This window comes from Acidovorax sp. GW821-FHT09B03 (genome assembly GCF_059418305.1).
Genome location: NZ_JBWKPP010000008.1, coordinates 223,044 through 278,635 on the forward strand (window position 1 = coordinate 223,044; position 55,592 = coordinate 278,635).

Annotated in this window: 52 protein-coding genes (1 of these 52 only partly in view); 22 read left to right on the plus strand and 30 right to left on the minus strand. The window is 68.4% G+C overall.

Features of this window, described 5'->3' with window-relative positions; translation table 11 throughout:
• Nucleotides 1-166, minus strand: the start of a protein-coding gene (locus tag AC07PA_RS16880) for an NAD-dependent epimerase/dehydratase family protein (protein ID WP_494606780.1). The gene continues 839 nt to the left of window position 1, outside the view; 166 of the gene's 1,005 nt are visible here — the first part of the coding sequence; the start codon lies at nt 164-166; its stop codon lies off the left edge, out of view.
• A 111-nt stretch (nt 167-277) separates the two neighbouring features.
• On the opposite strand from AC07PA_RS16880, the gene AC07PA_RS16885 reads away from it, so the two are divergent.
• Together AC07PA_RS16885 and AC07PA_RS16890 are read left to right on the plus strand one after the other, a co-directional pair.
• The gene (locus tag AC07PA_RS16885; protein ID WP_494606778.1) at nt 278-1,162 is read left to right on the plus strand and encodes a LysR family transcriptional regulator; all 885 of its coding nucleotides are present in this window, start codon (nt 278-280) and stop codon (nt 1,160-1,162) included.
• Nucleotides 1,163-1,185: 23 nt separating this feature from the next.
• Nucleotides 1,186-3,153, plus strand: coding sequence for a right-handed parallel beta-helix repeat-containing protein (locus AC07PA_RS16890; RefSeq protein WP_494606776.1), 1,968 nt, complete (start codon nt 1,186-1,188; stop codon nt 3,151-3,153).
• 7 nt (nt 3,154-3,160) lie between these two features.
• On the opposite strand, the gene AC07PA_RS16895 is transcribed toward AC07PA_RS16890, so the two are convergent.
• On the minus strand, nt 3,161-4,567 hold the full coding sequence (locus AC07PA_RS16895) for an esterase-like activity of phytase family protein (protein ID WP_494606774.1): 1,407 nt from the start codon (nt 4,565-4,567) through the stop codon (nt 3,161-3,163).
• Nucleotides 4,568-4,771: 204 nt separating this feature from the next.
• Between AC07PA_RS16895 and AC07PA_RS16900 the strand changes: the two genes are divergently transcribed.
• The 5 genes from AC07PA_RS16900 to AC07PA_RS16920 all read left to right on the plus strand — a co-directional run bounded on the left by AC07PA_RS16900 (nt 4,772) and on the right by AC07PA_RS16920 (nt 10,142).
• Nucleotides 4,772-6,394, plus strand: a complete 1,623-nt coding sequence (locus tag AC07PA_RS16900; RefSeq protein ID WP_494606772.1) for a DUF4139 domain-containing protein — start codon at nt 4,772-4,774, stop codon at nt 6,392-6,394.
• A gap of 8 nt (nt 6,395-6,402) precedes the next feature.
• Nucleotides 6,403-6,939: a phosphatidylglycerophosphatase A family protein gene (locus AC07PA_RS16905; RefSeq protein WP_494606770.1), complete on the plus strand. Its 537-nt coding sequence runs from the start codon at nt 6,403-6,405 to the stop codon at nt 6,937-6,939.
• Complete coding sequence (locus AC07PA_RS16910) at nt 6,936-7,424, plus strand: CinA family protein (protein WP_494606769.1); 489 nt, start codon at nt 6,936-6,938, stop codon at nt 7,422-7,424. The genes AC07PA_RS16905 and AC07PA_RS16910 overlap by 4 nt, the downstream gene beginning before the upstream one ends.
• A 105-nt stretch (nt 7,425-7,529) precedes the next feature.
• Nucleotides 7,530-8,021: a nuclear transport factor 2 family protein gene (locus AC07PA_RS16915; protein ID WP_494606767.1), complete on the plus strand. Its 492-nt coding sequence runs from the start codon at nt 7,530-7,532 to the stop codon at nt 8,019-8,021.
• A gap of 243 nt (nt 8,022-8,264) precedes the next feature.
• Nucleotides 8,265-10,142, plus strand: coding sequence for a patatin-like phospholipase family protein (locus tag AC07PA_RS16920; protein WP_494606765.1), 1,878 nt, complete (start codon nt 8,265-8,267; stop codon nt 10,140-10,142).
• 13 nt (nt 10,143-10,155) lie between these two features.
• Here the strand turns inward: AC07PA_RS16920 and AC07PA_RS16925 are convergent, their stop codons facing one another.
• Together AC07PA_RS16925 and AC07PA_RS16930 are read right to left on the minus strand one after the other, a co-directional pair.
• The gene (locus AC07PA_RS16925) at nt 10,156-11,655 is read right to left on the minus strand and encodes a SulP family inorganic anion transporter (protein WP_494606763.1); all 1,500 of its coding nucleotides are present in this window, start codon (nt 11,653-11,655) and stop codon (nt 10,156-10,158) included.
• Nucleotides 11,656-11,793: 138 nt separating this feature from the next.
• The gene (locus AC07PA_RS16930) at nt 11,794-12,645 is read right to left on the minus strand and encodes a UPF0149 family protein (protein WP_007850405.1); all 852 of its coding nucleotides are present in this window, start codon (nt 12,643-12,645) and stop codon (nt 11,794-11,796) included.
• A gap of 169 nt (nt 12,646-12,814) precedes the next feature.
• Between AC07PA_RS16930 and AC07PA_RS16935 the strand changes: the two genes are divergently transcribed.
• The 3 genes from AC07PA_RS16935 (at nt 12,815) to AC07PA_RS16945 (ending at nt 17,373) form a co-directional block, all read left to right on the plus strand.
• Nucleotides 12,815-14,554, plus strand: a complete 1,740-nt coding sequence (locus AC07PA_RS16935; RefSeq protein WP_007850402.1) for an FMN-binding glutamate synthase family protein — start codon at nt 12,815-12,817, stop codon at nt 14,552-14,554.
• Nucleotides 14,551-15,387 carry a BUD32 family EKC/KEOPS complex subunit gene (locus AC07PA_RS16940; protein WP_494606761.1) on the plus strand — a complete coding sequence of 279 codons (837 nt, stop codon included), beginning with the start codon at nt 14,551-14,553 and terminating at the stop codon, nt 15,385-15,387. Before AC07PA_RS16935 ends, AC07PA_RS16940 begins: the two co-directional genes overlap by 4 nt.
• 261 nt (nt 15,388-15,648) lie before the next feature.
• Nucleotides 15,649-17,373 carry an ABC transporter ATP-binding protein/permease gene (locus AC07PA_RS16945; protein ID WP_494606759.1) on the plus strand — a complete coding sequence of 575 codons (1,725 nt, stop codon included), beginning with the start codon at nt 15,649-15,651 and terminating at the stop codon, nt 17,371-17,373.
• A gap of 9 nt (nt 17,374-17,382) precedes the next feature.
• On the opposite strand, the gene AC07PA_RS16950 is transcribed toward AC07PA_RS16945, so the two are convergent.
• From AC07PA_RS16950 to AC07PA_RS16960, 3 genes are read right to left on the minus strand one after another with little or no spacing between them, the layout of a single operon-like run.
• Complete coding sequence (locus tag AC07PA_RS16950) at nt 17,383-17,874, minus strand: putative toxin-antitoxin system toxin component, PIN family (RefSeq protein WP_494606757.1); 492 nt, start codon at nt 17,872-17,874, stop codon at nt 17,383-17,385.
• Nucleotides 17,864-19,156 (minus strand): THUMP domain-containing class I SAM-dependent RNA methyltransferase, encoded by a 1,293-nt coding sequence (locus AC07PA_RS16955; RefSeq protein WP_007850395.1) that lies wholly within the window; start codon nt 19,154-19,156, stop codon nt 17,864-17,866. Before AC07PA_RS16955 ends, AC07PA_RS16950 begins: the two co-directional genes overlap by 11 nt.
• Before the next feature lie 24 nt (nt 19,157-19,180).
• Nucleotides 19,181-19,633, minus strand: coding sequence for a thioesterase family protein (locus AC07PA_RS16960; protein WP_145697039.1), 453 nt, complete (start codon nt 19,631-19,633; stop codon nt 19,181-19,183).
• A gap of 426 nt (nt 19,634-20,059) precedes the next feature.
• On the opposite strand from AC07PA_RS16960, the gene AC07PA_RS16965 reads away from it, so the two are divergent.
• Together AC07PA_RS16965 and AC07PA_RS16970 are read left to right on the plus strand one after the other, a co-directional pair.
• Nucleotides 20,060-20,608 (plus strand): hypothetical protein, encoded by a 549-nt coding sequence (locus AC07PA_RS16965; RefSeq protein ID WP_494606754.1) that lies wholly within the window; start codon nt 20,060-20,062, stop codon nt 20,606-20,608.
• A gap of 2 nt (nt 20,609-20,610) precedes the next feature.
• Nucleotides 20,611-20,997: a VOC family protein gene (locus tag AC07PA_RS16970; protein WP_494606752.1), complete on the plus strand. Its 387-nt coding sequence runs from the start codon at nt 20,611-20,613 to the stop codon at nt 20,995-20,997.
• On the opposite strand, the gene AC07PA_RS16975 is transcribed toward AC07PA_RS16970, so the two are convergent.
• The 6 genes from AC07PA_RS16975 to argS form a co-directional block, all read right to left on the minus strand.
• Nucleotides 20,998-22,599, minus strand: coding sequence for an RNA polymerase factor sigma-54 (locus tag AC07PA_RS16975; RefSeq protein ID WP_145697035.1), 1,602 nt, complete (start codon nt 22,597-22,599; stop codon nt 20,998-21,000).
• A gap of 63 nt (nt 22,600-22,662) precedes the next feature.
• Complete coding sequence (lptB, locus tag AC07PA_RS16980) at nt 22,663-23,445, minus strand: LPS export ABC transporter ATP-binding protein (RefSeq protein WP_145697034.1); 783 nt, start codon at nt 23,443-23,445, stop codon at nt 22,663-22,665.
• On the minus strand, nt 23,442-24,092 hold the full coding sequence (gene lptA / locus AC07PA_RS16985; RefSeq protein WP_494606749.1) for a lipopolysaccharide transport periplasmic protein LptA: 651 nt from the start codon (nt 24,090-24,092) through the stop codon (nt 23,442-23,444). Before lptA ends, lptB begins: the two co-directional genes overlap by 4 nt.
• A 110-nt stretch (nt 24,093-24,202) precedes the next feature.
• Nucleotides 24,203-24,859, minus strand: coding sequence for a thiol:disulfide interchange protein DsbA/DsbL (locus AC07PA_RS16990; protein ID WP_007850380.1), 657 nt, complete (start codon nt 24,857-24,859; stop codon nt 24,203-24,205).
• 73 nt (nt 24,860-24,932) lie between these two features.
• Nucleotides 24,933-25,604 carry an SPOR domain-containing protein gene (locus tag AC07PA_RS16995; protein WP_007850378.1) on the minus strand — a complete coding sequence of 224 codons (672 nt, stop codon included), beginning with the start codon at nt 25,602-25,604 and terminating at the stop codon, nt 24,933-24,935.
• 16 nt (nt 25,605-25,620) lie between these two features.
• The gene (argS, locus tag AC07PA_RS17000) at nt 25,621-27,330 is read right to left on the minus strand and encodes an arginine--tRNA ligase (protein WP_007850376.1); all 1,710 of its coding nucleotides are present in this window, start codon (nt 27,328-27,330) and stop codon (nt 25,621-25,623) included.
• A 224-nt stretch (nt 27,331-27,554) separates the two neighbouring features.
• On the opposite strand from argS, the gene AC07PA_RS17005 reads away from it, so the two are divergent.
• On the plus strand, nt 27,555-27,899 hold the full coding sequence (locus AC07PA_RS17005; RefSeq protein WP_108016466.1) for a PsiF family protein: 345 nt from the start codon (nt 27,555-27,557) through the stop codon (nt 27,897-27,899).
• A 69-nt stretch (nt 27,900-27,968) separates the two neighbouring features.
• Here AC07PA_RS17005 and AC07PA_RS17010 read toward each other — a convergent pair whose 3' ends face one another.
• Both AC07PA_RS17010 and AC07PA_RS17015 read right to left on the minus strand, forming a co-directional pair.
• The gene (locus tag AC07PA_RS17010; RefSeq protein WP_494606746.1) at nt 27,969-28,415 is read right to left on the minus strand and encodes a DUF2214 family protein; all 447 of its coding nucleotides are present in this window, start codon (nt 28,413-28,415) and stop codon (nt 27,969-27,971) included.
• A gap of 187 nt (nt 28,416-28,602) precedes the next feature.
• The gene (locus tag AC07PA_RS17015) at nt 28,603-29,964 is read right to left on the minus strand and encodes a dicarboxylate/amino acid:cation symporter (RefSeq protein WP_494606744.1); all 1,362 of its coding nucleotides are present in this window, start codon (nt 29,962-29,964) and stop codon (nt 28,603-28,605) included.
• A 261-nt stretch (nt 29,965-30,225) separates the two neighbouring features.
• Here AC07PA_RS17015 and AC07PA_RS17020 point away from each other — a divergent pair, with 261 nt between their 5' ends.
• On the plus strand, nt 30,226-32,892 hold the full coding sequence (locus AC07PA_RS17020; RefSeq protein ID WP_494606742.1) for a hybrid sensor histidine kinase/response regulator: 2,667 nt from the start codon (nt 30,226-30,228) through the stop codon (nt 32,890-32,892).
• Between the two features lie 9 nt (nt 32,893-32,901).
• Here the strand turns inward: AC07PA_RS17020 and AC07PA_RS17025 are convergent, their stop codons facing one another.
• Together AC07PA_RS17025 and AC07PA_RS17030 are read right to left on the minus strand one after the other, a co-directional pair.
• Nucleotides 32,902-33,540 carry a LuxR C-terminal-related transcriptional regulator gene (locus AC07PA_RS17025; RefSeq protein ID WP_494606741.1) on the minus strand — a complete coding sequence of 213 codons (639 nt, stop codon included), beginning with the start codon at nt 33,538-33,540 and terminating at the stop codon, nt 32,902-32,904.
• A gap of 53 nt (nt 33,541-33,593) precedes the next feature.
• Nucleotides 33,594-34,526, minus strand: coding sequence for a LysR family transcriptional regulator (locus AC07PA_RS17030; protein ID WP_007860802.1), 933 nt, complete (start codon nt 34,524-34,526; stop codon nt 33,594-33,596).
• Between the two features lie 169 nt (nt 34,527-34,695).
• On the opposite strand from AC07PA_RS17030, the gene AC07PA_RS17035 reads away from it, so the two are divergent.
• Nucleotides 34,696-36,912, plus strand: coding sequence for a malate synthase G (locus tag AC07PA_RS17035; RefSeq protein WP_494606740.1), 2,217 nt, complete (start codon nt 34,696-34,698; stop codon nt 36,910-36,912).
• A 58-nt stretch (nt 36,913-36,970) separates the two neighbouring features.
• On the opposite strand, the gene AC07PA_RS17040 is transcribed toward AC07PA_RS17035, so the two are convergent.
• The 5 genes from AC07PA_RS17040 to kynU all read right to left on the minus strand — a co-directional run bounded on the left by AC07PA_RS17040 (nt 36,971) and on the right by kynU (nt 43,503).
• The gene (locus tag AC07PA_RS17040; protein ID WP_494606738.1) at nt 36,971-38,086 is read right to left on the minus strand and encodes a porin; all 1,116 of its coding nucleotides are present in this window, start codon (nt 38,084-38,086) and stop codon (nt 36,971-36,973) included.
• A 185-nt stretch (nt 38,087-38,271) separates the two neighbouring features.
• Nucleotides 38,272-39,411 (minus strand): branched-chain amino acid ABC transporter substrate-binding protein, encoded by a 1,140-nt coding sequence (locus AC07PA_RS17045; protein ID WP_494606737.1) that lies wholly within the window; start codon nt 39,409-39,411, stop codon nt 38,272-38,274.
• Between the two features lie 23 nt (nt 39,412-39,434).
• The gene (locus AC07PA_RS17050; protein ID WP_494606735.1) at nt 39,435-41,099 is read right to left on the minus strand and encodes an LVIVD repeat-containing protein; all 1,665 of its coding nucleotides are present in this window, start codon (nt 41,097-41,099) and stop codon (nt 39,435-39,437) included.
• A gap of 14 nt (nt 41,100-41,113) precedes the next feature.
• A complete protein-coding gene (locus tag AC07PA_RS17055) occupies nt 41,114-42,166 on the minus strand; it encodes a porin (protein WP_494606733.1) in 1,053 nt (350 codons plus the stop codon).
• Nucleotides 42,167-42,213: 47 nt separating this feature from the next.
• On the minus strand, nt 42,214-43,503 hold the full coding sequence (kynU, locus tag AC07PA_RS17060; RefSeq protein WP_494606730.1) for a kynureninase: 1,290 nt from the start codon (nt 43,501-43,503) through the stop codon (nt 42,214-42,216).
• A 106-nt stretch (nt 43,504-43,609) separates the two neighbouring features.
• Between kynU and AC07PA_RS17065 the strand changes: the two genes are divergently transcribed.
• Nucleotides 43,610-44,080: an Lrp/AsnC family transcriptional regulator gene (locus tag AC07PA_RS17065; RefSeq protein ID WP_007860817.1), complete on the plus strand. Its 471-nt coding sequence runs from the start codon at nt 43,610-43,612 to the stop codon at nt 44,078-44,080.
• Between the two features lie 146 nt (nt 44,081-44,226).
• Here the strand turns inward: AC07PA_RS17065 and AC07PA_RS17070 are convergent, their stop codons facing one another.
• From AC07PA_RS17070 to AC07PA_RS17080, 3 genes are read right to left on the minus strand one after another with little or no spacing between them, the layout of a single operon-like run.
• A complete protein-coding gene (locus tag AC07PA_RS17070; protein WP_494606728.1) occupies nt 44,227-44,640 on the minus strand; it encodes a RidA family protein in 414 nt (137 codons plus the stop codon).
• Nucleotides 44,637-45,545, minus strand: coding sequence for a dihydrodipicolinate synthase family protein (locus AC07PA_RS17075; RefSeq protein WP_494606726.1), 909 nt, complete (start codon nt 45,543-45,545; stop codon nt 44,637-44,639). Before AC07PA_RS17075 ends, AC07PA_RS17070 begins: the two co-directional genes overlap by 4 nt.
• A 41-nt stretch (nt 45,546-45,586) precedes the next feature.
• Nucleotides 45,587-46,516: an alpha/beta hydrolase gene (locus AC07PA_RS17080; RefSeq protein WP_494606725.1), complete on the minus strand. Its 930-nt coding sequence runs from the start codon at nt 46,514-46,516 to the stop codon at nt 45,587-45,589.
• A 94-nt stretch (nt 46,517-46,610) separates the two neighbouring features.
• Here AC07PA_RS17080 and AC07PA_RS17085 point away from each other — a divergent pair, with 94 nt between their 5' ends.
• Nucleotides 46,611-47,024 carry a VOC family protein gene (locus tag AC07PA_RS17085; protein ID WP_494606724.1) on the plus strand — a complete coding sequence of 138 codons (414 nt, stop codon included), beginning with the start codon at nt 46,611-46,613 and terminating at the stop codon, nt 47,022-47,024.
• A gap of 12 nt (nt 47,025-47,036) precedes the next feature.
• Nucleotides 47,037-47,963, plus strand: coding sequence for a 2-hydroxyacid dehydrogenase (locus AC07PA_RS17090; RefSeq protein WP_007859653.1), 927 nt, complete (start codon nt 47,037-47,039; stop codon nt 47,961-47,963).
• A 72-nt stretch (nt 47,964-48,035) separates the two neighbouring features.
• On the opposite strand, the gene AC07PA_RS17095 is transcribed toward AC07PA_RS17090, so the two are convergent.
• From AC07PA_RS17095 to AC07PA_RS17115, 5 genes are all read right to left on the minus strand, one after another.
• Complete coding sequence (locus AC07PA_RS17095) at nt 48,036-48,587, minus strand: VOC family protein (RefSeq protein WP_007859652.1); 552 nt, start codon at nt 48,585-48,587, stop codon at nt 48,036-48,038.
• Between the two features lie 76 nt (nt 48,588-48,663).
• Nucleotides 48,664-49,596, minus strand: a complete 933-nt coding sequence (locus AC07PA_RS17100; RefSeq protein ID WP_494606722.1) for a fumarylacetoacetate hydrolase family protein — start codon at nt 49,594-49,596, stop codon at nt 48,664-48,666.
• 43 nt (nt 49,597-49,639) lie between these two features.
• Nucleotides 49,640-50,602, minus strand: coding sequence for a Bug family tripartite tricarboxylate transporter substrate binding protein (locus AC07PA_RS17105; RefSeq protein WP_494606720.1), 963 nt, complete (start codon nt 50,600-50,602; stop codon nt 49,640-49,642).
• A 106-nt stretch (nt 50,603-50,708) separates the two neighbouring features.
• Nucleotides 50,709-51,293, minus strand: a complete 585-nt coding sequence (locus AC07PA_RS17110) for a malonic semialdehyde reductase (protein ID WP_494606718.1) — start codon at nt 51,291-51,293, stop codon at nt 50,709-50,711.
• A gap of 222 nt (nt 51,294-51,515) precedes the next feature.
• Entirely contained in the window at nt 51,516-52,304 is a 789-nt protein-coding gene (locus AC07PA_RS17115) for a GntR family transcriptional regulator (protein ID WP_494606716.1), read from the minus strand.
• Between the two features lie 182 nt (nt 52,305-52,486).
• On the opposite strand from AC07PA_RS17115, the gene AC07PA_RS17120 reads away from it, so the two are divergent.
• The 4 genes from AC07PA_RS17120 (at nt 52,487) to AC07PA_RS17135 (ending at nt 55,344) form a co-directional block, all read left to right on the plus strand.
• Entirely contained in the window at nt 52,487-52,735 is a 249-nt protein-coding gene (locus AC07PA_RS17120) for a cysteine-rich CWC family protein (protein ID WP_494606714.1), read from the plus strand.
• A gap of 42 nt (nt 52,736-52,777) precedes the next feature.
• Nucleotides 52,778-52,966 (plus strand): 4-oxalocrotonate tautomerase, encoded by a 189-nt coding sequence (locus AC07PA_RS17125; protein WP_007850839.1) that lies wholly within the window; start codon nt 52,778-52,780, stop codon nt 52,964-52,966.
• Nucleotides 52,967-53,050: 84 nt separating this feature from the next.
• Nucleotides 53,051-54,547, plus strand: a complete 1,497-nt coding sequence (locus AC07PA_RS17130) for a DHA2 family efflux MFS transporter permease subunit (RefSeq protein ID WP_494606711.1) — start codon at nt 53,051-53,053, stop codon at nt 54,545-54,547.
• 29 nt (nt 54,548-54,576) lie between these two features.
• Entirely contained in the window at nt 54,577-55,344 is a 768-nt protein-coding gene (locus AC07PA_RS17135; protein WP_145697023.1) for a class II glutamine amidotransferase, read from the plus strand.
• Nucleotides 55,345-55,592 lie beyond the last annotated feature (248 nt).

Here is a 55,592-nt window from a genome sequence, read left to right on the forward strand (position 1 = left end):
CTGGCGCAATGGCGAGCCACTGCACGCCGGGCACGGCCGGGCCGGTGGCGCCCGGGCGCAGCTGGGCACGCACCTGCCAGCCGGCCTGGGCGAACGCCTGGACGGCGGCAAGGCCCAGGCGCCCGCGGGCCCCGAGGATGAGGACGGTGGATGCGGCATTCGTCATGGCGTGGCTCCTGGAATCAAGGGATGGAGTGATTGTGGAAACGCGCCCGCCGTTACACAATTGGCTAACTGTCGATAGCAGCAATGCAAATTTGCATACCTCACCTCTCCCATGACGCAACGCTTTGACTGGAGCCTCATCCAATCCTTCCTGGCCGCCCTGGACCAGGGCAGCCTGCTGGGCGCCGCGCGCGCGCTGAACGCGAGCCAGCCGACCATCGGCCGCCATATCGCCGAGCTGGAGTCGCAGCTCGGCGTGGTGCTGTTCGAGCGCACGGGGCGCGGCCTGCTGCCCACGGAGACGGCCTTGCGCCTGGCGGAGTCGGCCCGCGCGATGCAGGCCGGCGCCGACCAGCTGGCACGCAGCGTCTCCGGGGCCGAGGCAGGCGTCAGCGGCACGGTGCGCATCACGGCCAGCCAGCCCGTGGCCTGCATGCTGCTGCCGCCCCTGCTGGCCCGCATGCGGATCGAACTGCCCGAGGTGCAGGTGGAGCTGGTGGCCAGCAACGAAGTCACCAACCTGCTGCGCCGCGAGGCCGACATCGCCCTGCGCATGGTGCAGCCCACGCAGGCCAGCCTGGTGGCCAAGCGCATCGGCAAGGTGACGCTGGGCACCTATGCCCACCGCGACTACCTGCGCCGCCGGGGTACGCCGCGCCAGCCGCCCGACCTGATGCAGCACGACGTGGTCGGCAACGACCGCCAGGGGGACATCGCGCGCGGCTTCGCGGCCATGGGCTTCCCTGTGGAGCGCCAGCAGTTCGCGCTGCGCACCGACGATCTGATCGCCTACTGGCAGGTGGTGCGCAGCGGCCTGGGCATCGGCTTCGTGGCCGACTACATGGCACGCACCGAGCCGGACCTGGTGGCCGTGCTGCCCATGCTCAAGCTGCCCGAACTGCCCATCTGGCTCACGGTGCACCGCGAGATACGCACCAACCAGCGCATCCGGGCGGTGTACGATTTTCTGGCCGACGCCGTGCCCGACGCTCTGTAACCCACCCCCCTTTTCCCACGACCATGCACCACCACCTGCGCCGATTCGCGGCAAGCCTTCTTGCCTGCCTGCTGGGCGCCGCAGCACCCGCCATGGCCGCCGACACCGCGAGCTTCGAGCCCGCCACCGGTACGCTGCGCCTGCCCACCCTGCAGCTCGATGCCGGTGACCGCTACCGCGATGTCGTGGTGCGGCTGATCGACCCCGGGCAGCTTCGAGTGGACGACCCCGCAGTCGGCACGGAGCTGCAGTACCTGACCACGGGCAGTGTGCTGCGCCTGCCCCAGGTGGTGATCGGCAACGCCACCTACCCCCGGGTCAGCCTGACCCGGCCGGGGCTGGAACTGCTGGGTGTGGGCGGGCTGCTGCCACCCCCAAGCGCGGCGGACGCCAGCGTGCCGGGCGCCGTCACCACGCCCTTTCCCACGCTCGAAAACATCTCGGTGGAATGGGCCTTCACGGGCGATGCCAACCGCAATGCCGTGGTCGGCGTGCGCTACCGCGCGCAGGGCAGCAGCGCCTGGCTCACGGGCATGCCGCTGCGCCGCATCCACAACGAGACCTCGGGCCAGGGCCGCACCTGGCCGCTGCGCCATTCGGGCAGCATCTTCGACGTAGCGCCAGGCACCACCTACGAGATCGAACTCACCCTCACCGACCCCGATGGCGGCAGCACCGTGCGCACCACCACGGCCACCACGCGCAGCGTGCCTACCCCGGCACCTGGCGCGGTGGTCAAGCCCGCCACGCCGGCCACCCTGGCCGGCGTACTGGCGGCCGCGAATGCCGGCGACATCGTGGAGCTGGGCGCCGGGCGCTACAGCGGCTTCAGCGTGGCGCGCAGCGGCACGCCAGGCCGCCCGCTGGTGGTGCGCGGCACCCCGGGTGCCGTGGTCGAGGGAGAAATCAGCGTCTTCAACCAGCGCCATGTGATGCTCACCGAGCTGACCCTGAACGGCCGCGTGCGCTTCAACGGCACGAACGACTTCAGCATGACGCGCAGCACCGTCAACGCCACCGCAGCGCTGGGCGGCCACGGCATCATCACCTTCACGCGGGCGGAGAACGCCTACATCGCCGACAACACGGTCACCGGCACGGTGGTCTGGTCCGAGGCGGCGCTGGGCGTGTCGGGCGGCAACGCGGGCGAGGGCATCCTCATCACCGGTCCGGGCCACGTGGTCATGAACAACCGCGTGGCACGCTTTCGGGACAACATCTCGCTGCTCGAAGACGACGAGGCAGTGGACCAGTACAGCATCGACATCCTGAACAACGACCTTTCCGAAGCGGCGGACGACGGCGTGGAGGCCGATTTCTGCATGCACAACTGCCGCATCCTGCGCAACCGGCTGACCAACGTGTTCATCGCGCTGTCATCGCAGCCGGGCCTGGGCGGGCCCACCTACTTCGTGCGCAATGTGGTCTACAACGCCGTGCACGTGGCCTTCAAGCTGTACCGCAGCAGTTATGGCGACGTGCTGCTGCACAACACGGTGGTGAAGAACGGCGATGCGCTGGGCATCTATGCCGGTGCCACGGTGGGGCGGCTGTATGCGCGCAACAACCTGTTCATCGGCGGGCCGGGCGGCACCTATGGCGGCTATTCCAGCGGCACCGGGCGGGTGCTGTCGATTGCCGATCTGGACCTTGCCAGCGCCGACCTGGACCACGACGCCTACGGCTCCACCGCGGGCAGTTTCACCGGGCGCTGGGGCGCGACCAGCTTTGCCGGCCTGGCCGAGTTGCGCGCGCGCACCACGGAGCGGTCAGCCGTGCAGGTGGGCATGGATTCGTTTGCCGCTGCACCCGTGTTCCCCGGCGCTCCGCTCACACTGTACAACGTGCCCGACCTGCGCCTGCAGCCCGGTTCCGCTGCCGTCGATGCCGGGCAACGCATCCCCAACATCAACCAAGGCCACCAGGGCAGCGCGCCCGACATGGGTGCCTACGAGCAGGGCCAGGCCCTGCCCGTGTACGGCCCGCGCTGAAGCGCGGTCAATACAACGGTGCGATGGGCTTGACCACGTACAGCATGTTGCTGTCGGCCTTGCCGTCGTACAGGTACTTCTGCTTGATGCCGCCCAGGTTGTCCGGCGCGATCACAAAGTCGGCATCGTTGAGGATGGCCAGGCGGTTCGCGTCGATGACCCACATGCCTTCGAGCTTGTCGTGCGGGTACTTCTGCGAGGCGATGGCATCGTAGGCCAGGGTCTTGGCGACGGGTCGGATGCCCAGCGCGGCCAGTTGCGCCCAGCCCGGCGCGTAGTTGTCGGCGGTGCCGCCGTCCTTGACCACCAGCTCCAGCGTCTTGCCGTCCACCAGCAGGCCGTTGGCGGCATTCACCGTGAGCGAGGCGTTGGCGCTGCGCAGGGCGGCGTTGGAGCGGTCCACGTTGGTCGCCTGGCCGAGGTCGATCTTGTAGATGTTCTTGCGCACCACGCCCGTGTCGATGCCGTAGAACTTGGTGTCGCGCTCGACCACGAGGAAGCTGGTGGCGGAGAGGGCCACGATCTCGGAGTTGGCCAGGCCGGCTGCGTCCTGGCGGTACAGGTACTGGGCCGTGGCGCCGGTCTCGATGTTCACCGTGACGATGCGCACCAGGTTGATGCTGCCGACCGCACTGCTCGGGTTGTACAGGTTGGACTGCATCATGCCCACCAGCGTCTTGCCGTCGGGGGTGATGGTCAGACCTTCCATGCCGCGGTTGGGCCAGCGCGTGGACAGCTCGGCCGGCAAGGTGCGGCCGGCCTTGTTGCGCGGGTCGGCCGCAAAGGGGTTGATGCGCTCGATCTCCTTGCCCGTGGCGTCGAAATGAACGATGTGCGGGCCGTACTCGTCGCTGATCCAGAACGTGCCGTCCTTCAGGGCCACGAGGCCCTCGGAATCCAGGCCGCTTTCATCGAAACCCTTGACGCCGTCACCATCGGGGTCCAGCGAGACAACGCTGCCGTCCAGGTTGTAGGGCGTCTCGCCCGTGCCGCCGAACTTGCTGTTGGGCAGGCCGGTGATGGGGCGGCCCTTGGCGTCCTTGAGCAGGATGGTGCTCACCAGCTCGGCCTTGCCCTCGGGGGTGAGCTTGAACAGGCCGATGCGCGGCGTGTATTCCGGAGTGATGAAGATGATGCCCGAGGGTGTGCGCGTCGGCTCGGTGGCAGCGTTCGGGCCGCGGTCGCTCAGGCCGTAGAAGTGGCCTTCCAGCGTGGGATGCGGGGCCAGGGAGGAGCCGTAGCTGCCGTTGCGCAGCTCGGTCTTTTCGGCGTTGGCCACTTTGCCGATCACCTCGTAAGGCAGGCTGGTACCGCTGGCACCCGGAAACTGGAACCCGTCATCGGAGCCGCCACAGGCGACCATGCCCAGACCCAGGGCGGCGATGGACAGGGCACGGGGAACAAAATGCTTCATGGTTGTTGGAGTGAGAATGGAAGACTTTTTCAGCATATGAAGGCTGCGTGACAATCCCATGAATCCACCAAGGTCGGTGCGGCAGCGGCCCCGCTTGCCCCACGCCTGCCGATGGCTGGCAGCATTTGGGATACAAACACGGGAATCCGCGCCCTGGCCATCGGCGCCCCCATACAGGAGGATCTGTTGAACCCTTCCACCAGAATGACCCGCCTTACCGCCATCCTCTGCGCCAGCCTGCTGCTGGGCACAGCCGGTAGTGCGCTCGCGCAGGACACCAGCTCGCGCATCGCGCGCGTGACCGTCTACTCCGGCACCGCCACCGTGGAGCGCGTGGCCAAGGTGGCCGCGGGTGCGCGCAGCTTCAGCTTCACCTGCCTGCCCGCCTCGCTGGACGCGCAGAGCCTGCAGATCCATGCCGATGCCAGCGTGCGCGTGGGCGAATTCAACGTGCTCACCGAAGACCGAGACGTGGCCCCCGCCTGTGCCAGCCCGCTGGACGGCCGCATCCGCGAGCTGGAAGACCAGATCGCCGGCGTGAAGGCCGAAACCGGTGCGCTGGACCTGGTGGACAGCTACCTCAAGGGCGTGGCCGGTGGCCGCACCGTGGGCGACGATGCGCCCGGCGGCCGGGGGCAGGGCCCCACGCCGGCACAGATCACCGCCATGGCCGAGGTGCTGCGCAAGTCGGGCCAAGACGCGCTGGCCCGCACCCACCAGCTCAAGCGCAAGCAGGAGGCGCTGGAGCTCGCCCTCAAACCCCTGGTAGCCGAGCGCAACCGCGTGGCCAGCCAGCGTGCGCGCGTGGTGTCGGTCAGCATCAACCTCGCGGCCGAGCGCGAGGGCGAGCTGCGCCTGTCCTACCAGGTGCGTGGCCCGGGCTGGCAACCGACCTACCGCGCCGCACTGGATCCGGCCAAGGCCACCGTGCTGCTTGATCGCCAGGCCCTGGTGGCACAGAACAGCGGCGAGGACTGGAGCAACGTGCAACTCGTCCTCTCCACCGGCCAGCCCGGGCGCGCCACCCAGGGCCGCCTGCCGCGCCCGTGGACGCTGGATGTGGCGCCGCCACCGCAGCCCATGCCAACGCCCGCTCCCGCGATGATGGCGGCCGCGCCACCGGCCCCCGTGGCCCGGGCCCTGGGCATGGCCGAAGAGGCCATGCCCAGCTTCGAGGTGAGCACCACCGACAAGGGCTTTGCCACCGAGTTCGCCGTGCCCCAGCGCATCACCGTGCCCTCGAGCGGCCAGCGCGTGACGCTGGCGCTGGGCAGCCACAGCGCGGCGGCCACGCTGCTCACGCGCACGGCGCCGGCGGTGGAGGATGTCGCCTACCTGGTGGCCGAGGTCGCCACCCCGCCCGGCGTCTGGCCTGCAGGCGCCGTGGGGCTGTACCGCGACGGCGCCTTCGTGGGCACCGGGCGGCTGGACTTCGGCGCACCCGGCACCGCGCCCGCGGGCAGCACCAGCCTGTCGTTCGGCAAGGACGACCTGGTCACCGTGCGCGCCGAGGCACCGCAGGACCTGACCAGCGCCACGGGCTTCACCGGTGCGCGCACCGAGCGCCGCACGCGCCGCGCCTACAGCGTGGAAAACCGCCACCGGACCGGCATCACGCTGCAGGTGCTGCACGCCGCGCCGGTCTCGCGCAACGAGAAGATCGAGGTCGAGTCGCGCTACCAGCCACAGCCCGCCGAGATGGCCTTCAACCGCACGCCGGGCACGGTGGCCTGGCAGCAGCCCCTGGCAGCGGGCGCCACGGCGCAGTTCAGTGCCGAGCACACGATCCGCTACGCCAAGGACATCCAATTGCAGGAGCGGCAATGAGCCCCGCCATGGACCCCCTATCCCCTGCTTCACCGCCGCCCGCTGCGCCGCGCCGCGCCACTGCCGGATTCATGCTCTCGCACCCGGCGCACTGCATTGCGCTGGGCTTTGGCGCGGGGCTGTCGCGCATCGCCCCCGGCACCGTGGGCACGCTCTGGGCCTGGCTGGCTTTTCTGGCGCTGCAGCAATGGCTGAGCCCCCTGCACATGGGCCTCCTGATCGCCGCCAGCACGGTCGTGGGCTGGTGGGCCTGCACGGTGGCCGCGCGCAACCTGGGCGTGGCCGATCCCGGCAGCATCGTCTGGGACGAGGTGGTGGCCTTCTGGCTGGTGCTGTGGCTGGCCATGCCCATGGGCTGGTGGGGGCAACTGGTGGCGTTTGCGCTGTTCCGCTTCTTCGATGCAGCCAAGCCCGGACCTGTGGCCTGGGCCGACAGCCTGTTCAAGGGCTTTGGCTGGCGTGGGGGCTGGGGCATTCTGTGGGACGACTTCGTAGCGGCCTTCTGCACGCTGCTGGTGATCGCGCTGTGGAGGTTCTGGACATGAGCGACCCGGTGCACCAGGCCCGGCTGTTGGCCGACATCGCCGCCCGCCTGCTCGCACGCGGGCAGATGCTGGCCACGGCCGAAAGCTGCACGGGCGGCATGATCGCCGCGGCCTGCACCGACCTGTCGGGGTCGAGCCAGTGGTTCGAACGCGGCTTCGTGAGCTACTCCAACGAGGCCAAGGCCGAATTGCTGGGCGTGCCACAGGCACTGATCGAAGCCCACGGTGCAGTGAGCGAGCCGGTGGCACGCGCCATGGCCGCGGGCGCGGTGGCACGTTCGCGCGCGCAGGTAGGCGTGGCCGTCACCGGCGTGGCTGGCCCCACGGGCGGCAGCCCGGCCAAGCCGGTGGGCACGGTGTGGTTCGGCTGGGCCGTGGACGGCGCCGTGCACACCGAGCTGCAGCGCTTCCCGGGCGACCGTGCCGCCGTGCGCCAGGCCACCGTGGCGCACGCGCTGCAGCGGCTGCACGGCTACCTGGGTTGAGGCGCACACCGGGTCGCCCAGGCGCCAGCAGGCCGGCACGGCCCCGGTGTAGCATCTTCCGCCCGGGCCCACATGCCCGCCCCGCACCTACCGGAGCCTCCATCCATGCACCCTAACGCCCAGACCCTGCAGCGCTTCTACACCGCCTTCGGCCAGCTCGACCATGCCACCATGCAGGCCTGTTACGCGCCCGACGCGAGCTTCGACGATGAGGCGTTCTCGCTCAAGGGGCGCGAGCAGATCGGCGGCATGTGGCGCATGCTCGCCACGGCCACCAGCAAAAATGGCCGGGAGCACTGGAAACTCGAGTCGAGCGGCATCGAGGCCGATGACAAGAGCGGACGCGCCCACTGGGAGGCGCACTACCTCTTCAGCGCCACGGGGCGCAAGGTGCACAACATCATCGACGGCACATTCACCTTCACGCCCGAAGGCCTGATCGCCACGCACCGCGACCACTTCAATTTCTGGCGCTGGTCGCGCCAGGCCCTGGGCACGCCCGGCCTGCTGCTGGGCTGGTCGCCCTCGCTCAAGCGCAAGGTGCGCAGCACGGCGGCCGGCAACCTGGCGAAATTCCTGGCGCAGGAAAAGAAGTAAGAGCCTCTTGGCGATCGCGCAGGAGATCGCCAAGAGATTCGGAACGCAGAGCGTGCATTTGTTCACGCCACCCGCGCCCGCTACCCGGGCGGGGTGGGGCGCTGCGCTGGTGCGTCCCTAGAATTCGCGGCTTCGCATGCTGCGGGCAGGCCCTCCCGGCCGGGCGCCTGCGGCCACCTGGAACCCCTTCGGTCCCGCGCCCGCTACTGCATGGAGCCGCCCGATCTGCCCGTTGCTGCCGCCATGTCGCCTTTCACCGCCACCCAGAACCAGCTCCTGATGGAGCACCTGCGCAGCTTCCTGCAGGGCATGGCGCCCGAGGCGCTGGAACTGCTGCGCTCCCACATGGAGTGGGTGGAGATCCCCGGCGGCGGCACGCTGATGAACCAGGGCGACCCCGGCGAGTCCATGTACCTCACCGTGAGCGGCCGCCTTCGCGCCTATGTGCGCGGCGACGATGGCTGCCAGCGCCGCGTAGCCGACATGGGCCGTGGCCAGGCCATCGGCGAGATCAGCCTGTTCACCGATGCGCCGCGTGCCGCCACCGTGGTCGCCGTGCGCGACTCGGTGCTGGTGCGGCTGACCAAACCGGTGTTCAAGAACCTGCTGGCGGGCAGTGCCCAGGTGTCGATCGCGCTCACGCGCCAGATCATCGAACGGCTGCAGTCGCGCTCGGCCAATCCGGTGATGGAGCGCCCCGTGGCCATGGGCCTGTTGCCCATCAGCGCGGGCGTGGACCTGCAGGGCTTTGCGGTGAAGCTCGCGCGCCAGCTCGGCGCGCCGGGCAAGGTGCGCGTGGTGGATTCCGCCACGGTGGACCGCGAGCTGCAGGACCCCGGCATCGCCCAGCGCGAAGGGGCCGATGCCTCGGCCAACCGGCGTATTGCCATGCTGCTCGACGAGATCGAGGCGCGCAACGAGTTCGTGCTGCTGCTGGCCGATGCCGAGCCCACGCCCTGGACGCGCCGCGTGAGCCGCCACTGCGACGAATTGCTGCTGCTGGCCGACGCCTCGGCCGAGCCCGCCATCCACCCCATCGAGGCGCAGTGCCTGGCCCAGCGCGCGCCACTGACCGAGGCGGCCGAGATCCTGGTGCTGCTGCACCCGGCCGACACCCGCTGCCCGCGCCGCACCGAGCAGTGGTTGGCGCGCCGCGCGGTGTCCGACCATGTGCACGTGCGCCCGGCGCTGGAGCGCGACATGGCCCGCCTGGCCCGCATCCAGAGCCGCACGGCCGTGGGCCTGGTGCTGGCCGGCGGCGGTGCGCGCGGCTTTGCGCACCTGGGCGTGTACCGCGCGCTGCTGGAGCAGGGCGTGGAGATCGACTGCGTGGGCGGCACCAGCATCGGCTCGGTGATGGCCGCCTATGTGGCTTCGGACCAGCCGCTGGACGCGGTGATGGCCAACGCGCGCGAGGCCTTTCGCACCAACCCCACGGGCGACTTCAACCTGCTGCCCATGCTCTCGCTGATCAAGGGCCGGCGCCTGCGCCAGATCCTCGAAGAGGCCGTGGGCCGGCTGGTGGGGTTTCCGGCCCAGGTCGAGGACCTGTGGAAGAACTACTACTGCGTGGCCACCAACTACTCACGCGCCTGCGAGCAGGTGGTGCGCCACGGCAGCCTGGTCAAGTCGCTGCTGGCCAGCATCTCCATCCCGGGTGCGCTGCCCCCCGTGGTGCACGAGGGCGACCTGCTGTGCGACGGCGGCACGTTCAACAACTTCCCTGTGGACGTGATGCGTGGCATGCGCGGCGTGGGCACCGTGATCGGCGTGGACCTGAACTTCCGCAAGCCCCGGCACATCGACCTGGACGACGTGCCCAGCAGCTGGGCGCTGCTGCGCGACAAGCTGCGCCCGCGCGCGCAGCGGCGCTACAAGCTGCCCTCCCTGGCCAGCTACCTGATGAACGTGACCATCCTGTACAGCATGTCGCGCCAGCGCCAGTCGCAGCAGCTCACGGACCTGTACTTCAACCCGCCCATGGACCGCGTGGGCATGCTGCAGTGGAACCGCTTCGAGCAGATCGTGCAGCAGGGCTATGCACATGGCCTGGACGTGCTGGGCCAGCGGGAGGCCGCCGACCGGCCCCCCATGCGCATGCACGAGCCCGCGGCGGCCTGAGAGGCGGAGCGGCTCAGTTTCCGGCGATGGGCGGGTTGCCCAGCCGGTCGATCAGCAACGCGCTGGCCTGGTTGAGCCCCAGCACCTCCACCGTGCAGCCATGGTGCCGCAGGCGCTGCACCACCTTGTCGAGCGCTGCCACGGCAGTGACGTCCCAGAAATGCGCGCCCGAGACGTCAATGCGCACGCGCCGGCCTTCCGCGCCCAGGATGTCGAAGGCATCGATGAAGGCATCGGCCGAGGCGAAGAACACCTGGCCCGTGACTTGCCAGGTGCGCAGGCCGCTGGCCTCATCGTCCACGCAGCGCACCGTGAGCATGCGCGCGACCTTGAAGGCAAAGAACACGCCGCTGAGCAGCACCCCCGCAGCCACGCCGGCCGCCAGGTTGTGCGTGAAGAGGGTCACCACCACGGTCGCCAGGACCACGGCGCTGGACAGGCGCGGGTGGCGCACCAGGGTGCCGAGCGACTTCCAGTCGAAGGTGGAGGCCGACACCATGACCATGATGGCCACCAGGGCGATCACCGGAACCTGCGACACCCAGGGCTTGAGCACCACCATCAGGATGAGCAGGAACACGCCCGCGAACAGGGTGGACAGGCGACCGCGACCGCCGTACCTCACGTTGCCCACGGCCTGGCCAATCATGCCGCAGCCGGCAATGCCGCCGAACAGGCTGGCTGCGATGTTGGCCACCCCCAGGCCCGCGCACTCGCGGTTCTTCGAGCTCGGGGTGTCGGTCATCTCATCCACCACGGCGGCGGTCAGCACCGATTCGAGCAACCCCACCATGGCGATCGCCAGCGCAGGCAGCGCGATGATGCGCAGCGTCTCCAGGGCTACGGGCACCTCGGGCAGGCCGAGCAGGGGCAGTGCATCGGGCAGGCGTCCCAGGTCTGCTACCGTGGGCAACGAAAGTCCCATGCCCGAGGCCAGCAGCGTGAGCAGCACCACGCAGATCAGCGGCGAGGGAATCGCCGTGAGCGCGCGCCAGCCCAGGCGCTGGCCCAGGGCGGGCAGCCCGTAGATGACGGCCAGCCCCAGGGCCAGCATGGCCCAGGTGGCCGCGCCCGCGCCGGCAAGGTGCGGCAACTGCGCCGAGAAGATCAGGATGGCCAGCGCGTTGACGAACCCGGTACGCACCGAGCTGGAGACGAAACGCACCAGCACCCCCATGCGCAACAGCCCGAAAGCCAGTTGCACCAGGCCTGCCAGGATGCCGGCAGCCAGCAGGTACTGCAGCCCATGCGACTGGACCAGCGGCGCCGCCACCAGGGCCACGGAGCCCGCCGCCGCCGAGACCATGGCCGGCCGCCCGCCCACGAAGGCGATCACCAGGCTGATGACGAAGGAGGCGAAGAGCCCCACCGAAGGGTCCACCCCGGCGACGAAGGAAAAGGCGATGACCTCGGGGATCAGCGCAAAGGTGGCGACGGCACCGGCCAGCAGTTCGCGCGGAATGCTGACCGGTGCCCATTCGGCGCGCAGGCGGGACAGGGTGGAGGCGTTCATGGGACAGCCGCACGCCGCAGGCGCGCCGGGTCAACGGGGATGGGGGAGAGAAAACAGGCAACACACCCACGGGCGCTGCACCCGTGGAAGTGGCGCACCGCAACCGTGTGCGCCACCGGGAAAGGGCTCAACTGCCGATCAGCTGGCGCCGTGGCACTTCTTGTACTTCTTGCCGCTGCCGCAGTGGCAGGGGTCGTTGCGGCCGGGCTCGGGCGCCTTGCGCAGGGTTTCCACGCGCGGGCCCAGGCTCTTCCAGACCTGGCGCAGGTCGTACACGGCCCAGATGGCCTCGCCGAAAGCCTCCACCCGGGCCTGGCTGGTGCTGGGCGGGCCGTTCTCGTCGAACATGCAGACTTCGGGCTTGCCGGTGTCGTCTTCGGTCAGGGCGACGATGCTGTCCAGCGCGTCGTTGATCCACTGGGCGGCCTCCTTGTCGCGCGGGGCCGCCCAGTCCTCGGGCCAGTTCTCCACCGCGAACATGAAGCCCAGCGCCCAGACCTGGCCGAACGAGGGGATGTCCTGCTCCTCGGAATCCATCTCGGCACGCTGCTCCTCGGTCAGGCTGGCCACCGCGCCACGCATGTCCATGGCCTCGGGCTGGAAGGTCTGGTCGTCGTCCAGGCGGTCGACCTTGGCATCGAGCTGGCGCACCACCTCGTCCCAGCGGCGTGTCCACAACTCCAGGAAGCGCGCCTGCTGGGCCGCATCGGCAAAGGCCGGCAGCAGGGGCAGGGGCTCGCCCTCGGCCACTTCGAGCTCGGCGCCATCGCCCAGCAGCATGGGCAGGTACTCGGCCGGCGCGATGGGGCGGCGGTTGCAGATGACGGCGGTCAGGAAGCCGTCGCAGAACTCCCACTGGGGAATCTCGTCGCCGCGCGAGCGCAGGTCGTCGAGGAGGTTGTCGATCTCTTCGAGCTCGTCGGGCCCCAGGGCAGCAGCCAGGGCGGGGGTTTCGGGATCGGTTTCGGGCGTTTCGATGGGGTCGGTCATGGCGGGGCTCCGTGGTCGGGCTGCTGGAAGCAAAGTTTTACTTTTATGATGCGCAAGGACTGCGCCCGAGCGCAGCACCGGGGCACAGTGCGGGGGGCGGCAACGCCACCCGCGCAAAGGCGGCCAGTGTAGCCCTCCCGCCGCGCCCCCCAAAGAACCAGGACAAGCGATGCTCCACCAACTCAATTCCCTGTACCCGGTGCGCTACACGGCCTTTGCACTGTGCGTGCTGGGCCTGCTGCTGGCGCTGTTCGCCCTGGTGGTGTTCGGTGTGGGCCTGCCGCTGGTGCTGGTTTTCGGGGGCTTGGTGGCCGTGGGCGTCTACGACGTGCGCCAGACGCGCCACGCCATCCTGCGCAACTACCCGGTCATCGGGCATATCCGCTTCATGCTCGAGTACGTGCGCCCCGAGGTGCGCCAGTACTTCATCGAGAGCGACAGCGAGGCCGCTCCCTTCTCGCGCGCCCAGCGCTCGCTGGTCTACCAGCGCGCCAAGGGCGAGCCCGACAACCGGCCCTTCGGCACGCACCTGGACGTAGGGGCCCAGGGCTACGAGTGGGTCAACCATTCGATGGCGCCCACGCACCTCGCGTCGCATGATTTTCGGGCCTGGATCGGCGGCAGCCCCGGCGCGCCGTCCCCCTCCGTGTCGCCCTGCACCCAGCCCTACCATGCCAGCGTGTTCAACATCTCGGCCATGAGCTTTGGCGCGCTGTCGGCCAACGCGGTGCTGGCGCTCAACAAGGGGGCGCAGCTCGGCGGCTTCGCCCACGACACGGGTGAGGGCTCGATCTCGCAGCACCACCGCGTGCACGGCGGCGACCTGATCTGGGAGATCGGTTCGGGCTACTTCGGCTGCCGCAACGACGATGGCAGCTTCAGCCCCGAGCGCTTTGCCACCAATGCGCAGGACCCGCAGGTGAAGATGATCGAGCTCAAGCTCAGCCAGGGCGCCAAGCCGGGCCATGGCGGCGTGCTGCCGGGGGCCAAGGTCACCATCGAGATTGCCGCCGCGCGCGGCGTACCGGTGGGCAAGGACTGCATTTCGCCCTCGCGCCACAGCGCGTTTTCCACCCCGGTGGAGATGATGCAGTTCATCGCCCGCCTGCGTGAGCTCTCGGGCGGCAAGCCCACGGGCTTCAAGTTCTGCCTGGGCCACCCCTGGGAGTGGTTCGCCATCGTCAAGGCCATGCTGATCACCGGCATCACGCCCGACTTCATCGTGGTCGACGGGGCCGAGGGGGGCACGGGCGCCGCCCCCGTGGAGTTCAGCGACCATGTGGGCGCGCCGCTGCAGGAGGGCCTGCTGCTGGTGCACAACACCCTGGTCGGCGTGAACCTGCGCGAGCGCGTGCGCATCGGCTGCGCGGGCAAGGTGATCACCGCCTTCGACATCGCACGCATGATGGCGCTGGGCGCCGACTGGTGCAATGCCGGGCGCGGCTTCATGATGGCGCTGGGCTGCATCCAGGCGCAGAGCTGCCATACCGGCCACTGCCCCACGGGGGTGACCACGCAGGACGCGCAGCGCCAGCAGGCCCTGGTGGTGCCCGACAAGGCCTCGCGCGTGGCGCAGTTCCACCGCAGCACCCTGCATGCGCTGCAGGAACTGGTACAGGCCGCCGGCCTGCAGCATCCCAAGGACATCACGGCCCACCACATCGTGCGCCGCATCAGCGATACCGAGGTGCGCCTCCTGTCCAACCTGATCACACGCATGCAGCCCGGCGCCTTGCTGGGCCCGCTCGATGCGCAGCACAATGTCTTTCGCCTGTACTGGCCCCTGGCCAGCGCGCACAGCTTCGCGGCCAGCGAACCGGCACTGGAGCCTTCGGTGCCCCACCATGTGGAGGTGGCCCACGCCGCCGTGGCTGCCGTCGGCGACCTGCCCGCCAATGCCGCCGTATGACGATGGACACAGGCAAGGCTCCTGACACGATCCCGGGCGGCAACACCATCGACTACGCAGGCTACCTGCGCCAGCAGCTTGCGCAGCAGCAGTTCAACGTGGCCAGCTACCGGCTCGGTGATGAGCAGGTGTGGCTCAAGAAGGAGGGCGCGCCCCTGGGCACCGGCCGCTACCGTGCCATGGCGGTGCTGGCCGCCCTGCTGCGGCTGGAGGTGCTGCGCCCCGTGCCCAACACCGGCGGGCGCGCCGCCATTGCCACCGAGGTGCGGCGCCTGCGCGACCTGCAGGCGCGGGGCCTGCGCGTGCCGACCGTGCTGGCCGCGCAGGACGATGGCTTCCTGATGCGCCACCTGGGCCGTCCCGCGCAGCACACCCCCTCACTGGGCAACGAGATCGACCATGCCGTGTCCGCCGGCCCTGCCGCCGTGCTGGCGCTGTGGCAGCAGGGCCTGGCGGCCATTGCGCAGGTGCACGCCAGCGGTACCTGCCTGAGCCAGGCCTTTGCGCGCAACCTGGTGCGCTGCCCCGATGGCGTGGTGGGCTACATCGACTTCGAGGACGACCCGGCGGCCGTGCTGGCGCTGCCCGTGTGCCATGCGCGCGATGCGCTGTGCTACGCGCATTCCACCGCCATCTACCTGCGCCTGGTGGGTGCGCTCGACGATGCCCGCGCGATGTGGACCGCCTGGGTGTCCGCCAGCAGCCCCGAGCTGCAGGCCGTGATGGCGACCAGCATCCGGCGCATGGCCTGGATGCGCCACCTGCCGCAAAGCCGCCGGCTCGGCCGCGACATGCAGCGCGTGCGCGCGGCGTACGACCTGCTGCGTCCCTGAACAGGGGTCGCAGGCAGGGGCAGCGCGCAACGCGGGCCCGTCCTTAGCGGTCCGTAGGCATTGGCTGACAAGCGGGCGGGGATGGGCCGCCTATCGTGAAAGCGGTGCTCCCGTTTCCGCTTCCCTTTTCAGCCTTTGTCCATGCCTACCCCTGCCGCCACCCTGCCAGCACCCACCGCGCCCGCCTCCCCCCCACCGGCCGCGAAGAAGCCCCGTCGCCGTCGCCCTCCCACCCTGTCCCTCTCGGCATGGAAACAGTTCATGAGCGTGGCCCGTCCCTACTGGATGGGTGACAAGAAGAGAACCGCCTGGGGCCTGCTCGCGCTGCTCATCGGCCTGATGGTCTGCGAGACGCAGCTGGCCGTGATGCTGATCGACAAGACCGGCGAGATGACTTCGGCCCTGGCCGCCAAGCAGGCCGACCGCTTCTGGGGCGCGGTGCGCGCCAGCCTCATCGTGCTGGCCTTCGCGGTACCGGTGTACGCCTTCTACTACTACATGCGCGATGCGTTCTCCAACCACTGGCGGCGCTGGCTCACGCACCGCTTCCTGGATGGCTACCTGGGCGAGCGCAAGTACTACGAGCTCGGTACCGGCAGCGACATCGACAACCCCGACCAGCGCATCAGCGAGGACATCAACACCTTCACCGGGCGGTCCACGCACTTCCTGCTGATCTTCCTGGGCTCGCTCATGCAGCTGGTGGCGTTCAGCGCGGTGCTGTGGTCCATTTCCAAGGTGCTGGTGGCCTTCCTCGCGGTGTATGCGCTGCTGGGCACCTTCGGCGCGCTGTACCTGTTCGGCGCGCCGCTGATTCGGCTCAATTTCTGGCAGATCCGGCGCGAGGCGGACTTTCGCTTCGGGCTGATGCGGCTGCGCGAGAACGCCGAGTCCATCGCCTTCTACCGCGGCGAGCCCCAGGAGCGCGCACAGATCGACCACCGCTTCGAAGCCGCGTTCACCAACTACGCTCGGCTCATCAAGAAGCAGCGTTCGCTCAACCTGTTCCAGCGCTCGTTCAGCCAGCTCACGCTGGTGCTGCCGAGCATCATTCTGGCCAATGGCGTGCTTTCGGGCGAGCTCGAGGTGGGGCGCGCCATCCAGGCGGCGGGTGCCTTTGCGGCAGTGCTCGGCGCCGTGTCGCTGATCGTGGACAACTTCGAGAGCCTGAGCCGCTTCGTGGCCGGCATCGACCGCCTGCACGCGCTGTCGCAGATGGTCCTCAAGACGCCTGCCGCGCCCACCCCCTGGGCCGAACCTGCCGTCGCACCGCGCACCGGCAGTCCGCAAGAGCCCCCCGCAGAGCCCGCGCCGCAGATCGCCACGCGCATCGGCGAAGCCATGGCCATCGAGGGGCTCACGCTCTACACGCCCCAATTCGGCCGACTGCTGGTGCAGGACCTGTCGCTCACGCTGCAGGCCGGCGATGCGCTGCTGATCACCGGGCCCAGCGGCTGCGGCAAGAGTTCCTTGCTGCGCGCGATCGCGGGCCTGTGGCGCACCGGCAGCGGCGCCGTGCAGCACCCGCCGATGGAGGACGTGTTCTTTCTGCCCCAGCGCCCGTACATGCAGATGGGCACGCTGCGCAGTCAGATCATCTACCCCATGAAAGAGACCGATCTGTCGGATGAACGTTTGCTGGAGCTGTTGCAGGAAGTGCAGCTCGAATCGCTGGCCGAGCGCGTGGGCGGGCTCGACGCCTCGCACGACTGGGAAAAGCAGCTGTCCATCGGCGAGCAGCAGCGCCTGGCCTTTGCCCGGGTGCTGGCGCGCGCACCACGCATCGTGATCCTGGACGAGGCCACCAGCGCGCTGGACAGCGCCAACGAGGCGGCGCTCTACAAGCGCCTGCGCGCCAGCGGCACCACGCTCATCAGCATTGCCCACCGCCCCGCCGTGCTCAAGCACCACACGCATGTGCTGGAACTCAAGGGCGAGGGTGCGTGGCAGGTGCACGCAGCGAGCGATTTCAGCTTCGACCGCTGACGAGGGGATTCAGGCGTCGGCGGAGGCGGATTCTCCCGCCATCTCCAGCACCAGTGCCGTCGCCACATGCGCATCCAGCAAGAGCAGGCGCTTGCGCATGCAGATCACGGCCTTGTCCTTGCTGAGCAGGATGGCGCGGTGCGCGGCCGCTAGGTCGATGAACTTCTGGTCGTCGGTGTCCTTGCAGACATAGGCCACACGGGGGGCGATATCCACCAGACGCGCCTGGGCGTCGAAGGCGGCAAGCACCTGCGCTGCGTCCACCCGGTAGTAGTCCATGCGGCCCACGATGTGCGGGTAGGCCAGCACACGCTCGAGTTCGTCGCGCATGACCTGCGTGGCGATCCAGGCCAGGCGCCCTTCGGCCAGCAACTGGCGCAGCGGCACGGTCGCGGGGTCGGAGAAGATCAGCAGGTCGAGCGCGACGTTGGTGTCCACCACCACGGGGCGCGCAGGTTCTCCTGCCGGCGCCTGGGCCGGCAGCGGCAGCTCAACCCGCATCGCGCGGGCCGTTCTGTGGCGCCTCGGACGATGGCTTGGCGCGCACCGATCCCTTGATCATGTCGAATCGGAACATGCGGCACTCGATGGGGCCGTTCCACATGGGCACGCGGCGCGACTCCTTCAGGCGCATCTTGCCGGGCAACTTGAGGTCGGGGGTCAGCATCCAGGCCGTCCAGCCCGCATAGTTCTTCTTCCAGTGGGTGGCCAGCTGGCTGAAGAACTCGCCGCCGTCGTCGGTGTGCGCGGCCTCGCGGCCCACGCTGGCGCCCAGGGCCCGTTCGGCGGCGCGCTCGTTGGCGTTCTGGCCGGCCGAGCCGGCGGCGGCAATGCGCTCGCCATAGGGCGGGTTGAGCAGCATGACGCCAGGCTGCTCGCTGGGCGGCATGCGCTGCAGGGCGTCGCCGCCGCGCAGCTGCACGGCATCGGCCACGCCGGCACGCTCGGCATTGCGCTGCGCAAAATCGACCATGCGGTGGGCCACGTCGCTGCCGAAGATGGGCACGGGGCTTGGGCGGATCGCGCTCTCGGCCTCGGCCTGAATCGCCGACCACACGTGCCCCTGGAAGGGCAGCAGCTTTTCGAAGGCAAAGCGGCGCAGCATGCCGGCCGGGATGCGGCAGGCGATCTGCGCCGCCTCGATGGCGATGGTGCCGCTGCCGCAGCAGGGGTCGTACAGCGGCACGGGGTCATCGCCCAGCGGGTCCCAGCCGCTGGCCGCGATCATCGCGGCGGCCAGGGTTTCCTTGAGCGGGGCATCGCCCTTGTCCTCACGCCAGCCGCGCTTGAACAGCGGCTCGCCCGAGGTGTCGATGTAGACCGTGGCCTCTTCGGTGGTCAGGTGCAGGTGGATGCGCACGTCGGGCCATTGGGTGTTCACGTCGGGGCGCACGCCGGTCTTGGCACGGAAGCGGTCGGCCACCGCGTCCTTCACGCGCAGGCCGGCAAAGTTCAGGCTCTGCAGCGGGCTGTGCTGGGCCGTGACCTCCACCTTGAAGGTCTGGCGCGTGGTGAACCAGATCTCCCAGGCCACCTCGCTGGCAATGCCATAGAGGTCGTTCTCGGAGCGGTAGGGCCGGTGCGCCAGCTGCACCAGCACGCGCTGCGCAAGGCGGCTGTGCAGGTTGAGCAGCAGCGCCTGGCGCCACGAGGCGCGCAGCAGCACGCCGCCGCGGCCCATGAGGAGGTCCTGGCCCGTGAGGCCGGTGATGGCGTGCACCTCGTCAGCGAGGTAGCCCTCGACACCGGCGGCGCAGGGGAGAAAAAGTTGGAGTTGGTTCATGGCACTGGGCGACAGGATACGCGCTTACGCAGCAGCGGTGCTGGAGGATGCGCGCGCCAGCAGCAGCTGGCGGATGGATTCGGGAATGGGCGCCACCTTGCGGTCGCTGCGGCCGATGAAGACGATGCCGACCTTGCCGCGTGCCACTTCGCGGCCCGAGGTCTTCTCGGTCATGCGGAACACGAGGTCGAAGCCGTAGCGGTTGAGGTCCTCGGGCGCCATCTCCACGCGCATGGTCTCGCCATGGAAGCCTTCGGACTTGTACTGCGCCACGATGTCGCCCACCACGGTGGACAGGCCACCCACATCCGCCTCGGGGTAGCCGAGCGACTGGAAGAAGCGCACGCGCGCCTCGGACACCAGGCTCAGCAGCTGCGCATTGTCCAGGTGCCCGCCCTGGTTGACATGGCTGATGTAGATCTGCAGCTCGGTGGCAAAACCGAAATGCGCGGGGAGGTCGAAAACAATGCGGGCCATGGGCAGGGAAACAGAGGGTCGAGAAAAGACAGCGAACCGGAGGCAAGGCGCCCCAAGGAAGCCCGCAAAGGGCATCCAGGATGCTGCAGGCCGGACGGCAGGAATGGCCCATACGGGTGAGGCCTTGCCCCGGCGGGCCTCGGAGCGGCAGAAGTCTCTTATGCTCCTGGAATAGCCGATTTTACCCGGAGCCCCATGCACACCCTGCGCTGCAGCCTGACCCTCGCCCTGATTGCGGCTGCGCTCATGGGCACGGCGCATGCCCAGACGCTCTACGAATCCGTGGACCGGCAAGGCCGCCTTTGCGCAACTGGGTGCGCGCGGCGTGCCGGTGCTGCTCACAATGGCCAGCGGGTGAACGGCTTCAGCGCCCCGTCCTACGACGCCGTCTTTGCCAAACGCCCATAACCCCCCCTCTTCCACTTCATGCTCCGCACTGCCCTCGCTTCGATTGCCTTTTTCCTGTGCCTGCCGGTTCTCGCCGAAGAACTGCGCGTTGCCCTGCCCGGCCGCGACGATCTGGTGATCGACCTGCCCGCGCAATGGCGCGTCCAGGTCCGCCGCCCGCACGGGGAGTTGCCGCCCTCGGTGGCCATCAGCGGCCCTGATGCCAAGGCCTTGCAGATGCTCATCACGCCCATCTGGCCTGTGGGCAGCGCGCCCAGGCCCCCCACCGCCGACGAGTTGCGGGGGCTGGTCCAGGCCGGTGCCACCCGGGCCCGGCCCAAGGCCGTCGAGAGCGACCTGCCCCTCAAGGACCTGGGTGCCGCGGGCAAGGTGGGCTACTACTTCTCGGCCACCGACCGCGCCCCCGAGCCGGACGGCTACAAGCACCTGACCCAGGGCGTGCTGGGCATGAACGAGCTGCGCGTGACCTTCACGGTGCTTGTCAACGGCGCTCCGCAGGAGCCTACGGCCCAGGCGCTGGAGCTGCTGCGCTCGCTGCGTCGCGCACCGGCCACGAAAGCGCCCTGATGGTGGCGGCCTCTTCTTCCGTGCCGCCCATCCTCGGCACCGTGATGCTCTACGCACGCGACATGCAGCGCACTGCGGCCTTCTACCGCACGCATTTCGGCCTGGAAACCACGGGCGAGGTGGTGGAAGGATTGATCGAACTGAATGCCCCCCAGGGCGGCGCCAGCATCCTCATACACCAGGCGGCCAAGAGCGTGAAGCTGGGCCAAGCGGGGGTGAAGCTGTGCTTTCATGTGCCCGACGTGGAAGCCTTCAAGGCCCATGCGCTGGCGCAGGACCTGGCCTTCGGCCCCACGCACCAGGCCAACGGCTATGCGTTCGCCAACGCCAAGGACCCGGACGGCAATGCCGTCAGCATCTCCAGCCGGGCCTTCCGCAGCCTGCCCTGATCAGAGCGCCTTGCGCAGGTTGGCCGGCGCGATCTTGAGCGCCTCGCGGTACTTGGCCACGGTGCGGCGCGCGCACTCGATGCCCTGCTCCTTGAGCATCTCGGCGATCTGGCTGTCCGACAGCGGCTTGGCCGGGCTTTCGGCCGCGACGAACTGCTTGATGAGGGCACGCACGGCCGTGCTCGATGCATTGCCGCCGGTCTCGGTGCCCAGGCCCGAACCGAAGAAATACTTGAGCTCGTAGGTGCCGATGGGCGTGGCCATGTACTTGGCCGTGGTCACGCGGCTGATGGTGGACTCGTGCAGGCCCAGCTCGTCGGCGATGTCGCGCAGCACCAGCGGGCGCATGGCCAGCTCGCCATGGGTGAAGAAGCTCTTTTGCCGCTCGACGATGGCGCGCGAGACGCGCAGGATGGTGTCGAAGCGCTGCTGGATGTTCTTGATGAACCAGCGCGCCTCCTGCAGCCGCTGCTGCATGGCCTGGTGGCCCTCGCCGCCCTTGTGGCCACGCAGGGCGCCGGCATAGATGTCGTGCACGCGCAAGCGCGGCATCACGTCGGGGTTCAGGGCCACGATGAAGTTGTGCTGCCCGTCGCGGCCATTGGCGCGCCCGGCCTTGCGCACGATGACGTCGGGCACGATGATGTTGCGCTCCACATCGACGAACTTGCGCCCCGGACGCGGCTCCAGCCGCGCGATCAGGGCCATGGCGGCGCGCGTGCGCTCCTCGCCGTCGCCGCACAGCTGCGTGAGGCGGCGGATGTCGCGGCGTGCCAGCATCTCCAGCGGCTGCTGGCACACGCGCAGCGCGGTCTGCACGGTGTCGGGGTCGGCATCGCTGTCTTCGTCGGCCGCCAGGGCCGTGAGCTGCAGCGTGAGGCATTCACCAAGGCCACGTGCACCCACGCCCACGGGCTCCAGGCTCTGCAGCAGGCGCAGCGCCACGGTGAAGCGGTGCACCAGCTCCTCGATCTGCTCCAGGTCGTCCGGGCCGGCCAGGGCGATGGCCAGCTCTTCCAGCGGCTCCTCGAGGTAGCCATCGTCGTTGAGCGATTCGATCAGGAAGCGCAGCGCCGCGCGGTCCACCTCGGACAGGCGCAGCGACAGCGCCTGGCGGTGCAGGAAGGCGGTCAGCGATTCATGGGTGCGGGCCAGCTCGGTGGCGTCGGCCTCGTCGCCCTCGGCATCGTTGCGGTTGCGGGCCGGCGCATCGCCACCCCACTCGGCATCGTTGGGGGACACGTCCACGGTGCCATCGCCGCTCCAGTCAGGCTCGTCGCTGGCGCTGCTGCCCAGTTCCGCGTCACTCTGGGGTGCATCGGGAACCGACTCGCTCGGCGTGCTGGAACCCGGTGCGTTGGAATAGACCGCGTCGTCAGCGCTGTAGTCGTCCGGCTGCACGGGCGCATCGGCCGTGTCCACGCCGAATTCTTCGCGCGGCGCCTCGTCGGCATTGCGCTCGAGAAAGGGGTTTTCGTCGAGCATCTGCTCGACCTCCTGGCCCAGCTCCAGCGTGGACAGCTGCAGCAAGCGGATGGACTGCTGCAGCTGGGGCGTGAGCGCCAGGTGCTGCGATACGCGCAGTGACAGGCCGGGCTTCATCGCACAGCCCCGGTGGGCTGCCGCGAAGGCAGGTGCATGGCGAACGTGCGGTCCATCGGTCTGCTACATGCGGAAGTGTTCACCCAGGTACACCCGGCGCACTTCGGCGTTGTCGACGATTTCGGACGGGGTTCCCTGGGCCAGCACGTGGCCGTCGCTGATGATGAAGGCGTGGTCGCAGATGCCCAGCGTCTCGCGCACGTTGTGGTCGGTGATGAGCACGCCGATACCGCGCGCCTTGAGAAAGCCGATGATGCGCTGGATCTCGATCACCGCAATGGGGTCGATGCCGGCAAACGGCTCGTCCAGCAGGATGAAGCGTGGTTGCGTGGCCAGCGCGCGGGCGATCTCCACGCGGCGGCGCTCACCGCCGGACAGGGCCAACGCAGGCGAGGCGCGCAGATGCTCCACGCGCAACTCCGTGAGCAGGGCCGTGAGGCGCTCCTCGATGGCCGCGCGCGGCAGCGGCTGGCCATCCTCGCCACGCTGCAGTTCGAGCACGGCACGCACGTTTTCTTCGACCGTGAGCTTGCGGAAGATCGAGGCTTCCTGCGGCAGGTAGGACAGGCCCAGGCGCGAGCGCCGGTGGATGGGCATGTGGGCCACCGAGTGGCCATCGATGCGGATGTCACCGGCATCGCTGCGCACCAGGCCCACGATCATGTAGAACGAGGTGGTCTTGCCCGCGCCATTGGGGCCCAGGAGCCCCACGACCTCGCCCTTTTGCACGACCAGCGACACATCCTTGACGACCTTGCGGCTGCCGTAGGACTTTTCGAGGTGGTGCACCTCCAGCCGGCTTTCCGCCGGTGAGCCGGCGACGGCGCTCACGTCGGGCCCGCTCACTTGGCGCCGCCGCTCAGGCTGTTGCTGGGGCGCAGGGTCGTGCCCGGTGCCGGGGCGGCAGGGGCAGCGGCGCTGGCCGGGGTTTCCTTGGGCGACAGGATGGCACGCACGCGGCCGCCGGGTGCCGGGGCATCGCCTGCGGCGTTGGTGCTGCCGCGCGGCTTGGCATCCACGGTGAACACGTCGGTCAGGTTGTTGTAGACGATGACCTGCCCGGTGATCTCGTCGGTCAGTGTGGATTCACGGAAGCGCCGCAGCTCGGCGCGGGTGATGAACTTCACGTTGTCGGCGCGGCCGTCGTACTCGATGACCTCGCTCTCGCCTTCGATGAACTCATCGGGTGCCCCGGCGAGGGTGTCGCGCTTCTGGCGGAAGAAGGCGCGCTTGCCCGGCTCGGCCGTGACCACGCCGAACTGGTAGCCATCGGCGTCCTGGCGCACGTCCAGACGCGCGCCACGCAGCACGATGGTGCCCTTGGTCATGACCACCCGGCCGGTGAACACGCTGGTCTGCTTGAGTTCATCGTGGCGCAGTGCATCGGCCTCGATGTTCATGGGCTTGTTGCGGTCGGCCTTTTCGGCATGGGCCGCAGTCTGGACAACGGCCAGGGCCGAGAGGAGGAGGATCGGGAGGATGCGGTAGTTCATAGGGCACGAATCTTGCAGATCATTGTAGCCACCCGCGGCGACACGCCATGAAAAAAGCCCGCATCCGCGGGCTTTTGGCATCTGCAGGACCGCGTCCTGTCCAGAAACGGTCAGCCTTTGCGGGCCACGCCCACCAGTTGCTCCACCACCTGCAGCACGACCGGCATGCTGCCCGCCATGGTGCCATCGGTGTAGAAACGGCCGGCCACGCCCATCGAGGGCACGCCTTCCACGCCATACGCATCCTGCAGCTGCGACGCACGGCGCACCTGGTTGGAGACGGTGAACGAGTTGTAGATTTCCTTGAACTTGGCCACGTCCACGCCCTGCGTGGCGATCCAGGCCATGATTTCATCGTCCTTGGCGAGCTTGGCCTTCTCGACATGGATGGCGCGGAAGACCTTGGCATGCAGGTCGGCGACCTTGCCCATGCCTTCCAGGGTGAAGTACAGCTTTTGCAGCGGCACGAAGCTGGCATTGAAGGCCACCGGCACGCGGCGGATCGCCAGGTCCTTGGGCGCGGACTTGATCCAGGCCTCGAGCGTGGGCTCGAAGGCGTTGCAATGGGGGCAGGCGTACCAGAAGAATTCGATCACGTCGACCTTGCCGGCCGGCGCCTCGGGCGCGACGGGCTTGTCGAGCTTGCGGTAGTCCTTGCCCTCCTTGAACTGGCGCGCTTGCGCGAGTGCAGGGGTTGCCACGGGCAGGGCCAGGGCGGAAGCGGCCACGGCAGAGGCGGCAGACAGGGAAAACTCGCGGCGTTTCATCAAAATGACTCTCCTAGGGTCGTGTGTGGGGGTGTGAGCCACGCCCCCGAAAAAAGTTCAGGCCGGCCCGCGCTCAGCGCTGCACCCGCACCAGGGCCGACTCGACGCCGGTGGTGTCGAGCTTGTCCTTGAGCTGGGCGGCATCGTCGCGCTTGGTGAAGGGGCCGACGCGCACGCGGAACACGGTGCGGCCGTTCTGCTCGCGCTCGCTCACGCGGGCCTCCCAGCCCAGCATGGCCAGCTTGGCGCGCTGGGCATCGGCATCGGCCTGGGTGCGGAAGGCACCGGCCTGCACGAAGTAGTCGAAGGGGTCCGCGCTGTTGCCGGGCGCGGCAGCGGCCTTGGCGGCCGCCAGGTCGCCCAGCGGGTCGGCACTGCCGGGCTTGGTCGTGGCCGCTGCGGCGGGCTTGGCCGACGATGCGGCGGCACGCGGGTCCGCCGCGGCCACGGCAGGTGCCGAGGCGGTGGGCGCAGGCGCAGGGGACACGCCTGCTGTGGCGGGGGCCGACGCCGCTGTGGCGGGTGGACGGGCCGGGTTCTTGCCGTACAGCGGCGAGTTCGGGTCCCAGTTCTTGTTCTTCTGCGCTTCGGCCGCGTCCTGGTCGGTGCCGCGTGCACCACCCTTGTTCAGGAAGGGCACGGGCACCTTGGTCACGTAGACGGCGACCGCCAGTGCGGCCCCCAGGCCGAAGATCACGCCCACGATAAAGCCGATGATGGTTCCGCCCAGTTGCTTGTTCTTCATGGTAGTGGTTGCTTGCTTACATTCGGGCCGGGGCCGATACGCCCAGCACAGCCAGGCCATTGTGCAGTACCTGCGCGGTGGCGGCGACGAGGGCCAGGCGCGCGCGCTTGACGGCTTCGTCGTCCACCAGGATGCGCTCGGCATCGTAATAGCTGTGGTAGCTGGCGGCCAGGTCGCGCAGATAGAACGTGACGTCGTGCGGCGCCTCGCCCTCGGCGGCGGCGGTGAGCATCTCGGGGTACTTGGCCAGTTGCAGCATCAGCGCCTGGGCCTGCGGGCCTTCGAGCGCCGACAGGTCCACGCCCTGCAGCGAGGCCACATCGCCGCCGCCCTGCTCGGCCCAGCCGCGCAGCACCGAGCAGATGCGCGCATGCGCGTACTGCACGTAGTACACCGGGTTGTCGTTGTTCTGCGCCACGGCCAGGTCCACGTCGAAGGTGTACTCCGTGTCGGGCTTGCGGCTGAGCAGGAAGAAACGCACCGCGTCCTTGCTGGTCCATTCGATCAGGTCGCGCAGGGTCACGTAGCTGCCCGCGCGCTTGCTGATCTTGACCTCTTCGCCGCCCTTGACCACGCGCACCATGGTGTGCAGCACGTAGTCGGGGTAGCCCTGGGGAATGCCCACTTCCGCCGCCTGCAGGCCGGCGCGCACGCGGGCGATGGTGCCGTGGTGGTCGGTGCCCTGGATGTTCACGACCTTGGTGTAGCCGCGCTCCCACTTGGCGATGTGGTAGGCCACGTCGGGCACGAAGTAGGTGTAGCTGCCGTCCTGCTTGCGCATGACCCGGTCCTTGTCGTCGCCGTAGTCCGTGCTCCTGAGCCACAGGGCGCCGTCCTGCTCGTAGGTCTTGCCATTGGCCACGAGCTTGCCCACCGTGGCATCCACGCGGCCGCTGGTGTACAGGCTCGACTCCAGGTAGTACTCGTCGAACTTCAGGTTGAAGGCCTGCAGGTCCTTGTCCTGCTCGTTGCGCAGGTAGGCCACGGCGAACTGGCGGATCGACTCCAGATCGTCCACGTCGCCGCTGGCGGTGTACGCGCGGTCGTCGGCCTTGACGGTCTTCTTCGCCAGAAAGTCGTTGGCGATGTCCTGAATGTAGTCGCCGTTGTAGAAGGCCTTGCTGGCCGGGTTCTCGGAATCCGTGGGCCAGCATTCGTCGCCGGGCTTGAAGCCCTTGGCGCGCAACTGGGTGCTGTGCGTGAGGGTCTGGATCTGCACGCCCGCGTCGTTGTAGTAGAACTCGCGGTGTACGCCCCAGCCTTGCGTGGCGAACAGGTTGCAGATGGCATCGCCGAGCGCTGCCTGGCGGCCATGGCCGACGTGCAGCGGCCCGGTGGGGTTGGCCGAGACGAACTCGACCAGCACCTTGGCACCGCGGTCGGGCTGGTAGCCGAAACGCTCGCCAGCGGACAGCACCTCGCGCACCACCTCCTGCTTGGCAGCGGATTTGAGGCGGATGTTCAGGAAGCCGGGGCCGGCGATCTCGATGGCATCCACCCAGCGCGTGAAGGCGGGCGTGGCCTCCAGCGCGGCCTTGAGCTGCTCGCCCAGCGCGCGCGGGTTGAGCTTGAGCGGCTTGGCCAGTTGCATGGCCGCCGTGCAGGCGAAGTCGCCGTGCGCAGCCACCTTGGGGGATTCGAACGCCGCCTTGGCGCCAGCGCCAGGGGAAAGGATGTCCAGCTCGGCCGCGAGCGCGGCCAGCAGATCGTGTTTGACAGAGAGCATCGGGGGATTTTACGGGGCCGGCCGCGAACGCCCTGGCGGGGTGTGTTGCCCACGCCACCAAATCCGGCCCTGGCAGGCCACCAAAGGCGCTGCGCCCGCGCAACAGATCGTAAAGAATTCTGGCAGCCTGCCCGGCATGTCAGCGCCGGTCGATGCCCGTACGTTGTAATCGGGCAATCCGATGCGGGTTGCATTGGATGCCCTTATCACCGGAGCACTACACCATGAAAAAGCTTCTCTCCCTGACGGCCCTGGGCCTGCTTCTCTCCCTGGGCGCAGCCCATGCTGCCGATGCCCCGGCCACCAAGGCTGCGGCGCCAGCGGCAGCCGCCGCGCCCGCGGCACCGGCAGCGTCTGCCGCAGCGCCCACCAAGCAGCAGACCAAGATGGCCACCTGCAACGCCGAGGCGGCCGACAAGAAGGGCGACGAGCGCAAGGCCTTCATGAAGACCTGCCTGTCCAACAAGCCCGCCACCCAGCAGGACAAGATGAAGACCTGCAACGCCGACGCCACCGGCAAGAAGGGCGACGAGCGCAAGGCCTTCATGAGCGAATGCCTCAAGAAATGATGCCCTGAGCGGGACGACCCGCCGGCCGAGACCAACCCGCCTGGCCTGCTGCCCGGCGGGTTTTCTTTTTTACCAGCCCCGGGCCCAGAATACTGCAATCACCGCGACGATGGGGATCACATGCGCCTGGACCATCACCAGGCGGCGCACGCGGGACACCTCGGCGGCGTCCGGCAGCTTGCCGTCGGCGCGCAGCTGGCGCAGCCAGCGGCGAAAGGCGATGGTCGGGAAGATGGAGACGATGGCGATGGCCACCACCAGGGTGATCTTGAGGTGGAACATGGGCTGCGAGATGTACCAGGACATGCCCTTGACGCCGAAGAACACGCGCGCGAGCCCCGTGGCCACCAGCACCATGGCCGATGCGGCGTAGATGGCATCCAGGCGCGCCAGGCGCTCCACCACCGCGGCGTTGAGCCATTCCACCCGGCACAGCGCGGCCTGGCTCGACAGGAACACCACCAGGGTCAGTATGGCCACCAGGTGCAGGGCGGCCAGTACGGCTTCGAGGGTCATCGCGGATCCTTTTTGGGTTGGTCGGTTTCGCGGCGATTGTGCGCGAGGAACGACCCGATCGAAGTAGGCGCCTTTCCTGACACTGCCCGGGGGCAGGCGGTTCATGCAGAAAAAAAGGTGCATGCCCTTGCAGGCATGCACCTTTTGTAGGCGGCGTGACGCCGCTGGGGCGCCGGCCCTTCGCCGGTCAGGCAGCGGGGCGCACCACGGCAGTCACGTCGGCAGGCACCACGGGTGCCGGGACAGCGACGGCGTCCGGCAAGGGGTGGCCGTCGAGGGCGGCATTCAGGCGCGTGTAGTCGAGCGCGTTTTCCCAGCGCGACACCACCACGGTGGCGACGGCATTGCCGATGAAGTTGGTCAGCGAGCGGCATTCGCTCATGAACCGGTCCACGCCCAGGATCAGCGCCATGCCGGCCACGGGCACTTCGGGCACCACGGCCAGGGTGGCGGCCAGGGTGATGAAGCCCGCGCCCGTCACGCCGGCTGCGCCCTTGGAGCTGAGCATGGCCACCAGCAGCAGGGCGACCTGGTGGCCCAGCGTGAGTTCGGTGTTGGTGGCCTGGGCGATGAACAACGCGGCCAGGGTCATGTAGATGTTGGTGCCGTCCAGGTTGAAGGAGTAGCCCGTGGGCACCACGAGGCCGACCACCGACTTGCTGCAACCGGCCTTTTCCATCTTTTCCATCAGCGAGGGCAGGGCCGACTCGGACGACGAGGTGCCCAGCACCAGCATCAGCTCGGCCTTGAGGTAGCGGCACAGCTTGAGCACCGAGAAGCCGCACAGGCGCGACACGAAGCCCAGCACCACCAGCACGAAGAGCAGCGAGGTGATGTAGAACGAGCCCACCAGCCAGGCCAGGTTCACGAGCGAGCCCAGGCCGAACTTGCCGATGGTGAAGGCCATGGCGCCGAAGGCACCCAGGGGCGCGGCCTTCATCACCAGGGCCACGACCTTGAACACGGGGCTGGTCAGGGCTTCGAGGAAGTTCTGCACCGGGCGGCCGGCCTCGCCGACCATGGCCAGGCCGATGCCGAAGAGCACGGCCACCAGCAGCACCTGCAGGATGTTGTCGCCCACGAAGGGGCTGACCAGGGTCTTGGGGATGATGTCCATGGCAAAGCCGGTGAGCGTCATCTCGTGCGACTTGGCCACGTAGGTCTTCACGGCCGTCTGGTCCAGGTCGGCCGGGTTGATGTTCATGCCCGCTCCGGGCTGCACCACGTTGGCCACCACCAGGCCGACGATGAGCGCCAGCGTGGAGAAGAACAAGAAGTACGCCATGGCCTTGCCGAAGACGCGGCCCACCGTGGAGAGCTGCGACATGCCCGCGATGCCGGTGACGATGGTCAAAAAGATCACCGGGGCGATGATCATCTTCACCAGCTTGATGAAGGCATCGCCCAGCGGCTTGAGCGCTTCGCCGTAGGCCGGCTCGAAATGGCCCAGCAGCACCCCCAGGACAATGGCGATCACCACCTGGAAGTACAGTTGGCGGTAGAAAGGCAAACGCACCGGTTGGGCGGCCTGGGCAGGGATGGCATGCATGGGGGACTCCAGAAGTCACGGGAACCGCACCAGCGGGGTGCGTCGAGGCTGCCGTTTGTACCGCTGCAAGCCGTTTCAGCAGATAGCTAATTGGTAGTAGTCGCTGGCGCCGCCATAGGGAGAGCACCCGCAAAACCTAGTGGAAATACTTAGCCCCGGAGAAGCTGCGGCACACTCCCAGGCGCACCGCACCGGTGCGTGCGGCCCTTCGCTCCCTGCCGATTGCGCACCGAAACCTGCCTGCGGAAACCCGCCCCTGCCATGCCCCTGCCCCACCGCCGCAAGTTCTGGACTGTGCTGATCCTGCTCGCCGGCATGGCAGCCAGCATGTTCGTGGCCGGGCAATGGGCCTGGCGGCATTCGCTCCACGAAGAGAGCGACAGCGTGCAGCGCCAGCTGGCCCTGTACGGGCAGACGCTGGGCCAGCGCATCGACCGCTACCGCACCCTGCCCGAGGTGCTGGCGCTGGATGCGCAGCTGTATGACGCGCTGAGCCGAGCGCGCAGCCCGGCCCAGGTGGAGCAGCTCAACCTCAAGCTGGAGCGCGCCAACGGCGCGAGCCAGTCCTCCACCCTGACACTGATCAACCGCGAGGGCCTGGCCGTGGCGGCCAGCAACTGGCGCAGCGCCACCAGCAACGTGGGCGTGGACTACAGCTTTCGCCCCTATGTGCAGCAGGCCCTGGCCCAGGGCAGCGGCAGCTTCTACGGCATCGGGGTGACGACAGGGGAGCCGGGCTATTTCCTGTCGCAGGCCATCCGCAACGACCAGGGCGAGCCGCTCGGCCTGGTGGTGATCAAGATCGCGCTGCAGGAGCTGGAGCGCGAATGGCTGCAGACCGAGGACATAGTGCTCGCGTCCGACGCGCACGGCGTGGTCTTCCTGGCCAGCCAGGATGCCTGGCGCTACCGGCTGCTGGAGCCCCTGGACGATGCCGAGCGCGGTGAGCTGGCCGCCACGCGCCAGTACTCCGACCAGCCGCTGCGCCCGCTGGACTACCGGGTGGACGACCACATGGACAACGGCGGCCGCCTGGTGCGCATGCAGACCGCCGACCTGCCCGGCGTGCCCGGCCACCTGCTGTGGCAGACCCAGCCCCTGCCCGGCACGCCGTGGCAGCTGCACCTGGTGCACGAGACCCACAGCAGCGTGGCCGACAGCCGCTGGGCGGCGGCGGCCGGCGGCGGCGGCTGGCTGGCGCTGGCCCTGCTGGTGTTGTTCGTGCGCCAGCGCCAGCGCCTGGCCTCGCTGCGCCAGCGCAGCCGCCAGGAGCTGGAGACCGTGCTGCAGCAGCACGCCCAGGAGTTACGCACCGCGCAGGACGGCATCGTGCAGGCCGCGCAGCAGGCCGACATGGGACTGTCCCGCAGCCTGGAGCACCTGCCGCAGGGCGTGGTCATCATCGACGCTGCCCTGAACCTCGTGGCCTGGAACTCGCGCTATGTGCAGCTGTTTCGCTACCCCGCCGACCTGATGCAGGTGGGCCGACCCATCGAGGACCTGCTGCGCCACAACGCACGGCGCGGCCTGCTGGGTCCCGGCCCGGTCGATGAATCCGTGGAGCGGCGCCTGTCGCACCTGCGCGGCGGCCTGCCCCACCTGCACGAAAGCGCCAAGGACGATGGCACCGTGCTGGAGATCCGTGGCACCCCCCTGCCCGAGGGAGGGTTCGTGACCAGCTATGCCGACATCACCAGCTACAAGAACGCTGCGCGCGAGCTGCGTTCGCTGGCCGATGCGCTGGAGCAGCGCGTGGCCGACCGCACGCGCGACCTGGACGCCGCCCGGCACGAGGCCGAGCAGGCCAACCGCTACAAGACCCGCTTCGTGGCGGCGGCCGTGCACGACCTGCTGCAGCCGCTGAACGCGGCGCGCATGTTCACCTCGCTGCTGCGCGGCCACCTGCACGACGATGCCGGCCGGCATGCGGCCGACAGCATCGATGGGGCCCTGGCCGCGCAGGACGCGATCCTCAACAGCCTGCTCGACATCTCGCGCATGGAATCCGGCCAGCTCGAGGTGCGCATCCACGACGTGGCCCTGGGCCCGCTGCTGCAGGTGCTGGCCCACAATTTCGGCGTGCTGGCCGAGAGTCAGGGCCTCACGCTCCATTGCGTGGCCACGCGCCAGGTGGTGCGCACCGACGAGAACCTGCTGCGCCGCATTCTGCAGAACTTCGTCTCCAACGCCATCCGCTACAGCCGGCACGGGCGCATCGTGGTGGGCTGCCGGCGCGTGGGCAGCGGCCATCTGCGCATCGAGGTGCACGACCAGGGGCCGGGTATCCCCGAGGCGCTGCAGCGCGAGATCTTCGAGGAGTTCCGCCGCCTGGACGAGGGCCGTGCCGACGACCGGGGCGCGGGCCTGGGCCTGGCCATCGTGGAGCGCCTGGGCCGCCTGCTAGGCCACCCGATCGGGCTGCGCTCGCAGCTCGGTCGCGGCAGCGTGTTCTGGGTGCTGGTGCCGCTGGGCGACCCGGCCTCTCTGCAACAGCAGATGGCCCCACCCGCCAGCGCCGCGCAGCAAGCGCCCGAGGACGCCCCGCTGCATGGCAGCAGCGCCTGGGTGATCGAGGACGACGGCCCGACCTGCGCCGCCACCCGGGCCCTGCTGGAGCGCTGGGGGTGCCAGGTAGCGCTGGCCGGCGGTGCGGGCGAGGCGCTGGCACGGGCCCAACCCGGCCAGGCGCCGCAGTTGGTGCTGCTGGACGTGCACCTGGAAGGCGGCCACCTGGGCCCCGAGGTCTATGCCACGCTGTGCCAGCGCTGGGGCCAGGCCCCCGCGGTGATCCTGGTCACCGCCGAGCGCGATGCCACGCTGCGCCGCCAGGCGGCCGAACGCGGCTGGGGCTTCCTCGCCAAGCCGGTGCGCGCGCCTGCGCTGCGGGCGCTGGTGAGCCAGACCTTGCTGCGCCTGCGGGAGCGATGAGGCCCCGCTTCAGGCAGCGTCCTCGGTCTCCAGGCTCTTGACCAGCACGGCCGCCTGGGTGCGGCTGTGGCAGGCGAGCTTTTTCAGGATGGCCGTGACATGCACCTTGACGGTGTTCTCGGCCAGGCCCAGTTCGCCCGCGATCTGCTTGTTGAGCAGGCCGTCGGCCAGGCACAGCAGCACGCGGAACTGCTGGGGCGTGAGCTGTGCCAGGCGGGCAGCCAGCTCGGCATCGGCTTCGGAGCGCTCGGCCGCCATCGGTGGAAACCAGCTGTCACCGGCCAGCACGGCCTCGATGGCCCCGCCCATGGCCTCGGCCGGAGCGGACTTGGGGATGAAGCCCACGGCACCGAACTGCTGGGCCCGGCGGATGACACGCGGGTGGTCGTTGGACGAGATGATCACCACCGGCAGTTGCGGGTACTCGCCCCGCACATGCAACAGGGCCGAGAAGCCATGTGCGCCGGGCATGCTCAGGTCCAGCAGCACCAGCTCGACCTCGGGATGCTCCTGCAGCACGCTGCCCAGCGTGGCGGCGCTGGCAGCCTCCAGCGTGCGGAACTGGGGCAGGCGCTCGCGCAGCACATGCAGCACGGCAGTGCGGAACAGGGGGTGGTCGTCGGCGACCAGGAGCGTGGGCTCGGACATGGGATGTGCAGTCTGCCATGGCCGGGGCCGGGCATCCAGGCGCAAGACCCTGGTCAGGGGGCCGGCATCCCGCGCCAGAAGGCGGGCTGGGCGTAGTGGTGCTTGAGGAAGTCGATCCACAGCCGCACGCGCAACGGCATGTGCTTGCGCTGCGGAAAGACCACGTAGATGCCATTGGGCGGGGCGGCGAATTCTTCCAGCACCTCGACCAGGCGGCCGGCGGCGATCTCGGCCTCCACCTCCCAGGTGCTGCGCCAGGCAATGCCGTAGCCAGCCAGGCACCAGTCGTGCAGCACCTGCCCGTCGGAGCAGTCGAGCGGCCCGCCGGGCTTGAGGTGCACGACCTCGGTACCGCCGCCCTCGACCGGCATGCGAAAGGCCCAGCCGCGCGTCTGCGAGGCTTCGCTCGACAGGGTCAGGCAGTCGTGCGAGGGCAGCTCGCCCGGGTGGCGCGGCGCCGGGTGGTGCTTGAGGTAGCCGGGCGTGGCCACGCACAGGCGCCGGTTGTCGGCAATGCGCACGCTGACCAGGGACGAGTCCGGCAGGTCGCCCACGCGCACGGCGCAGTCGAAGCCCTCGCCAGCCAGGTCCACCACGCGGTCGCTGAGGTTCAGCGAGATCGTCACGTCCGGGTGCTCGGCACGAAAGCGCGGCACCAGCGGCGCCACGTGGCGCCGGCCAAAGCCGGCCGGCGCCGTGATGCGCAGGTGCCCCGTGGCTTTGACGCCGCCCTCGGACACGCTGGCCTCGGCATTGGCCACATCGGACAGCAGGCGCTGGCAGTCTTCCAGGAAGGCGCTGCCCTCGTGCGTGAGGCTGATGCGCCGCGTGGTGCGCACCAGGAGCTTGACGCCCAGGTGCTCCTCGAGCGCATCGAGCCGCCGGCCCATGATGGCCGGTGCCACGCCCTCGGCCTTGGCAGCGGCGGTGAGGCTGCCGCGCGTGGCAACCGAGACGAAGGATTCAAAGGCCTTGAGCTTGTCCATGGCGTGGATCCGGAAGGTGAGCAGGCGAGGCGTCGCTCGATTTGTGCGAAAAAGTCATTGGTTTCCAGCTTTTGAGCATATTTATATCGACAAACATTTGCAATACAGTGTGCCCATGGCCTGCAATGGCAGGCGCCGCTTTTTTCACATCCAACGCCCAAGGCACTCCATGACCGACCGCACTTCCATCCACGGCCTGCAAGTGGCCACCTCCCTGTTCCGCTTCGTCGAAGACAAGGTGCTGCCCGGCACCGGTGTGGACAGCGCCGCGTTCTGGAAGGGCTTCGACGCCATCGTCGCCGACCTGGCACCGCGCAACATCGCCCTGCTGGCCGAGCGCGACCGCCTGCAGACGGAACTGGACACCTGGCACCAGGCCAACCCCGGCCCCATCACGGACATGGTGGCCTACCGCGGCTTCCTGGAAAAGATCGGCTACCTGGTGCCCCAGCCCACCGACGTGCAGGCCACCACCGCCAACGTGGACGACGAGCTGGCCACCCAGGCCGGCCCGCAGCTGGTGGTGCCCATCCTGAACGCCCGCTATGCGCTCAACGCCGCCAATGCGCGCTGGGGCAGCCTGTACGACGCCCTGTACGGCACCGATGCCATCCCCGAGACCGATGGCGCCGACAAGGGCAAGGGCTACAACCCGGTGCGCGGCGCCAAGGTGATCGCGTTCGCGCGCCAGGTGCTGGACGACACGGCGCCCCTGGCCAGCGGCTCGCACAAGGATTCGACCGGCTACCGCATCGAAGGCGGCCAGTTGGTGGTGGCGCTGGCCAACGGCAGCAGCACGGGCCTCAAGGACCCATCGCAGTTCAAGGGCTACCAGGGTGATGCCGCAGCCCCGTCGTCGGTGCTGCTGCAACACAACGGCCTGCACCTCGACATCCAGATCAACCGCGCCACCCCCATCGGCCAGAGCGACGCCGCCGGCGTGAGCGACCTGGTGCTGGAAGCGGCCCTGTCCACCATCCTCGACCTCGAAGACTCCGTCGCCGCCGTGGACGCCGAGGACAAGGTGCTCGGTTACAGCAACTGGCTGGGCATCATCCAGGCCACGCTGACCGAGCAGGTCGCCAAGGGCGGCAAGACCATCACGCGCGGCCTGAATGCCGACCGCGTGTACACGGCCCCCGATGGCAAAGCCGGGGGCGTGCGCCTGCATGGCCGCTCGCTGATGTTCCTGCGCAATGTGGGCCACCTGATGACCAACCCGGCCATCCTGTACACCGACGCCCAGGGCAAGGAGCGCGAGATCCCCGAGGGCATCATGGACGCCGTGGTGACCACCACCATCGCCCTGCACGACTTGCAAGGCCACGGTGCCAATGGCATCCGCAACTCCCGCAAGGGCAGCGTCTATATCGTCAAGCCCAAGATGCACGGCCCCGCCGAAGTGGGCTTTGCCAGCGACCTGTTCGGCCGCGTGGAGCAGTTGCTGGGCCTGCCCACCGACACCGTGAAGCTGGGCATCATGGACGAGGAGCGCCGCACCAGCGTGAACCTCAAGGCCTGCATCGCCGCCGCGGCGAGTCGCGTGGCCTTCATCAACACCGGCTTCCTGGACCGCACGGGCGACGAAATGCACACCGCCATGCTGGCCGGCCCCATGATCCGCAAGGGCGACATGAAGACCAGCGCCTGGATCCAGTCGTACGAGAAGAACAACGTGCTCGTGGGCCTGTCCTGCGGCCTGCGCGGCAAGGCGCAGATCGGCAAGGGCATGTGGGCCATGCCCGACCTGATGGCCGAGATGCTCAAGCAAAAGATCGCCCACCCCAAGGCCGGCGCCAACACCGCCTGGGTGCCCAGCCCTACCGGCGCCACGCTGCACGCGCTGCACTACCATCAGGTCAACGTGAGCGAGATCCAGATCGGCCTGGAAAAGACCGACGTGAACGCCGAGCGCGACAACCTGCTGACCGGCCTGCTCACCGTGCCCGTGACCGCCACGCCCAACTGGACCGATGCCGAGAAGCAGCAGGAACTGGACAACAACGCCCAGGGCATCCTGGGCTACGTGGTGCGCTGGGTGGACCAGGGCGTGGGCTGCTCCAAGGTGCCCGACATCCACAACGTGGGCCTGATGGAAGACCGTGCCACCTTGCGCATCAGCAGCCAGCACATGGCCAACTGGCTGCGCCACGGCGTGGTGACCGAAGCCCAGGTCAAGGAGACCTTCGAGCGCATGGCCGCCGTGGTGGACGGCCAGAACGCCGGTGACCCGCTGTACCAGCCCATGGCCGGCCACTTCGGCACCAGCATGGCTTACCAGGCCGCTTGCGACCTGGTCTTCAAGGGCATGGCCCAGCCCAGCGGCTACACCGAGCCGCTGCTGCACGCCTGGCGCCTGAAGCTCAAGGCCGCTGCAGCTGCCTGAGCCCAGTCACCAGCCCACTACGACGGCACCTTCGGGTGCCGTTTTTTCTGGCCGCTACTCAGAAGCGGTGGGTGATGCCAATACCCACGCCCGAAGGGTCCTGCCCAGGCTTGAGGCCGCCGATGCCGTTGGCCGACAGGTTGTAGGCCGCCGTCGCGCCATTGGCGATGCGCGTGTAGGCCGCCCACAGGTCCGTGCGCTTGGACAGGCGGTAGGTGTAGCCCAGCGAGATCTGGCGGGCGCCCGAGTCGCGGCCCGGGAGGCCGATGCCGCCCACGGCGCTGCTGGCATTGCCCCGCGCCGCCTGGGCCTGCACGTAGGACAGCGCCAGTTCCTGCCAGTCGTCGAGCTGGTGGGTCACGGCGACCTGCCATGCGCTGCGCCGCAGGGACTGGCCGGGTGCGGGCTCGTAGCGCAACTGCTCCCAGCTGCCACGCAGCCGGGTCCGTCCCAAGGTGTAAGCCAGTGCCAGGCGGTGGGCATCGTCGCGGCTGTGGGCGCCGAAGTAGGCACGGTGCAGCTCGTAGCCCCAGGCCGCATAGAGCGGGCCGTCCCGGTAGCTGAGCAGGCCGCTGACCATGTCCGGGGAGGACTGGTCGGTCTTCTCCTCCGGCATGGCATAGGCCAGCCGCAGCGACCAGGCCCCCATGGCCGGTGACCAGTACTGCAGCAGATTGGGCTGGCGCCGGTCGAACGAGGCCGGTGACTGGCCGTTGGCCGCGGTCGCGAAGCCGTTGCCCATGATGGAGTTGGAGGCGAAGATGCCGGCCGTGAAGGGGTCGATGGCATACACCGAGGTGAACCGCAGCGGCGCCTCCCATTGCCCCAGCACCAGCTCGCCGGCCGGGGTCGAGAGCCCCACCGCCGTGTTGCGCCCGTTGAACGGCCCGTCCCCGGTGTCCACGCGGACATTGCCCTCGAACTGGGCCCAGGCGGCCATCCCGCCCCCCAGGTCCTCCCGGGCCCGGAAGCCCAGCACCGACAGGTTGTTGGACAGGCGGCTGGCGCGCAGGGCCGCAGCCCCCGCGGTGCCCGATGCGCGCACCTGCTCCACATCGACCTTGAGAAAGCCATAGAGGCTGACCCGGGCGGCATCCGCCGGCTGGGCCAGCGCGGCAAGCGGCAGGGCGGCGCAGCCCGCCAAGGTCAGTACCCGGTGCATGGAAGAGTTCATAGAGATCCTCGTGGTTGGTGATTTCTTCACAATGAATACATGAACATGTTTAGGTATACCAAAAACACCAATCGCGAGCAATGGAGAATCCACTCCCTACGCATTGCGCCCGTCACGCGCCCAAAAAAAAGCCTCCATGCCGCAGGGCATGGAGGCAAGCCTTGGTCGCTCGCTGGCCGCGGCGTTCAGCGCACCACGCCGATGGCCTCGCGCTGGCCGGCCTTGTAGGTGTACAGGGTCAGCGCGCCGCCCTGCAGGTCGCCCTTGGCGTCGAAGCTGATGCTGCCCGTCACGCCCTGGTAGCCCTTGGTCTGCGCCAGCACCGGCAGGTACTTGGCAGGCTCGTAGGAGCCGGCCTTGACCATGGCGGCCACGATCACGCCGACCGCGTCGTACGAGTACGGGGCGTAGACCTGCACCTCGCTCCGGGTGGTCGCCTTGAAGCGCGCGCGGAAGTCGTCCATGCCTTTCTTCTGCGCGCCCTCCACGCCACCGGCTTCGGCGCAGACCACCTGGCCGTCGGCCATGTCGCCCGCGGCGAGCTTGGGCAGCTCGGCCGTGCAGACGCCATCGCCCCCGACGAACCGGGCCTGGATGCCCAGCTGCTTCATCTGCCGCAGCATGGGGCCGGCCACCGAATCCATGCCGCCGAAGAAGATCACATCGGGCTTCTTCGCCTTGAGGCTGGTGAGGATGGCCATGAAATCCGCCGCCTTGTCGGTGGTGAACTCATGGCCCACGATGGCGCCGCCCGCGCTCTTGGCGCCCTTCTCGAACTCGGCGGCCACGCCCTGGCCGTAGGCCGTGCGGTCGTCGATGACGGCAATGCTCTTGCCCTTGAGCACGTTCACCGCGTACTTGCCCAGCGTTCCGCCCAGGTGCACGTCGTCGGCCACCACCCGGAAGGTGGTCTTGTAGCCCTGGCGCGTGTACTTGGGGTTGGTGGCCGAGGGCGAGATCTGCGCGATGCCCGCATCGCTGTAGATCTTGGACGCAGGGATGGTCGTGCCCGAATTGAGGTGGCCGACCACGGCGTGCACCTTGGCATCGACGAGCTTCTGTGCGGCCGCCGTGCCCTGGCGCGGGTCGCCCGCATCGTCCTCGCCCTGCAGTTCGAGCCTGACCTTCTTGCCGCCGATGACCACGCCCTTGGCGTTGAGTTCATCGATGGCCATGCGCGCGCCCAGCTCGTTGTCCTTGCCCAGGTGGGCGATGGGACCGCTGGTGGGGCCCACGTGGCCGATGCGCACGACGTCCTGCGCGCAGGCGCCGGCACCCAGCAGCGCGAGGGTGGCACCGATCATCCAATGTTGGCTGTATGGCATCAATCTTCCTTCTTCTTGCAGATTCACAGGCCGGACTTGGGAGCCCCGAGGAGCGGCGACGACACGGCATAAGCGCCGTGGTTGGTGAAGACCCAGATCAGGTTGCGGTCCCACTCGATGAACACGCCGTGCGTCTGGTCACCGAAGTGCTGGTTGACCTTGGGGTCGACGGTCGGGGGAACGAAGTAGCCAGCGATCTTCGGCTGCGCCGGGTTGCTCACGTCGAAGATCTGCGCGCCCGCGTTGTAGAAGGCGTAGACCAGGTACTTGCCGCTCGGCGTTCCCGGCTGGTGCCAGTAGCCGCTGCGCTTGGGGCCAAAACTGCCACGGCGCTGGCAGTAGTCGGTGAAGGGCGCGCCCTGGGGTGGCGTGGGGCGCGGCAGGGTCGCCAGGATGCGCGGCTTGGTCGGGTCCTTCACGTCGATCGCATAGATGTCCTTGTAGGGCTCGTAGCAGTCCTCGTTGAGCGGGTAGCCGCTGAAGTAGACGATGCCGGTCTTCTCCACCTGGCTCACGTCGACGTTGTCGCCTTCGGTGCCCGCCTGGCTGACGGGCATGTCCAGGTGGCCCACACGTTTCATCGCGCCGGGGTTGGATACGTCGATCACATGGAAGCCCATGCCGCCCATGGCCGCATAGCCGTACTTGCCCCCCTTTTCGGGATCGCGCGGGATGAACAGCGGCATGCGCGCACCCATCCACGCGGTCTTCTTGCCGACCCGCGGGTTCTTGCGGTATTCCTCTTCTTCGCCGGTGCGCGCACCCGGCACCCACCAGGTCGACAAGCGCTGCGGCTTGCGCGGATCGCTCAGGTCGAAGGCCATCTGCGCCGGGTTGTACAGGAAGTTGGCGTACTCCTGGTTGGCAAAGCTGTCGTCGGGTGCGCCCGAGACGAACAGGTACTTGCCGCCCCAGTACACCGGAACGTCGCCGCAGCCGGAGCCCTGCTGCGGAAACTGGTCGGCCACGGCCTTGCTGTCCAGCGGCAGCTCGGAGAGCTTCTTCCATTGCGCCGGGTCGGGGCTGCCCACCTCGAACACGCGGAAGCCGCGCAGGATGGGCTGCTGGCGGATGGTGTCGACCTTGGCCTTCTGCTCGGGCTTGTACTTGTTCTCCAGGACGCCAAAACGCGTGACTTCATAGCACTGCACGGCGACATGCTTACCCAGCTTTTCATTGAACTGGATGGTGAGCGGGCCGAAGGGATGCTCGTTGCTGCCCCAGGCCCACTTCTTCTCGGCCACCTTCTTCGCAGCGCGCGGGTCGGTGATGTCGAACACCTTGTAGAACGACTTCTCGTGGATCACCATGTAGCGCCGGCCCTCCATGTCCACCGTGGTCTGCCACGAGTGGTAGGGGCTGCCCAGCATGTCGGGGTAGCGTGCCTCGACCTTGGTGTTGTGCACGTAGCTGTTCTGGTCCAGGTAGTCCAGGCTGCCCTTGAAGGGGTGCGTACCGCCGATGCCCGGGGTTTCGGCCGGGTGGCGGAAGGCGCCGCTGGCGTCCATGCCATAGCTGCTGGCGGCGGGCCGCGCCGGTTCGCCGGGCGTGCCCTTGGCCTCTTCGCGCTCTTCCTTGACGGGGAGCCGCGCGGCGCCCTCGGGCGGTGGCACGATGGTCTGGGCCAGTGCGGGCGCGGCCAGGCCGGCGCTCAGCAGGCAGGCCAGGAAGGTGGTGGTGGGTTTCATGGTGGTTGGCTCCTTCAGAACTTGTGGCGCATGCCGATCTGCACGCCGCGCGGGTTTTCGTTGGACAGGGGGGTTGCGTGGTTGAAGCTCACCGGGAAACGCAGCTCCGAGTCGCGCGCGTGGTGCACCGCGCCGACGATCGTGTACAGGTCGGTGCGCTTGGACAGGCCATGCAGGTAGCCGGCGACCCAGCTCGTGGCGTCCGACAGCGCCGCGTTCGGCCGGTCGTTCTTGCGCACCACGCTGGCGAACACGCGCTGGAGCGCATTGAATTCGTAGCGCAGGCCCAGCTGGACGTCGTTGCCCTTGGAGGCAAAGCCGACATAGGGCGGATAGGCGTAGTAGCCGTTGTAGCGGTGGTAGAGGAAGGTCAGGTCCAGCGGCCCCATGGAGTAGACCCCGCCCAGGTAGTGGTCGCTGGAGTGGCGCATCCGCTCGGGACTGTCCAGGTCGCGGCGGTACTGGCGGTCGACGGCGGCCATCAGGTACAGGTCCTTGTTCCAGTAGTCGATGGCGATGCTCGTGGCCTTGGCGTCCTTGCTGCCGTCCTCGCGGCCGAAGGTGGTGCCGATGCGCGCCTGCAGGTTGGCCACGCGCGGCGAGGTGTAGAAGATCCCGTTGCTTTCGCGCCAGGGTGCGAAGTACAGCAGCGTGTTGCTGATGGGGCTGTAGTCGCCCGAGAAGGTCGGGTCGATGTAGCCGTACATCTCGGCCGAGGGCAGGTCGCGCCGGCCCGCGCTGACCTCGCCCCACTCCTTGCTGCCCAAGGCGACATAGGTGTGGCGCGGCGACCCGGCCTGGCCGGAGTCCGCGCGGAAGGTCAGCTCGTGCACGGCGGTGGCCTTGAGCCCGCCGCCCAGGTCCTCCACGGACTTGAACTGCAGGCGCGAGGTGTTCAGCCCCCCCGATACCAGGCTGCGCTGGGTACCCCCGCCGGACTTGGCGATCTCGTAGTTCAGATCGACGAAGCCGGACAGCGTCACCTGCGCGAGCGCAAGCGTTGGTGCAATGGCCCATGCCGCGACAGCGGCCGGCACACAGCGTTGGATGAAGGTTGTTCGATTCACGTTCTTTGTCTCCTCTTTTATGGTGGTAATGGTCTGCAGGACGGGAATCAGGTGACGGCCTTGCGGGCCGTGAACTCTGGCTTGCGCCAGTCGCCTTCGGCCATGACGCTCTTGAGCGCGGCGACGGCGTTCCACACGTCGCAATGGCCCAGGTACAGCGCGGCAAAGCCGAAGCGCAGGATGTCGGGTGCGCGGAAATCACCGACAACGCCCCGCGCGATCAGCGCCTGCACGATGGCGTAGCCCTCTGGGTGCGTCAGCGAGACCTGGCTGCCCCGCAGCGCGGGATCGCGCGGCGTGGCCAGGCCGAAGCCGTGGGCGCCCAGCTCCTGGTCCACCAGGGCGATGAACAGCCCGGTCAGTGCCACGCTCTTGGCGCGCAGGGCCTGCATGTCCACACCGTCGAAGGCGGTGAGCGCGGCCTCCAGCGCAATCAGGCCGAGCTGCGGCGCCGTGCCAACGAGCATGCGGTCGATGCCAGGCGCGGGCTCGTAGCCGTGGGTGAATGCGAAGGGCCGCGCGTGGCCGTGCCAGCCCGTGAGCGGCTGGCGCAGCCCCTCCTGGTGGCGCCGGGCCACGAAGGCGAACGACGGAGCCCCGGGCCCGCCATTGAGGTACTTGTAACCGCAGCCCACGGCGAAATCGACCTGGCAATCGTTGAGCGCACAGGGCATGGCGCCCGCGGTGTGGGCCAGGTCCCAGACCACGAGCGCGCCCACCTCGTGCGCGCGCCGCGTCACGGCGGCCATGTCGTAGGCCTGGCCGCTCTTGTAGTTGACATGCGTGAGCGCGAGCACGGCCACGTCCTCGTTCAGCGCGGCCAGCACCTCCTCGGGTTCCACGGCGCGGAACTGCGTGCCGGTGATTTCGGCCACGCCCTGGGCCACGTAGGCGTCCGTGGGGAAGTTGCCGCGCTCGCCCAGCATGAGGCTGCGCCCCGGCCGCATGCGCAGCGCCGCCACGAGCAGCTTGAACAGGTTGACCGAGGTGGAGTCGGCCACGATGACTTCATTGTCCTCGGCCCCCACGAGCCGGGCGATGCGCGCACCCACGCGCTGGGGCGCCGGGTACCAGTCGGCGTCGTTCCAGGAGCGGATCAGCCCGGTGGCCCACTCTTGCTCGATGGCCCGGTGCATGCGCGCCGGCACCGCGCGCGGCATCGCGCCCAGGGAGTTTCCGTCCAGGTAGATGACGCCCTCGGGCAGCTGGAATCGCTGGCGCACCGGGGCCAGGGGGTCGGCGGCGTCACGTGCCAGGCAATCCTCCCAGGAGATGGGAGCGGCGCTCTGGACATGAACTGCTACATCTGGAATACCAGAATTGATTTTTGTATTCATGAAACGTAGTCTATGCCGTGACTGCCGAAATTTCTTTGCAATCGCGCCCCCGTTTCAGGGGGTACAGGTCTAGATATTCCCGCCATCCACCCTTTCAGGAAACACCATGCCCATTGCCCTCGACGCCACCGACCGACTGCTGCTCAATGCCCTGCAGGGTGACGCGCGGCTCACCTCCTCCGAGCTGGCCGAACGCGCCCATCTCTCCCAGTCGCCCTGCTGGCGGCGCGTGAAGCGGCTGGAGGACATGGGGCTGATCAGCGGCTACAGCGCCAGGCTGGACCGGCGCGCCCTGGGCTGGGGCGTGATGGCCTTTGCGACCATCACCATCGACAGCCAGGACGAGGCGCTGTCGCTGGCCTTCGAGGCCACCGTGCGCGACATCCCCGAGGTGGTGATGTGCCACGGGGTCTCGGGCCCCGAAGACTTCGTGCTGGTGGTTGTCGCCCAGGACCTGGATGCCTACTCGGCACTGATGCAGCACAGGCTGCGGCGCCTGCCCGGCGTCAAGCATGTGCGCACGAGCTTTTCCCTGCAGGAAGTGAAGGCCTTGCAGGGGATGCCGGTTCCGGCATGACGCGAGGCACCCCCTGAGTCGCTTCGCGCCTTCCCCCTCTCTCGAACCGCTGCGCGGTTCGGGAGGGGGACGCTCCCAGCGCGGCGGGGCGGCCCTTGCGCGGGAGCGCTGGCGTGTGCCACGCCAGTTGCCTACACCGTGGGCGACTACTCGCTGCGCGCCCTGGGGATGCAGGCTACGGCCTTGATTTCGACCACCATGTCCGGGTGCGGCAGGGCGCGCACGACCACGGTGGTGCGCGTGGGGGCGTCGCCAGGAAAGAACTCCCCATAGGCGGCGTTGAAGGTGGCGAAGTCCTCGGCGCGCACCAGGAAGGCCTGCATGTCCACGCAGTCGGCCAGGCCTGCCCCACCCGCTTCCTGCACCAGCGCGTCGATGGTCTGCAGCACGCGGCGGGTCTGTGCGGCCACGTCGTGGCGCACCGCGTCGCCCTCGCGCAGGACACCGTCGATCTCGCCCCCCGGCAGGCGTGCGCTGACGCCGGCGACGAACACCAGGTCACCGGCCCGCCGCCAGCGCGCATAGGCACCCAGGGGGCGCGGCAGGGTGGGCGCCGTCATGGGCGCTCCATGCGAAAGCCGGCCTGGGCGAGTTGCGTGCACAGGCCTTCGGCCCAGGCCGCCTCGGCCGGCACGAACGGCGGGCGCACATGGCGCCAGGCGCTGTCCTCGAACTCCCGGGCCACCACTTCCTTGAGCGCGGGGATCATGGGGTGGGCCTGGAACAGGCTGCGCACCACCTTGAGTTGTGCTTGCAGGGCCCCGAAACGGGGGGTCCCCCAGGCCTGCAGCGCCCGCGCGATGGCACCCGGCTGCACGTTGGCGGTGGCGGAGATGCAGCCCGCAGCCCCCAGCGGCAAGGCCTTTTCGAGCAGCGCCTCCGACGCGGGAAAGACCTCGAACCCCGGGAATTCGCGCAGCACGCGCTCGGTGTTGGCCCAGTCACCCGAACTGTCCTTGATGCCGGCCACGGTACCGGGGTAGGCCTTGAGGAGCCGCTCGATCAGCGCGCAGGAGATGGGGACACCCGTGAACTGGGGGATATGGTAGAGGTAGAGCCTCAGGTGCTCCGACCCCACGGCTTCGATCACCTGCGCATAGTGGGCAAACAACCCGTCATCGGTCGCGGGCTTGAAGTAGAAGGGCGGCAGCACCAGCGCACCGGCGCAGCCCAGCTCGACAGCCCGCCGGGTCAGGGCCACGGTCTCGGGCACCGAACACAAGCCGGTGCCGGGCACCATGGCACCGGCCGGAATGCCGGCATCGACCAGCGCCTCCAGCAACTCGATCTTTTCGGAAAGGCCCAGCGAATTGGCCTCGCTGTTGGTGCCGAACACGGCCAGCCCGGCACCCTGCGCCACCAGCCAGCGGCAGTACGCGATGAACGCTGGCCGGTTAACGGACAGGTCGGCATGGAAGGGGGTGAGTGCCGGAGCGAGGACCTTGAGGGGGCGGGTGCTTTGCATGGTGTCGGTGCGCAAGGGAGTGGAGAAGGGGTCGGGGCGTGTCAGCGCGCTGCGCGCATGAAGTCGAGCAGCTGCGGACCCAGGGTTTCTTCGCCGCTGTTGAAGTGGGCGACGATGGAGGTGTGGTTGTGCCGCGGCATGAAGGCGAAGCGCGTGGGCGCCGTGCGCCCGCTGGCCAGGGCGCGGGCATGGAACTCCTGGCCGTAGCGGTCGAGGTGGGTGTTCTCGTACTGCGCCACGGCGATGAACAGGGCCACATTGCTCTGGCCCGCGTGGCTGGCGGGCGAGCGCTGCTCGTACAGCGCGGCATCCTCGCCGAAGTAGGCGCGCACCCCATCGGCATTGGGGTTGTCCGGCAGCACGTCGGCGCGCAGCCGTGCGCTGACGAGCATGGCCCCCGCTGTGTCGGCCGGGGTGAGGCGCTCTGCCAGCGCCGGGTCGAACAGTGCGCTGGCCACATGCGATCCCCCGGCCGAATGGCCCATGAGGAAGACGCGCGCCGGATCGCCGCCAAACCGCCCGATGTGGGCCCGCACCCAGCGGGCGGCGGCCGCCACGTCGGCGGCGCCGCCAGGGTATGCGGTCTGCGGGGCCAGCCGGTATTCCACATTCACCGCCACGCAGCCCTGGCGCGCGAACCAGTAGGCCACGTTGTCGTAGATGGCGCCGTTGGCACTCTTGCTGCCACGGATGAAGGCCCCGCCATGGAAGAAGACCAGCACGTCGCGCCCCCCCCCGGCCCATTCGCCACGGCTGTACACGTCGAGCACCTGGCGCGGCGCTGTGCCGTAGGGCAGGTCGCGGGCCACTTCGATGCCGCGGTTGTCGGCCTGCAGGACCAGGGGCGTATAGGCACGCACCACCAGGTCACGGTGCCGGTTGATGTCCTCGGCCCAGCGGGGCCCGATGCCGTCGAGCAAGGCCTGGTCCTGCGCGCTGAGCGAGCCCAGGGGCTGCGATGCGTTGTTCATGCAGAAAATTATACACATTGATGTTTTGGTATACCAGACAAACTTGAATTCACTATACTTTCCATGTCGATATACACAACAGGAGAAATTCACCATGGAAAGACTCAGGCACATCGCCCTGTCGGTCAGCGACCCCGAGGCCGCGGCCCAGTTCTTCGAGCAGGCTTTCGGCATGACCCGCGCCGGCCGCGCCATGCGCGGCTGGTACATGACCGATGGCGTGATGAACGTGGCCTTGCTGAACTTCAAGGACGAGGCGGTTCCCGGCTACGAGAAGCTCAAGGACGTGCGGGGCTTGATCCACTTCGGCATGTGGGTGGACAACCTCGAAGAGGCCGAGAGGCGCGTGGTCGCCGCAGGCGGCAGCTACCTCACGGGCCGCAAGGAAACCGACCCCAACGTGTTCTACGAGGTGAAGTACCGCACGCCCGACGGCATCGTGTTCGACATCACCGAGTCCGGCTGGAAGGGGGCGGTCAAAGAGGTGGCGCCCGCCGCCGCGGGCTGAGCGGGGCGCACAGTGCAGCGCTTGCACATACTGGCGCTCATCCCGCTGCCCGCGGCCACGCGGGCAGCCCTGGCCAGCACCTACACCTTGCACGACGGCATGGACACCCACTCCGTGCCCTGGGATGACATCGCAGCGGTGGTGACCAACGGCACCACGGGCCTGTCCGCCGAGCAGCTGGAGCGGCTGCCCGCGCTGCGCATCGTCTGCGCCTTCGGCGCGGGCTACGAGGCGGTGGACCTGGGCGCGGCCGCACGGCGCGGCGTCGTGGTGGCCAATGCCCCGGGTGCCAACGACGAGACGGTGGCCGACCATGCGCTGGGCTTTCTGCTCGCCCTCAGCCGTGGCTACGGCGCGCTCACCGCGGCCATGCGCGCGGGCGGCTGGTGCGGCCTGCGGGCGGCGCGCCCGACGCTCCACGGCGCCACGCTCGGCATCATCGGCATGGGGCGCATCGGGCAGGCCATCGCCCTGCGCGCGCTCGGCTTCGGCATGCAGGTGCGCTACTGCACGCGCAGCCCGCGCAACGGCTTGCCTTACCGCCACGAGCCCAGTCTGCTCGCGCTCGCAGGCGCGAGCGACTACCTGGTGGCCGCCTGCCCGGGCGGCGCATCCACCCACCACATCGTGGATGGCCCGGTGCTGGCAGCCCTGGGCCCCGAGGGCTTCTTCGTGAACGTGGCGCGGGGTTCAGTGGTCGATACCGAAGCCCTGGTGCAGGCCTTGCGGACCGGCGGCATTGCCGGCGCAGGCCTGGATGTGTTCGAGTACGAGCCCGAGGTTCCTGCGGCGCTGCGCGCACTCGACAATGTGCTGCTCACGCCGCACCTGGCAGGGCGCTCGCCAGCCTCCCAGGCGGCACAGACGGCGGCGCTGCTCGCCAGCCTGGCGGATTGTTTTGCGGGACGCGAGCCCGCCACGGCCATCCCCCCGCGCTGACGCGGCTTGCAGGACGAAAGGCGGTGCCCCGCTGGAGCACCGCCTCTTTCCCCTGTGGCGATCCCGGGCCGCTCAGGAGCCCTTGTTTCCCCCGGTCTTGGACGCCAGCAGATGCGGTGGCGGCGGCACGACGAAGCGTTCGAGGCGGTACTGGTCGAAACTCTCCAGGTTGCGCTCCCAGACCTCGGCCTGGTGCCCGGCATCCTGCGGGATCTGGGTCATGTCGCAGTAGACCTCGACGTTGTTGCCATCGGGGTCCTTGAACACCAGGAAGAGGTTGTTGCCGGGTCCGTGGCGGCCGATGCCGCGCACGATCTCCACGCCGTGCGCCTGCAGCACCCGGACCGAGCGCTCCATCTCCTCCAGGCTGTCGATGAGGTAGGAGAAATGCTCCAGGCCCGGCCGCGAGTAGCGCGGCAGGTCGTTCAGGTCCGGCGAGTCGGCGGGCAGTTGCGCGAGCGCGAGGTCATGGTGGTCCGTTCCCGCGCGCAGAAAGACCATGTTCTCGCCGATCCAGTCCGAGACCTCGAGGCCCAGCACCTCGGTATAGAACCTGGCCGACTTGTGGATGTCGCGCACCATGAGCACGATGTGCCCGAGGCGGCGGGGTTTGAGTTTTTCCATGGCGAACTCCGTTGCGTTTGAATCTTGCTTGCGGCGCGGCGCATCCCGGCATGGGGCGGGGATGGTGCGCGCTGTTTCAGGAAGCCGCGGTGACGTGGTTTTCGATGGCACCGATCTGCGCGATCGAGGCCACCATCACGTCGCCCGGCTTGAGGAACAGGCCGCGCCCCATGCCCACGCCCGTGGGCGTTCCCGTGGCGATCAGGTCGCCCGGCTTGAGCGTGAGGATGCTCGACAGGTAGGCGATCTGTTCGGCAATGTTGAAGATCATGCCCTTCGTGCTCGCGTCCTGCATGCTCTCGCCGTTGACCGTGAGCTGCATGCGCAGGTCCATCGGGTCCCCCACGCAGTCGCGGGGCACGAACCAGGGACCCAGCGGTGCGAAGGTGTCGAAGCTCTTGCCGCGGAACCAGTCGTGCGAGAAGGGGTAGTCCGTGCGGCGCGTGAGGTCGCGGGCACTGACGTCGTTGATCACCGTGTAGCCGGCGATGTGCGCGTAGGCATCCTGGAGTGCGATATTGCGGCCACCGCGGCCGATGACCACCGCCAGTTCCACCTCCCAGTCCAGCTTCATCGTGCTGGCGGGCATGACGACAGCCGTCTTCGTGGGCGTCACGCTGGTCTCGGCCTTCAGGAAGATGTAGGGCGAGCTCTCGCTGCGCGCCGCCAGCTGGGTGCCCATCTCCGCGGCATGCTCGTAGTAGTTGGATGCCGTCGCAAAGATGCGGGCGGGCGCATAGGGAACGGCCAGCGCACCCTCTTGCCGCGGTGGCTGGATGCGCCCCTCGCGGATGGCCAGCGCGGCCGACTCCAGCGTCTGCAGCGTGGGAGCAGACGCGTCCCAGCTCGCCAGCAAGGCCCCCAGCTCGACGGGCACCGGCTGCGCGGCGGGCGTGACCGCCTGCACGGCGGTTTGCGCATCGTAGACAGCATTGTCGACCACCAGGCCCATGCGCGGCGCCGTGCTGCCCGTGCCTGCCATGTAGGTGGCAATTCCAAACCAGTTCATTGCAATTTCCTTTCTTGAATTCATGCAGTTGCGGGCCGCTGCCTCACTCGGCGCGGATCCCGGAGTTCTTGAGCACCTTGCCCCACATCACCAGCTCACGCTGGATCTGCGCACCGAATGCGGCGCGCGCCGTGAACAGCGGCACCACACCGGCCTCTTCGAGCTTTTGCAGCACCACCGGGTCGTCCTTCATGCGGAGCACCTCCGCGGCGATGCGGTCCAGCACCTCGGGCGGCGTGCCTGCGCGCGCCACGAGGCCATTCCAGGTGGTGACTTCGTGGCCGGGAAAGGTCTCGGCGATGGTCGGCACGTTCGGCAGCTCCTTCGAGCGCGTGGCACTGGAGATGGCCAAAAGACGGATCTTTCCCCCGCTCGCCTGGGAAATCACCTCCGACGGGCTGGCCGAGTACATGTCGATCACGCCGCCCAGCAGGTCCGTCATGGCCGGGGCCCCGCCCCGGTAGGGGACATGCACCATGTCGATCTCGGCCCGCTTGGTGAAGATGTAAGCCGACAGGTGGGTGAGCGCCGCCGCCCCTCCGCTGCCGTAGCTGAGCTTGCCGGGCTGCTGTCTGGCCAGGGCCACCAGTTCCCCCAGGTTCTTCACCGGCAGTGCGGCCTTGGTGGCAATGACGAATGCATTGGCCCCGATGTTGACCACCGGCGCAAAGTCTTTGGCCGGGTCGTAGTTGAAGTTCGGGTTCACGAAGGGCGCCGTGACCATCTGCGTGGCCGTGGCCATGAACAGGGTGTAGCCATCCGCCGGGGCCCCGAGCACCTGCTTGGCGGCGATGAGGCCCGAGGCGCCGGGGCGGTTGTCCACCACCACGGCAGTGCCCAGCGCCTTGGTGAGATGGCTGGCCGTGAGGCGCGCGATCGTGTCCGTGTTTCCCCCCGCGCCGAACGGCACGACGATGGCGATGGGCTTGGCCGGCCAGGCCTGCGCGAGGCCGGTAGTGGCGCACAACGCCAGGGCAATTCCTGCGAGCACTCGGTACATTGTCATCCTTTCGTTTTTATTTGGTATACCAAGAATACACAAAAAATACAAAACCTCAATGAGAGGCTTCCCCACCCTGCGTGCCCGGCGGCACGGGGGGCGTGCCCGCGGCCTACAGCACCGAGCAGGCCTGGTCAAACGGCAGCCGCGGCAGCCGGCCGAAAAGCCGGGCGGGATCACCTTGCCCGAGGTTGCACAGGAAGTTCACGCGGCATCGGCCGTCCGGGAAGAAGCGGGTGTTGACCAGGGCTTCGTCGAACCCGGACATGGGACCGCAGTCGAGCCCGAGGGCCCGGGCGGCCAGCAGGAAGTAACCGGCCTGCAGCGTGGCATTGCGAAAGGCCGTGGTCTCGGCATGGCGCTCGTCGCGGGCAAAGCTGTCGTACAGCCCAGGGTTGTGCGGGAAAAGGGTCTCGGCGTGTTCGTGGAAGCGCCGGTCATAGCCCAGGATGCAGGTCACGGGTGCAGACGCCGTCTTGGCCACATTGCCCGGGCTGAGGGCAGGCAGCAGGCGCGCCTTGGCTTCGGGGGTGACCAGAAACAGGATGCGCTGGGGCGCGCAGTTGGCGCTGGTCGGGCCCCACTTCACCAGGTCGTACAGATCGCGCAGCAGTGCCTCGGGCACCGGGGAGTCCAGGAATCCGTTGTGCGAACGCGCGCCCTGGAAAAGCGCGTGCATGCCTGCCTTGTCGAGCATCACCAGTCCTTGTCGAAGTTGAAGAGTGCGAGCGCCCCCATCCGGTCGCCGGCACCCACCACGACCCGACGGCGCTTGCGCCGGCAGAGACGGTGGAAGACGCGCCTGCGGCCGATGGCCGGGCCGCCCTGCAAAGCAGGACCGACAGCGCGCAACCGAGCACGGCACCTTCTGAAGAAGCTGCCGCGATTCTAGGCGATCTTCATCACCTGGTATACCAAATTATTTTTTGGTATTCTTTGAGGCAGGCATCTTGGCCTTGCGTGCAGCGCGGGGCACGCCCATCTTCACCGAGGGCGCTGCCGTCGAACGGGCACGCTTGCCTGCTGGCGGCGTCGGGGAGGGCGCCTGCTCCACGGTGTTTTCGGCCTCCTTCGCCTGGCGCAGGGCCCGCAGCGCCGCATTGCCCAGGTGCGCGTTGTGTGCGCGCATGGCGAGGTAGGCCTTCTCGCCGTGGCCCTCGGCGATGGCCTCGACGATCTCCTTGTGGGCATCGTGCGATGTCACCAGGCGGTCCGTCTCGGCCGGGTGGTACTGGCGGTAGGGGCTCAGGCGATCACGGATCTCGCCCACCATCTGGCTGATCACCGCGTTGTGCGCGCCTTCGAGGATCAGGCGATGCAGTTCGCGGTTGGCCTCGAGGTATTTGTCGAGGTCGCCATTGGCCACGTATTCGTTGGAGCGCTCGTGGATGTAGCGCAGTTCGGTTTTTTCCATGGTGGTCATGGACTCTGCGGCCAGCCGCGCGCACAGGGCCTCCAGCTCGCAGTCTGCGTGCAGGATCTCGGCCAGCTCCTTGACGCTGATTTCCATGACAACCACACCGCGCATGGGCAGCAGCTGCGTCAGCCCACGTGCGGCGAGTTGGCGCAATGCCTCGCGCACGGGAGTGCGCGACACGTTGAAGTGCTCGGCCAGCACCCGCTCGTCGAGGCGGGTGCCGGGTTTGAACTGACCGCTGATGATCAGTTCGGAGATCTGGGACTGAACTTTGGCAGCAATGGTGGACATTGTATTTTTTACCCTTGCAAGTGCGTTCCATTCTAGCCAGCTGCACACCAGGAGGATGCAGCCCGAACCCGATATCGATCCTGAACCAGGAACCCGATGCCGCGGTGCGCCCTTTCGCCGACCTCGGGAACCCCGGCTGGTGCCCCCCACAGGGCACTGCCAGCACCTACACTGCACAGGCCATGTCCCACGACACCCTCGCGCCTTCCAGCCCGTCCCGTTGTCCCCTGTGCGGCCAGCCCAACCAATGCGCCGTGGCGGCCGGTCTGCCAGCGCAGGAGTGCTGGTGCATGAGCACCCCGGTGTCGCCCGTGGCGCTGGCACGCCTGCCCGCCGAGCAGCGGGGCCTCACCTGCATCTGCGCGGAGTGCGCGCGCGCGCCGGTCGGCAGCGCTGCAGCGAACGAGACGCCGGGATCCCAGCCGATATGATTTGCGCTTTTCACAACCCCCTTTTCCTAAAGAAAGCACACCATGCCCACGTACCACGTCGAAATGATGGAAGGCCGCACGGTCGAACAAAAGCGCAAGCTGGTAGAGGAGATCACCCGTGTGTCCGTCGAGGTGCTGGGTGGCTCGCCCGAGTCGGTGGACATTCTGATCACCGACATCAAGCGCGAGAACTGGGCCACGGGCGGCAAGCTGTGGTCGGAGCGGACGTAGCAGGTACATGCCCATGGGGCGCTGCGCCTCTTCGCCCCTTTCTCGGCGGCCCTCTTCGCCACTGATAGCCAGCCCAACCCCTCCATGACAACACAGCCGTCTTCCGGGTCCCTCGCCGCCCTGCGCGAACGGCATGGCGAGCGTTACCGCTGGCTGTTGTTGCTCTCGGTCATGGTCGGCACGATGGCGTCGATCATGTCCTCGACCATCGTGAACGTGGCCATCCCGGACATGAGCCATTACTTCACTCTGGGCCAGGAACGCGCCCAGTGGGTGACTTCGGGTTTCATGGTGGCCACCACGGTGTCCATGCTCACCACGCCCTGGCTGCTGTCGCGCTATGGCTACCGCGCCACCTACGTGGGCGCCATGCTGCTGTTGCTGGCCGGCGGCATCGGCGGTGGGCTGGCGCGCGACTTCGGCCTGGTGCTGCTGGCGCGCGTGGCCGAGGGCCTCGCGGCCGGTGTGGTGCAGCCCATTCCAGCCGTCATCATCCTCTACGCCTTCCAACCCCATGAGCAGGGCCGTGCGAGCGGCATCTTCGGCATGGGCGTGGTGCTGGCGCCGGCGATCGGCCCGAGCATCGGGGGGCTGCTGGTCGACTGGTTCGGCTGGCGCTCCATCTTCTTCATGGTGGTGCCGCTGTGCTTGGCCTCGATCTGGCTGGCCTACAAGTTCGTGCCGGTCACGGCTCCGGGCGGCGTGGCCGCCAACCGCAACGGCGAAGCGCTCGACTGGCGCGGCCTGGCACTGGGCACGGCTGGCACGCTGTGCCTGCTCAACGGATTGGTGGCCCTGCATGGGGGCACCGTGTCGGAGGCCATCCTGCTGCTGGCGGGGGCCGTGGTGGCCACGGGCCTGTTCATCGGCTGGCAGCGCCGGCAACTGGGGCAGGGCCGCAAGCCGCTGATGGACCTGCGGCTCTTCCAGTACCGGCAGTTCGCCATGGGCAGCATTGTGGCCTTCATCTATGGCACGGCGCTGTTCGGATCCACCTACCTGCTGCCGGTGTTCATGCAGCTCGGCCTGCAGCTGTCGGCATCGCATGTCGGCACCATCATGCTGCCCGCGGGCTTGGTGCTGGCCATCACCATCGCGATGGTGGGCCGGCTGGCCGACCGGCAGCCCACGCACCTGCTGGTGAGCATCGGCCTGGCCCTGCTGGCCCTGTCGTTCGGCCTCATGGTCGTGGTGGGCCTGGGTTCCCCGCTGTGGATGCTGGTGGTGTTTGCGATCCTCGGGCGCATCGGGCTGGGCTTCATCCTGCCATCGCTCAACCTGGGCGCCATGCGGCCGCTGGACAAGTCGCTGATATCGCAAGGCTCCAGTGCCATCGGCTTCCTGCGCATGCTCGGCGGGGCTGCCGGGGTGAGCCTGTGCGGCATCGTTCTCGAATGGCGCATGGGCGCGCATGGGGCCTCGCTCGCAGCGGGCGCCAGCAACCCGGCACGCATCGCCGCCTTTGGCGAGACCTTTTTGATGCTGACCGCGCTGTGCCTGCTGGCCCTGGTGGCGGCCTGGCAGCTGCGCGAAGCGCCTGCGGCACCGACCAGCGACACCCCCTCTCCACCCCAGGCCTGATGGCCGACTGATCCGGACCTCCTTCGACCATGTGCCAACTGCTCGGTATGAACTGCAACACGCCGACCGACGTGACCTTCAGCTTCACCGGCTTTGCACAGCGCGGGGGCAATACGGGGGACCATGCCGACGGCTGGGGCATTGCTTTCTTCGAGGACCGGGGCCTGCGGCATTTCGTGGACCACCTGCCGGCCGTGGATTCGCCGGTGGCCGAGCTGATCCGCCGCTATCCGATCAAGAGCCGCAACGTCATCGCGCACATCCGCAAGGCCACCCAGGGCCTGGTGAGCCTGCAGAACTGCCACCCCTTCGTGCGCGAGCTCTGGGGACGCTACTGGGTGTTTGCCCACAACGGCGACCTCAAGGACTTCCGGCCGCGCCTGCATTCGCATTTCCACCCCGTAGGGGACACGGACAGCGAGCATGCGTTCTGTTGGATCATGCAGGAGCTGGCCAAGTCGCATGCCAGCGTGCCCAGCATTGCCGAGCTGACCCTCACCCTCAAGGAACTGGCCGCGCGCATCGCGCCGCACGGTACCTTCAACTTCCTGCTCTCCAATGGGCAGGCGCTGTGGGCCCATGCGTCCACGAACCTGTACTACATCGAGCGCAAGCACCCGTTCAGCGAAGCGCAGCTGTCCGACGAGGACGTGCGCATCGACTTCGCGACCCAGACCACCGCCTCCGACCGCGTGGCCATCATCGTGACGGCTCCGCTCACGGTCAACGAAGACTGGACGGCCTTCGGCAAAGGTGAATTGCTGGTCTTCGTGGACGGGCAGCGGCAAGGCTGCTGATCCCAGGGGCGCACACGCGTCCGATCGACACCCGATCGTCGTTCACACCCGCCAGAGGCCAGGTGTGCAAGCGCGTGCTGCAATTTTTGCTCATCCCCCTGCGAGACGAAGCGCAATTTTCGTTTCCCCAAACGCAAAACCCCCCAGTCCTTTGGGGACTGAGGGGATTTGGGGCTGTAAGAGCCTGACGATGACCTACTTTCACACGGGAACCCGCACTATCATCGGCGCAAAGTCGTTTCACTGTC

Coding starts and splice junctions, on each gene's coding strand:
- AC07PA_RS17120 (WP_494606714.1), top strand. CDS start 52,487: ATGTCCCACGACACCCTCGCGCCTTCCAGCCCGTCCCGTTGTCCCCTG.
- AC07PA_RS17100 (WP_494606722.1), bottom strand. CDS start 49,596: ATGAACTGGTTTGGAATTGCCACCTACATGGCAGGCACGGGCAGCACG.
- AC07PA_RS16900 (WP_494606772.1), top strand. CDS start 4,772: ATGACCCGCCTTACCGCCATCCTCTGCGCCAGCCTGCTGCTGGGCACA.
- AC07PA_RS17010 (WP_494606746.1), bottom strand. CDS start 28,415: ATGACCCTCGAAGCCGTACTGGCCGCCCTGCACCTGGTGGCCATACTG.
- AC07PA_RS17115 (WP_494606716.1), bottom strand. CDS start 52,304: ATGTCCACCATTGCTGCCAAAGTTCAGTCCCAGATCTCCGAACTGATC.
- AC07PA_RS17085 (WP_494606724.1), top strand. CDS start 46,611: ATGGAAAGACTCAGGCACATCGCCCTGTCGGTCAGCGACCCCGAGGCC.
- AC07PA_RS16935 (WP_007850402.1), top strand. CDS start 12,815: ATGCTCCACCAACTCAATTCCCTGTACCCGGTGCGCTACACGGCCTTT.
- AC07PA_RS17125 (WP_007850839.1), top strand. CDS start 52,778: ATGCCCACGTACCACGTCGAAATGATGGAAGGCCGCACGGTCGAACAA.
- AC07PA_RS16910 (WP_494606769.1), top strand. CDS start 6,936: ATGAGCGACCCGGTGCACCAGGCCCGGCTGTTGGCCGACATCGCCGCC.
- AC07PA_RS16920 (WP_494606765.1), top strand. CDS start 8,265: ATGTCGCCTTTCACCGCCACCCAGAACCAGCTCCTGATGGAGCACCTG.
- AC07PA_RS17095 (WP_007859652.1), bottom strand. CDS start 48,587: ATGGAAAAACTCAAACCCCGCCGCCTCGGGCACATCGTGCTCATGGTG.
- AC07PA_RS16965 (WP_494606754.1), top strand. CDS start 20,060: ATGCTCCGCACTGCCCTCGCTTCGATTGCCTTTTTCCTGTGCCTGCCG.
- AC07PA_RS16905 (WP_494606770.1), top strand. CDS start 6,403: ATGGACCCCCTATCCCCTGCTTCACCGCCGCCCGCTGCGCCGCGCCGC.
- AC07PA_RS17020 (WP_494606742.1), top strand. CDS start 30,226: ATGCCCCTGCCCCACCGCCGCAAGTTCTGGACTGTGCTGATCCTGCTC.
- AC07PA_RS17105 (WP_494606720.1), bottom strand. CDS start 50,602: ATGACAATGTACCGAGTGCTCGCAGGAATTGCCCTGGCGTTGTGCGCC.
- AC07PA_RS17035 (WP_494606740.1), top strand. CDS start 34,696: ATGACCGACCGCACTTCCATCCACGGCCTGCAAGTGGCCACCTCCCTG.
- argS (WP_007850376.1), bottom strand. CDS start 27,330: ATGCTCTCTGTCAAACACGATCTGCTGGCCGCGCTCGCGGCCGAGCTG.
- AC07PA_RS16960 (WP_145697039.1), bottom strand. CDS start 19,633: ATGGCCCGCATTGTTTTCGACCTCCCCGCGCATTTCGGTTTTGCCACC.
- AC07PA_RS17040 (WP_494606738.1), bottom strand. CDS start 38,086: ATGAACTCTTCCATGCACCGGGTACTGACCTTGGCGGGCTGCGCCGCC.
- AC07PA_RS16885 (WP_494606778.1), top strand. CDS start 278: ATGACGCAACGCTTTGACTGGAGCCTCATCCAATCCTTCCTGGCCGCC.
- AC07PA_RS17050 (WP_494606735.1), bottom strand. CDS start 41,099: ATGAAACCCACCACCACCTTCCTGGCCTGCCTGCTGAGCGCCGGCCTG.
- AC07PA_RS16955 (WP_007850395.1), bottom strand. CDS start 19,156: ATGAACCAACTCCAACTTTTTCTCCCCTGCGCCGCCGGTGTCGAGGGC.
- AC07PA_RS17070 (WP_494606728.1), bottom strand. CDS start 44,640: ATGACGGCGCCCACCCTGCCGCGCCCCCTGGGTGCCTATGCGCGCTGG.
- AC07PA_RS17045 (WP_494606737.1), bottom strand. CDS start 39,411: ATGCCATACAGCCAACATTGGATGATCGGTGCCACCCTCGCGCTGCTG.
- AC07PA_RS17130 (WP_494606711.1), top strand. CDS start 53,051: ATGACAACACAGCCGTCTTCCGGGTCCCTCGCCGCCCTGCGCGAACGG.
- kynU (WP_494606730.1), bottom strand. CDS start 43,503: ATGAATACAAAAATCAATTCTGGTATTCCAGATGTAGCAGTTCATGTC.
- AC07PA_RS16890 (WP_494606776.1), top strand. CDS start 1,186: ATGCACCACCACCTGCGCCGATTCGCGGCAAGCCTTCTTGCCTGCCTG.
- AC07PA_RS17110 (WP_494606718.1), bottom strand. CDS start 51,293: ATGCTCGACAAGGCAGGCATGCACGCGCTTTTCCAGGGCGCGCGTTCG.
- AC07PA_RS16995 (WP_007850378.1), bottom strand. CDS start 25,604: ATGAAGAACAAGCAACTGGGCGGAACCATCATCGGCTTTATCGTGGGC.
- AC07PA_RS16945 (WP_494606759.1), top strand. CDS start 15,649: ATGAGCGTGGCCCGTCCCTACTGGATGGGTGACAAGAAGAGAACCGCC.
- AC07PA_RS17015 (WP_494606744.1), bottom strand. CDS start 29,964: ATGCATGCCATCCCTGCCCAGGCCGCCCAACCGGTGCGTTTGCCTTTC.
- lptA (WP_494606749.1), bottom strand. CDS start 24,092: ATGAACTACCGCATCCTCCCGATCCTCCTCCTCTCGGCCCTGGCCGTT.
- AC07PA_RS16895 (WP_494606774.1), bottom strand. CDS start 4,567: ATGAAGCATTTTGTTCCCCGTGCCCTGTCCATCGCCGCCCTGGGTCTG.
- AC07PA_RS17005 (WP_108016466.1), top strand. CDS start 27,555: ATGAAAAAGCTTCTCTCCCTGACGGCCCTGGGCCTGCTTCTCTCCCTG.
- AC07PA_RS17065 (WP_007860817.1), top strand. CDS start 43,610: ATGCCCATTGCCCTCGACGCCACCGACCGACTGCTGCTCAATGCCCTG.
- AC07PA_RS17135 (WP_145697023.1), top strand. CDS start 54,577: ATGTGCCAACTGCTCGGTATGAACTGCAACACGCCGACCGACGTGACC.
- AC07PA_RS16930 (WP_007850405.1), bottom strand. CDS start 12,645: ATGACCGACCCCATCGAAACGCCCGAAACCGATCCCGAAACCCCCGCC.
- AC07PA_RS17025 (WP_494606741.1), bottom strand. CDS start 33,540: ATGTCCGAGCCCACGCTCCTGGTCGCCGACGACCACCCCCTGTTCCGC.
- AC07PA_RS17075 (WP_494606726.1), bottom strand. CDS start 45,545: ATGCAAAGCACCCGCCCCCTCAAGGTCCTCGCTCCGGCACTCACCCCC.
- AC07PA_RS16950 (WP_494606757.1), bottom strand. CDS start 17,874: ATGCGGGTTGAGCTGCCGCTGCCGGCCCAGGCGCCGGCAGGAGAACCT.
- AC07PA_RS16915 (WP_494606767.1), top strand. CDS start 7,530: ATGCACCCTAACGCCCAGACCCTGCAGCGCTTCTACACCGCCTTCGGC.
- AC07PA_RS17030 (WP_007860802.1), bottom strand. CDS start 34,526: ATGGACAAGCTCAAGGCCTTTGAATCCTTCGTCTCGGTTGCCACGCGC.
- AC07PA_RS16925 (WP_494606763.1), bottom strand. CDS start 11,655: ATGAACGCCTCCACCCTGTCCCGCCTGCGCGCCGAATGGGCACCGGTC.
- AC07PA_RS16975 (WP_145697035.1), bottom strand. CDS start 22,599: ATGAAGCCCGGCCTGTCACTGCGCGTATCGCAGCACCTGGCGCTCACG.
- AC07PA_RS16940 (WP_494606761.1), top strand. CDS start 14,551: ATGACGATGGACACAGGCAAGGCTCCTGACACGATCCCGGGCGGCAAC.
- AC07PA_RS16990 (WP_007850380.1), bottom strand. CDS start 24,859: ATGAAACGCCGCGAGTTTTCCCTGTCTGCCGCCTCTGCCGTGGCCGCT.
- AC07PA_RS17080 (WP_494606725.1), bottom strand. CDS start 46,516: ATGAACAACGCATCGCAGCCCCTGGGCTCGCTCAGCGCGCAGGACCAG.